General features: G+C 63.9%; 50 protein-coding genes (1 of these 50 running past the window's edge). 21 read left to right on the top strand and 29 right to left on the bottom strand.

Annotation, left to right across the window (positions count from 1 at the left end; all coding sequences use genetic code 11):
* Positions 1-14: 14 nt before the first annotated feature.
* On the bottom strand, positions 15-797 hold the full coding sequence (locus tag ACWGTI_RS23840; RefSeq protein WP_454589386.1) for a hypothetical protein: 783 nt from the start codon (positions 795-797) through the stop codon (positions 15-17).
* Between the two features lie 150 nt (positions 798-947).
* Between ACWGTI_RS23840 and ACWGTI_RS23845 the strand changes: the two genes are divergently transcribed.
* From ACWGTI_RS23845 to ACWGTI_RS23875, 7 genes are read left to right on the top strand one after another with little or no spacing between them, the layout of a single operon-like run.
* A complete protein-coding gene (locus tag ACWGTI_RS23845; RefSeq protein ID WP_454589387.1) occupies positions 948-1,580 on the top strand; it encodes a DUF4129 domain-containing protein in 633 nt (210 codons plus the stop codon).
* Positions 1,577-2,782 carry a DUF4350 domain-containing protein gene (locus ACWGTI_RS23850; protein WP_454589388.1) on the top strand — a complete coding sequence of 402 codons (1,206 nt, stop codon included), beginning with the start codon at positions 1,577-1,579 and terminating at the stop codon, positions 2,780-2,782. Before ACWGTI_RS23845 ends, ACWGTI_RS23850 begins: the two co-directional genes overlap by 4 nt.
* Entirely contained in the window at positions 2,769-3,725 is a 957-nt protein-coding gene (locus tag ACWGTI_RS23855) for an AAA family ATPase (protein WP_454589389.1), read from the top strand. The genes ACWGTI_RS23850 and ACWGTI_RS23855 overlap by 14 nt, the downstream gene beginning before the upstream one ends.
* A complete protein-coding gene (locus tag ACWGTI_RS23860; protein ID WP_454589390.1) occupies positions 3,722-5,032 on the top strand; it encodes a DUF58 domain-containing protein in 1,311 nt (436 codons plus the stop codon). Before ACWGTI_RS23855 ends, ACWGTI_RS23860 begins: the two co-directional genes overlap by 4 nt.
* Positions 5,029-6,048, top strand: a complete 1,020-nt coding sequence (locus ACWGTI_RS23865) for a stage II sporulation protein M (RefSeq protein WP_454589391.1) — start codon at positions 5,029-5,031, stop codon at positions 6,046-6,048. Before ACWGTI_RS23860 ends, ACWGTI_RS23865 begins: the two co-directional genes overlap by 4 nt.
* Complete coding sequence (locus tag ACWGTI_RS23870; protein WP_454589392.1) at positions 6,035-6,901, top strand: RDD family protein; 867 nt, start codon at positions 6,035-6,037, stop codon at positions 6,899-6,901. Before ACWGTI_RS23865 ends, ACWGTI_RS23870 begins: the two co-directional genes overlap by 14 nt.
* A gap of 12 nt (positions 6,902-6,913) precedes the next feature.
* Positions 6,914-7,267, top strand: a complete 354-nt coding sequence (locus tag ACWGTI_RS23875) for a hypothetical protein (protein ID WP_454589393.1) — start codon at positions 6,914-6,916, stop codon at positions 7,265-7,267.
* Positions 7,268-7,275: 8 nt separating this feature from the next.
* Here ACWGTI_RS23875 and ACWGTI_RS23880 read toward each other — a convergent pair whose 3' ends face one another.
* On the bottom strand, positions 7,276-7,962 hold the full coding sequence (locus ACWGTI_RS23880) for a D-lyxose/D-mannose family sugar isomerase (protein ID WP_352764602.1): 687 nt from the start codon (positions 7,960-7,962) through the stop codon (positions 7,276-7,278).
* Positions 7,963-8,104: 142 nt separating this feature from the next.
* On the opposite strand from ACWGTI_RS23880, the gene ACWGTI_RS23885 reads away from it, so the two are divergent.
* Positions 8,105-9,163, top strand: coding sequence for a D-TA family PLP-dependent enzyme (locus ACWGTI_RS23885; protein WP_454589394.1), 1,059 nt, complete (start codon positions 8,105-8,107; stop codon positions 9,161-9,163).
* 20 nt (positions 9,164-9,183) lie between these two features.
* On the opposite strand, the gene ACWGTI_RS23890 is transcribed toward ACWGTI_RS23885, so the two are convergent.
* The 8 genes from ACWGTI_RS23890 to hutI all read right to left on the bottom strand — a co-directional run bounded on the left by ACWGTI_RS23890 (position 9,184) and on the right by hutI (position 26,979).
* Positions 9,184-9,936, bottom strand: coding sequence for a heme ABC transporter permease (locus tag ACWGTI_RS23890; protein WP_454589395.1), 753 nt, complete (start codon positions 9,934-9,936; stop codon positions 9,184-9,186).
* Positions 9,937-10,096: 160 nt separating this feature from the next.
* Positions 10,097-11,869, bottom strand: a complete 1,773-nt coding sequence (locus ACWGTI_RS23895) for a glucan ABC transporter ATP-binding protein/ permease (RefSeq protein WP_454589396.1) — start codon at positions 11,867-11,869, stop codon at positions 10,097-10,099.
* A gap of 343 nt (positions 11,870-12,212) precedes the next feature.
* Complete coding sequence (locus ACWGTI_RS23900) at positions 12,213-20,792, bottom strand: GH36-type glycosyl hydrolase domain-containing protein (protein WP_454589397.1); 8,580 nt, start codon at positions 20,790-20,792, stop codon at positions 12,213-12,215.
* Between the two features lie 312 nt (positions 20,793-21,104).
* A complete protein-coding gene (locus tag ACWGTI_RS23905; protein WP_454589398.1) occupies positions 21,105-21,683 on the bottom strand; it encodes a HutD/Ves family protein in 579 nt (192 codons plus the stop codon).
* 12 nt (positions 21,684-21,695) lie between these two features.
* Positions 21,696-23,366: a urocanate hydratase gene (gene hutU, locus ACWGTI_RS23910; RefSeq protein WP_454589399.1), complete on the bottom strand. Its 1,671-nt coding sequence runs from the start codon at positions 23,364-23,366 to the stop codon at positions 21,696-21,698.
* Positions 23,367-23,394: 28 nt separating this feature from the next.
* Positions 23,395-24,207, bottom strand: a complete 813-nt coding sequence (gene hutG, locus ACWGTI_RS23915; RefSeq protein WP_454589400.1) for an N-formylglutamate deformylase — start codon at positions 24,205-24,207, stop codon at positions 23,395-23,397.
* A gap of 1 nt (position 24,208) precedes the next feature.
* Positions 24,209-25,747 carry a histidine ammonia-lyase gene (gene hutH / locus ACWGTI_RS23920; RefSeq protein WP_454589401.1) on the bottom strand — a complete coding sequence of 513 codons (1,539 nt, stop codon included), beginning with the start codon at positions 25,745-25,747 and terminating at the stop codon, positions 24,209-24,211.
* Complete coding sequence (gene hutI / locus ACWGTI_RS23925) at positions 25,744-26,979, bottom strand: imidazolonepropionase (protein ID WP_454589402.1); 1,236 nt, start codon at positions 26,977-26,979, stop codon at positions 25,744-25,746. The genes hutH and hutI overlap by 4 nt, the downstream gene beginning before the upstream one ends.
* Positions 26,980-27,067: 88 nt before the next feature.
* Here hutI and ACWGTI_RS23930 point away from each other — a divergent pair, with 88 nt between their 5' ends.
* On the top strand, positions 27,068-28,420 hold the full coding sequence (locus ACWGTI_RS23930; protein ID WP_454589403.1) for a formimidoylglutamate deiminase: 1,353 nt from the start codon (positions 27,068-27,070) through the stop codon (positions 28,418-28,420).
* Positions 28,417-29,151: a histidine utilization repressor gene (gene hutC / locus ACWGTI_RS23935; protein ID WP_454589404.1), complete on the top strand. Its 735-nt coding sequence runs from the start codon at positions 28,417-28,419 to the stop codon at positions 29,149-29,151. Before ACWGTI_RS23930 ends, hutC begins: the two co-directional genes overlap by 4 nt.
* A 134-nt stretch (positions 29,152-29,285) precedes the next feature.
* On the opposite strand, the gene ACWGTI_RS23940 is transcribed toward hutC, so the two are convergent.
* Positions 29,286-29,630: a RidA family protein gene (locus ACWGTI_RS23940; RefSeq protein WP_454589405.1), complete on the bottom strand. Its 345-nt coding sequence runs from the start codon at positions 29,628-29,630 to the stop codon at positions 29,286-29,288.
* A 208-nt stretch (positions 29,631-29,838) separates the two neighbouring features.
* Between ACWGTI_RS23940 and ACWGTI_RS23945 the strand changes: the two genes are divergently transcribed.
* A complete protein-coding gene (locus ACWGTI_RS23945; RefSeq protein WP_454576770.1) occupies positions 29,839-30,177 on the top strand; it encodes a TIGR01244 family sulfur transferase in 339 nt (112 codons plus the stop codon).
* Here the strand turns inward: ACWGTI_RS23945 and ACWGTI_RS23950 are convergent.
* A complete protein-coding gene (locus ACWGTI_RS23950) occupies positions 30,174-30,641 on the bottom strand; it encodes an Lrp/AsnC family transcriptional regulator (protein ID WP_454589406.1) in 468 nt (155 codons plus the stop codon). The two genes, ACWGTI_RS23945 and ACWGTI_RS23950, sit on opposite strands and share 4 nt — an antisense overlap.
* A 139-nt stretch (positions 30,642-30,780) precedes the next feature.
* Between ACWGTI_RS23950 and hppD the strand changes: the two genes are divergently transcribed.
* On the top strand, positions 30,781-31,896 hold the full coding sequence (hppD, locus tag ACWGTI_RS23955; RefSeq protein WP_454589407.1) for a 4-hydroxyphenylpyruvate dioxygenase: 1,116 nt from the start codon (positions 30,781-30,783) through the stop codon (positions 31,894-31,896).
* A gap of 64 nt (positions 31,897-31,960) precedes the next feature.
* Positions 31,961-32,149, top strand: coding sequence for a type II toxin-antitoxin system Phd/YefM family antitoxin (locus tag ACWGTI_RS23960; RefSeq protein WP_454589408.1), 189 nt, complete (start codon positions 31,961-31,963; stop codon positions 32,147-32,149).
* On the opposite strand, the gene ACWGTI_RS23965 is transcribed toward ACWGTI_RS23960, so the two are convergent.
* Genes ACWGTI_RS23965 through hmgA form a run of 5 tightly spaced genes read right to left on the bottom strand, consistent with a single transcriptional unit; the run spans position 32,146 to position 36,210 of the window.
* Positions 32,146-32,682, bottom strand: coding sequence for a DinB family protein (locus ACWGTI_RS23965; protein ID WP_454589409.1), 537 nt, complete (start codon positions 32,680-32,682; stop codon positions 32,146-32,148). The genes ACWGTI_RS23960 and ACWGTI_RS23965 overlap by 4 nt on opposite strands.
* Positions 32,679-32,975 carry a hypothetical protein gene (locus ACWGTI_RS23970; RefSeq protein ID WP_454589410.1) on the bottom strand — a complete coding sequence of 99 codons (297 nt, stop codon included), beginning with the start codon at positions 32,973-32,975 and terminating at the stop codon, positions 32,679-32,681. Before ACWGTI_RS23970 ends, ACWGTI_RS23965 begins: the two co-directional genes overlap by 4 nt.
* Before the next feature lie 12 nt (positions 32,976-32,987).
* Positions 32,988-34,001: a fumarylacetoacetate hydrolase family protein gene (locus ACWGTI_RS23975; protein ID WP_454589411.1), complete on the bottom strand. Its 1,014-nt coding sequence runs from the start codon at positions 33,999-34,001 to the stop codon at positions 32,988-32,990.
* Entirely contained in the window at positions 33,998-34,900 is a 903-nt protein-coding gene (locus ACWGTI_RS23980) for an MBL fold metallo-hydrolase (protein ID WP_454589412.1), read from the bottom strand. Before ACWGTI_RS23980 ends, ACWGTI_RS23975 begins: the two co-directional genes overlap by 4 nt.
* The gene (gene hmgA, locus ACWGTI_RS23985; RefSeq protein WP_454589413.1) at positions 34,897-36,210 is read right to left on the bottom strand and encodes a homogentisate 1,2-dioxygenase; all 1,314 of its coding nucleotides are present in this window, start codon (positions 36,208-36,210) and stop codon (positions 34,897-34,899) included. Before hmgA ends, ACWGTI_RS23980 begins: the two co-directional genes overlap by 4 nt.
* A gap of 128 nt (positions 36,211-36,338) precedes the next feature.
* Here hmgA and ACWGTI_RS23990 point away from each other — a divergent pair, with 128 nt between their 5' ends.
* On the top strand, positions 36,339-36,776 hold the full coding sequence (locus ACWGTI_RS23990) for a MarR family winged helix-turn-helix transcriptional regulator (RefSeq protein ID WP_454589414.1): 438 nt from the start codon (positions 36,339-36,341) through the stop codon (positions 36,774-36,776).
* A 203-nt stretch (positions 36,777-36,979) separates the two neighbouring features.
* On the opposite strand, the gene tdh is transcribed toward ACWGTI_RS23990, so the two are convergent.
* Together tdh and ACWGTI_RS24000 are read right to left on the bottom strand one after the other, a co-directional pair.
* Positions 36,980-38,014 (bottom strand): L-threonine 3-dehydrogenase, encoded by a 1,035-nt coding sequence (gene tdh, locus ACWGTI_RS23995; RefSeq protein WP_023672918.1) that lies wholly within the window; start codon positions 38,012-38,014, stop codon positions 36,980-36,982.
* Between the two features lie 45 nt (positions 38,015-38,059).
* Positions 38,060-39,247, bottom strand: coding sequence for a glycine C-acetyltransferase (locus ACWGTI_RS24000; RefSeq protein ID WP_454589415.1), 1,188 nt, complete (start codon positions 39,245-39,247; stop codon positions 38,060-38,062).
* Between the two features lie 312 nt (positions 39,248-39,559).
* Here ACWGTI_RS24000 and ACWGTI_RS24005 point away from each other — a divergent pair, with 312 nt between their 5' ends.
* On the top strand, positions 39,560-41,626 hold the full coding sequence (locus tag ACWGTI_RS24005; protein ID WP_454589416.1) for a putative bifunctional diguanylate cyclase/phosphodiesterase: 2,067 nt from the start codon (positions 39,560-39,562) through the stop codon (positions 41,624-41,626).
* A gap of 20 nt (positions 41,627-41,646) precedes the next feature.
* Here the strand turns inward: ACWGTI_RS24005 and ACWGTI_RS24010 are convergent, their stop codons facing one another.
* A complete protein-coding gene (locus ACWGTI_RS24010; RefSeq protein ID WP_454589417.1) occupies positions 41,647-42,051 on the bottom strand; it encodes a MarR family winged helix-turn-helix transcriptional regulator in 405 nt (134 codons plus the stop codon).
* Positions 42,052-42,241: 190 nt separating this feature from the next.
* Here ACWGTI_RS24010 and ACWGTI_RS24015 point away from each other — a divergent pair, with 190 nt between their 5' ends.
* A complete protein-coding gene (locus tag ACWGTI_RS24015; protein ID WP_454589418.1) occupies positions 42,242-42,649 on the top strand; it encodes a hypothetical protein in 408 nt (135 codons plus the stop codon).
* A gap of 157 nt (positions 42,650-42,806) precedes the next feature.
* Here ACWGTI_RS24015 and ACWGTI_RS24020 read toward each other — a convergent pair whose 3' ends face one another.
* On the bottom strand, positions 42,807-44,852 hold the full coding sequence (locus ACWGTI_RS24020) for an oxidoreductase (protein WP_454589419.1): 2,046 nt from the start codon (positions 44,850-44,852) through the stop codon (positions 42,807-42,809).
* Between the two features lie 57 nt (positions 44,853-44,909).
* Here ACWGTI_RS24020 and queF point away from each other — a divergent pair, with 57 nt between their 5' ends.
* A complete protein-coding gene (queF, locus tag ACWGTI_RS24025; protein WP_454589420.1) occupies positions 44,910-45,371 on the top strand; it encodes a preQ(1) synthase in 462 nt (153 codons plus the stop codon).
* A gap of 212 nt (positions 45,372-45,583) precedes the next feature.
* Here the strand turns inward: queF and ACWGTI_RS24030 are convergent, their stop codons facing one another.
* The 4 genes from ACWGTI_RS24030 to ACWGTI_RS24045 all read right to left on the bottom strand — a co-directional run bounded on the left by ACWGTI_RS24030 (position 45,584) and on the right by ACWGTI_RS24045 (position 50,027).
* Positions 45,584-46,189, bottom strand: a complete 606-nt coding sequence (locus tag ACWGTI_RS24030; RefSeq protein WP_454589421.1) for a hypothetical protein — start codon at positions 46,187-46,189, stop codon at positions 45,584-45,586.
* A complete protein-coding gene (locus ACWGTI_RS24035; RefSeq protein ID WP_454589422.1) occupies positions 46,189-46,668 on the bottom strand; it encodes a DUF3828 domain-containing protein in 480 nt (159 codons plus the stop codon). Before ACWGTI_RS24035 ends, ACWGTI_RS24030 begins: the two co-directional genes overlap by 1 nt.
* 95 nt (positions 46,669-46,763) lie before the next feature.
* Positions 46,764-48,413, bottom strand: a complete 1,650-nt coding sequence (locus ACWGTI_RS24040) for an ABC transporter substrate-binding protein (protein ID WP_454589423.1) — start codon at positions 48,411-48,413, stop codon at positions 46,764-46,766.
* Positions 48,414-48,476: 63 nt separating this feature from the next.
* Complete coding sequence (locus tag ACWGTI_RS24045) at positions 48,477-50,027, bottom strand: trimethylamine methyltransferase family protein (protein ID WP_454589424.1); 1,551 nt, start codon at positions 50,025-50,027, stop codon at positions 48,477-48,479.
* A gap of 92 nt (positions 50,028-50,119) precedes the next feature.
* Here ACWGTI_RS24045 and ACWGTI_RS24050 point away from each other — a divergent pair, with 92 nt between their 5' ends.
* Both ACWGTI_RS24050 and mutL read left to right on the top strand, forming a co-directional pair.
* Positions 50,120-51,022 carry a LysR substrate-binding domain-containing protein gene (locus tag ACWGTI_RS24050; protein WP_454589425.1) on the top strand — a complete coding sequence of 301 codons (903 nt, stop codon included), beginning with the start codon at positions 50,120-50,122 and terminating at the stop codon, positions 51,020-51,022.
* Positions 51,023-51,282: 260 nt separating this feature from the next.
* Complete coding sequence (gene mutL / locus ACWGTI_RS24055; RefSeq protein ID WP_454589426.1) at positions 51,283-53,130, top strand: DNA mismatch repair endonuclease MutL; 1,848 nt, start codon at positions 51,283-51,285, stop codon at positions 53,128-53,130.
* A gap of 69 nt (positions 53,131-53,199) precedes the next feature.
* Here mutL and ACWGTI_RS24060 read toward each other — a convergent pair whose 3' ends face one another.
* Together ACWGTI_RS24060 and ACWGTI_RS24065 are read right to left on the bottom strand one after the other, a co-directional pair.
* Positions 53,200-53,925 (bottom strand): hypothetical protein, encoded by a 726-nt coding sequence (locus ACWGTI_RS24060; RefSeq protein WP_454589427.1) that lies wholly within the window; start codon positions 53,923-53,925, stop codon positions 53,200-53,202.
* A gap of 175 nt (positions 53,926-54,100) precedes the next feature.
* Positions 54,101-54,994, bottom strand: coding sequence for a DMT family transporter (locus ACWGTI_RS24065; RefSeq protein ID WP_454589428.1), 894 nt, complete (start codon positions 54,992-54,994; stop codon positions 54,101-54,103).
* A gap of 92 nt (positions 54,995-55,086) precedes the next feature.
* Here ACWGTI_RS24065 and ACWGTI_RS24070 point away from each other — a divergent pair, with 92 nt between their 5' ends.
* On the top strand, positions 55,087-56,013 hold the full coding sequence (locus ACWGTI_RS24070; protein WP_454589429.1) for a LysR substrate-binding domain-containing protein: 927 nt from the start codon (positions 55,087-55,089) through the stop codon (positions 56,011-56,013).
* 16 nt (positions 56,014-56,029) lie between these two features.
* Here the strand turns inward: ACWGTI_RS24070 and ACWGTI_RS24075 are convergent, their stop codons facing one another.
* Entirely contained in the window at positions 56,030-56,629 is a 600-nt protein-coding gene (locus ACWGTI_RS24075; protein WP_454589430.1) for a hypothetical protein, read from the bottom strand.
* Between the two features lie 131 nt (positions 56,630-56,760).
* On the opposite strand from ACWGTI_RS24075, the gene ACWGTI_RS24080 reads away from it, so the two are divergent.
* Positions 56,761-56,994, top strand: a complete 234-nt coding sequence (locus ACWGTI_RS24080) for a DUF2093 domain-containing protein (protein WP_142866990.1) — start codon at positions 56,761-56,763, stop codon at positions 56,992-56,994.
* A 25-nt stretch (positions 56,995-57,019) separates the two neighbouring features.
* On the opposite strand, the gene lpxK is transcribed toward ACWGTI_RS24080, so the two are convergent.
* Positions 57,020-57,037: the final stretch of a tetraacyldisaccharide 4'-kinase gene (lpxK, locus tag ACWGTI_RS24085; RefSeq protein ID WP_454589431.1), read on the bottom strand. The gene runs 1,011 nt beyond the window's last position; only the last 18 of its 1,029 coding nucleotides appear in the window; its start codon lies beyond the right edge, outside the window; it ends in the stop codon at positions 57,020-57,022.

The following is a 57,037-nucleotide window of genomic DNA, read 5'->3' on the forward strand; positions in this document are numbered from 1 at the left end:
GCCAAGCCTTGTCGCTACGAGAATATCTCCGCCAGTTCGTCGACGCTGGTGCCTTCCTTGACCTGGCGCAGCTCGACATAGCTGACCGCGGCGGCGACCGACAGGAGCATCGACATCACGCTTTGCACCAGCCCGGCCACGATGGCCGCGATGATGCCTTGAAACAGGTAGACAACCACGCCAACCGCCCCCTGGATGACCATGGCGATGATGATCAGGACGAGGAACAGGCCGAACAGCGACCATTTGCTGCCCTTGGTCAGGGCGCGGCTGCGTGACATGGAGCCGAACACGCCGAGCCGCTCCTGGATCAGAACCGGCACCGAAACCGACCAGCCGAGCCACAGGATGATGCCGGGCACGACCAGGGCGATCATGGCCAGGCCCGATGCGAGCGAGACGAGGAAACCTATCCCCAAGGTCGGCAGCAGGAAGCGAATGGCGATCTGGAGACAGTCGCCGATGTTTGGACGCTTGCCATTGAGATCCTCGATGGTGGCCCGCACAAGCGCCGACTGGAGCAGCAACCCGAAAATAGCGCTTATGAAGATGGCGACAAAAGTGACCCAGGAATTGCGCAGCGCAAAGCTCGGATCGGCCGCGGCGCCCGGATCGGCCTGGAGCAGTGCCTCCATGCGCGAGTTGGTCCAGAGTTGGAGGATGATTGTGGGCAGGCCTGAAAACAGCAAGGCCAATCCGCCGGTAAGGACGATGTTACGGCCGATGACGGCGAAGCAGTTGTTGAAGACCCTGCCGATCTGAAATTTCTCAGGCCGTGCAAATGTTGCCGAAGTCATGATGCGCCCCCTGTTTCATCGCCGAATATTGTCCGGCTACCGCAGCAGTAAATTTGCCAAGTTTAACGACGCTCGTCCAGCCCACTTGCAAATGTTGCGCTGCATTGTCAGTGTCGGCGCGCGAACCGCGGGTTGCATGGGGGCGAAGAGGTGACAGCTGCACAGCCGGACGCTGCGCAAGCCGAATGGCTGGCCAAACTGCACAAGCAGTTGCTGTCGGATGGAACGATCCAGTTCGACCTGCCGGCCTATATGCAGCCCCAGCCCCCCGAGTGGCTGAAGCCGTTTGGCGAGTTCCTGAAATGGCTTGGCCCCTACATGATCTACCTGTTCTGGGGTGCTGTGATCACAGGCGCTGCGATCATCCTGTTGCTCATCTTGCTCGAGGTGCAAGGCGCTGCCTGGCGCCTGCCCTGGCGGCGCAAAAAGAGCGTGGCCGAGGCGGAAGCGACATGGCGTCCTGATGCCGAAACGGCCCAGATCCTATTGTCGGAAGCCGATGCGCTGGCGGCGCAAGGCAATTATGACGAGGCGGTGCATCTCCTGCTTCGCCGCAGCGTCGCCGACATTGCCGGCCGCCTGCCCGACTTCCTGCGCCCCTCGCTGACGGCGCGCGACATCGCCAATGCTGCTTCGATCCCGACGCGGGCGCGCGGCGCCTTCACCCAGATCGCGCGCATCGTCGAGGCGGCGCTGTTCGCGCGCCGGCCGGTCGGACCGGAGGGCTGGCGGGAGGCGCGCGGCGCCTATGAGCGATTCGTCTTCAGGGATGCCTGGGTGTGAGCGCTTCGGCCACCGACATCGCCCAGCAGGAACCGTTCAGCCGCAGGACGCTGTTCTGGGGCATTTTTGCCAGCCTGCTCGCGGCGGCGGGCTTCTTCCTGTTGTCCACCTATGCCCCCGACTTCCGTCAGCCGAACGTCGGCGGCGCAACGCCACTTTCGAAAAGCGGCATCGGGTATGCCGGCTTGGCGGAATGGCTGAAGCTGACCGGCGATGCGCCCGACATGGCACGGTCCGACAGCGATCTTGAGACCGAAATGCTGTTGATCGTCACCATTTCGCCCGACAGCGACCCCGATGCGCTTGCCAACATCATCAAGCTTCGCAAGGGCATGGATACGCTGTTCGTGCTGCCCAAATGGGCGACCTTGCCGCTGTTCCAGCACGAGGGCTGGGAGATGAAGATCCAGCGGCTGCCGGACGCCGTCGTAAACGACTGGCTCGGCCGGATCGCCAAGGCCAAGCTCGGCCAGGGCGAGACGACGGTCAAGCAACTCGATGTCTCGGGACAGATGGTCAACGTTCCCGAACGGTTGCAGTGGGTAGCCGATGAGCATCCGCTGATTGCCGCCGGCAACGGCAAGGCGGTGCTGACCGAGGTGGAAGACGAGCGGTTCTACATCCTGACCGACCCTGACCTGACCAACAATGCCGCGCTCAAGGATCCCGACAAGGCGGCGGCAGCGCTCAAGCTGATCGAGTTCTTGCAATCCGAAGAGGGTCCGGTGATGTTCGACCTGACGCTGCACGGTTTCGGGCGAAAATACGACCTCGCCAAGCTTCTGGTCGAACCGCCCTTCCTGGCGTTGACCCTGACCATCCTGGCGGCGGCGGCACTTGCGTTCCTGCATGGCCTTGGCCGGTTCGGCCCACCGCGCGCCGACCAGCGTGCGATCGCGTTCGGCAAGCGCGCGCTGGTCGACACCACGGCGATGCTGTTGCGCCGCGCCGGCAGGCTGGAAGAACTGGGCGACCAATACGCTGCGCTGGCGCGGGTGCGCGCCGGCGCACTGCTCGGCGCGCCGCATGGTTTGCAGGGCGAAGCGCTCGACCGCTGGCTCGATTCCCGCGATAAGGACGAAACCGGCGGTTTCACGACCCGCCTGAAGGCCGCCGACGCGGCAAAGACCCTGACACAAATGCATGGGGCAGCCGAAAAGCTGCACGACTGGACGGCAAGGAGGCTCGGTGAACGTCGATGATGTAAAGGCCCTGGCGACACAGATCAGGGAAGAGGTGGCCAAGGCCATCACCGGGCAACACGATACGGTCGATCTGATGCTGACCGCATTGTTCGCCGGCGGGCATATATTGCTCGAGGGACCGCCGGGTACGGCCAAGACGATGACGGCGCGCTGCTTCGCCCAGGCACTTGGCGTCGCCTATGGCCGCATCCAGTTCACGCCCGACCTGATGCCCGGCGACATCGTCGGCTCCAACATCTACAATTTCCAGACCGGGCAATTCACGCTGACGCACGGCCCGATCTTTTGCGATCTGCTGCTAGCGGACGAAATCAACCGGACGCCGCCCAAGACTCAGGCCGCCCTGCTTGAGGCGATGCAAGAGCATGCCGTCACCTTCGACGGCACCACCCATTCGCTCGGCCAGAACTTCATGGTGGTGGCGACGCAGAACCCGATCGAACACCAGGGCGTCTATCCCCTGCCGGAGGCCCAGCTCGACCGCTTCCTGTTCAAGCACAGGGTGAGTTATCCCGCCCCGCACGAGGAAAAGGCGATCATCATCCATCACGGCGGCGGCACCGCCTCGCACGATATCAAGCAATACGGCATCACCGCCCAGGCCGACCGCAAGACGCTGGAAAAGGCGCTGGCGACCGTCGGAGAGGTCACGCTGGTCGACGATGTCGTCGACTATATCGCAAGGCTGGTACGGGCCACGCGCGCCAGCCCCGATCTCGAGGTTGGCGCCAGCCCTCGCGCGGGCGCCATGCTGGCCAGGGCGGCGCGCGCACGGGCAGCGCTCGACGGGCGTGCCTATGTGATCCCCGACGACGTCAAGGCGCTTGCGGTGCCGGCGCTGCGCCATCGCGTGATCCTTTCGCCGGCGGCGCAGATCGACGGCCGTCTGGTCGAGCAGATCGTGACCGACCTTGTCGACCAGACGGAAGCGCCACGTTGATCTATCCGAGCGGCCGGGCAGTCTGGGCAGGTGCAGCAGGGGCAATACCGGCCTTCCTGATCGCGCTCGCGCTGCCGTCGCTGTGGTATCTCGGCCTGCTGTGGATCTGCGTGCTGCTTGCCTTCCTGGCGGTGGACGCGGCCGCCGGGCGCGGACGAGCTTCCCTGGACGCCACCATCCATGCGCCGCCGCAAGTCAGCGTCGGCGGCCAGTTCACCGTCAATGTCACCGCCAGGCTCAGCGGACGGCCGCGCGCCGTGCAGGCGCGGCTCGGCCATGATGAGCGGCTGGCGCCGATGGGCGGCACCGGCGGCGCGTTGACCGCAAAGGCCGGCAGTGCATCGCTCGACCTCAAATTTCAGGCGCTGCGGCGCGGCATTGCCAGGTTCGATCGCCTGTGGGTACGCTGGCGCGGGCCGTTCGGGCTGGTCTGGAACCAGGTCGTGCTGCCGATGGCGAGCCAAGTCGCGGTGCTGCCCGACGTCAGCAGCGCCCGCGATGAGGCGATCACGCTTCTGCAGCGCCAGTCGCTGCCCGACGGCCATGCGCAGCGGCGTGCCGGCCAGGGCCGAGAATTCGAGGCGCTCAAGGACTACCAGCCCGGCATGGGCCGGCGCATGATCGACTGGAAGCGCAGCGCTCGCCACGGCCGGCTTCTGGCGCGCGAATTCCGCATCGAGGAGAACAACAACATCGTGCTGGCCATCGACAGCGGCCGGCTGATGTGCGAGCCCGTCGACGGCGTACCGAAGGTCGACCGCGCCGTCACCGCCGCCTTGCTGTCGGCGTTCATTGCGCTGAAGGGCGGCGACATGGTCAGCCTGTTCGGCTTCGATGCGCGACCGCGCGTTTCCAGCGGCGCCGTGCGCGGTTCGGCGAGCTTCGCCATGATCCAGAAGCGCGCGGCCGAGATCGACTACTCCACCGAAGAGACCAATTTCACCCTGGCGCTGACGACGCTGGCGGCGCGGCTCGACCGGCGCTCGCTGGTGATCATCTTCACCGATTTCGTCGATCCGATCAGCGCCGAACTGATGCTGCGCACCGTCGGACGGCTCACCGAACGGCATCTGGTGCTGTTCATGATGATGAAGGATGTCGAGCTGGAGACACTGGCCGACATGCCGCCGGACACACCAGAGGATGTGGCGCGCTCGGTCGTCGCCGGCGGGCTGCTGCGCGAAAGGCAGGTCGTCATCGGCAAGCTCAGGCTGCTCGGTGCGCATGTCATCGAAGCCGACCATCAAAGGCTCGGACCGGCGCTGGTCGAGCGCTATCTCGAGCTCAAGCGGGAGGATTTGTTGTGAGCGCGCTGGTCGGCAAGGATGCCGTGCGCCAGTCGCTGGCGAGCTTCCGTTCGGAGCGCGAGGCCGACTGGAAGGCGTTCGAGGCGCTGCTCGCCCGGGTCGAGAAACGCGCGCCACGGACATTGTCGGAAGACGAGTTGCTGTCGCTGCCGCTGCTCTACCGCTCGGCGCTGTCCTCGCTGTCGGTGGCGCGGGCGACGTCGCTCGACAATGCGCTGGTCAGCTATCTCGAAGCGCTCTGCCTGCGTGGCTACTTCTACCTCTACGGCGCACGCCGCAGCTTGCGGCAGCGCATCGGCGATTTCCTGCTGCATGATTGGCCGCACGCCATTCGCGATTTGTGGCGCGAGACGGTGCTGTCGGTCGTCCTGACCTTCGTCGGCTTCGGCGCGGGCTACTGGCTGGTGACGAAAGACAAGGGCTGGTACGACGCGATCATCCCGCCGAGCCTAGCCGGCGGGCGCAACCCGGACGCATCTGCCGAAGTGCTGCGGCAGGTGCTTTATGACGGCGCCGACAGCAATTTCCTGTCGGGCTTCGCCGCCTATCTCTTCACCCACAATGTCCAGGTGGCGATCCTGGCCTTCGCGCTCGGCTTTGCCTTCGCGGTGCCGAGCGTGCTCTTGATCCTGATGAATGGCTGCCTGCTCGGCGCGATGTTCCAGATTTACGTCGCCAAGGGACTTGGCCTGGAGCTGGGCGGGTGGCTGTCCATCCATGGCACCACCGAGATGTTTGCAATCGCCTTGGCCGGTGCCGCCGGCATGCGCATCGGCACGCGCATTGCCTTCCCCGGTGAATTGACCCGGATGACGGCGGCGGCCCATGCCGGGCGCGTGGCGGCCACCGCCATGGTCGGGGTGACGATCATGCTCATGTTTGCCGGCCTGCTCGAAGGCATCGGCAGGCAGGTGATAACCAGCGACGTGACACGCTATGCCATTGGCGGCGGCATGCTGACGCTATGGCTCAGCTATTTCTATTTGTTCAGGGTGGTGCGGCATGGCGACCGCTAGGCGCGCTGCCGTCTCGACGATACGGCCGCTGATCACGCCGGAAGGCGTCGATCTCCGGATCAGGCTCGCCGATGCCGGCACCCGCGCCGCCGCCTTCCTGCTCGACTTTGTCATCATCATCGTCACTGCAATCGTGATCTCGATCGTCGCGCTGTTCGGGCTTGCCGGCCTCAACGGCGAAGGCGCGCAGCCGCTGTTCATCGTCTGGATCATCCTGATCTTCTTCCTGCGCAACGCCTATTTCATCGCCTTCGAGGCCGGCCGCCGCGCCGCAACGCCCGGCAAGCGCATGCTCGGGATCCGGGTGGCGTCGCGCAGCGGCGCCGGCCTGTCGGTCGATCAGGTTATCGCCCGCAATCTGATGCGCGAGATCGAGATCTTCCTGCCGCTGTCGATCATCCTCGGCCGCAGCGAGATGGGGCTAGCCGACACGCTGTCGACGATCTTCGGTCTGGTCTGGGCGCTGTTGTTTGCGCTGTTCCCGCTGTTCAACCGCGACCGCATGCGGATCGGCGATCTGCTGGCCGGAACCTGGGTGGTCGAGGCGCCGAAGCTGGCGCTGGTCGAGGACCTCTCGCAACGGCAAAACACCACCGCACGCGCCTTCCGCTTCACCCAGGCGCAGCTCGACGCCTATGGCATCGCCGAACTGCACAAGCTGGAAGAGGTGCTGCGCCGCGACGACTATTTCGCGCTAAAGGCGGTGGCCGAGACGATCGGACGCAAGATCGGCATGACGATCGAGCCGATCGATTCCAGGGCTTTTCTCACTGCGTATTATGGGGAACTGCGCGCACAGCTTGAACGCAAGCTGCTGCTGGGTACTCGCAAGGCGGACAAGTATCAAAGATAGATCGGGTTCGGGATGCCGGCTCAACTTAGCGAAGCGGAGAAAGTCAGGATTGAACGCGCCATTCAGGCTGCAGTCTCCGGATCCTGGGAGGAATTTGCAGAACTCACCGACGAGCCGTTTCCAAACGATGCATCGATGAGAGAGCAATTCAGCGATTCTTCTTCCCGACTTCGGCAGGCCGACCGAAATTGGGAAATGACCTCAGCCATAGGTATCGTGCCTGACGGCAGCGCGCGCCTGATCACAGTCATGATCAAAGCGCCGCCCACCGTGGATATTGTCCTGACGCTGCGCAGCACGAGCGATCGGGACGACAGCACGATCAGCATCTGGACGTTCCATCAGCAGCTGAACTGGGACGATTAGCCCCTCTCCTACCCCACCCACTTCTCGTAGTCGGATACAAGCAAGTGCACCGGAGCGACGTCCTCGTCGATGTTGGAGAAGCGGCCGATCGGCTCGCGGAAGACGTTGTCGGTCAAATCGTCATTGACGGTCGAGACCTCGCCGATCAGCACATCCTTGCCCTCGGCCCAGAAGGCGTGCCAGACGCCGGGCATCAGCGTCACGCTCTGGCCCGGGTCGAGCTTCAGGAGCCCGCCTGCCGGTAGCCTGTGGATGGTGCCGTCGACCGGCACCGACACTTCGGCCTTCGGATCGATGCCGCCGTCGCGATCGTGCATGAACAGTTCGAGCACCAGCTTGCCGCCGCCGCGGTTGATGATGTCCTCGGCCTTGATGTTGTGGCGGTGCATCGGCGACAGCTGGTCCTTGCGCGAGATCATGATCTTCTCGGCATAGAGCATGCCCATGCCCTTCTTCATGTCGGCGTAGACGCCGTTGCGCACGGTGAACAGGAACAGGCCGAGCTCGTCGAATTTCTCCTGGCCGTAATCGGTGATGTCCCAGCCGAGCCGGGAGGTGAAAATGGCCGCGGAGTCGGCCTTGCGCGCCTTCATCTCTTCGGGCGACCAGTAGGCGAAGGGCGGCATGATGTAGCCGAACGAACGGATGAAGGCATCGGCATCGCGGATGATGTCGTTGACGGTGGAGCGTTTCATGGTCGTGATCCCTAGCGTCGCGTTGCTGCCTGAAGCGCATAGCTGAACAGCGCTGCGGTGTCGACGCAAACTGCACGCTGGCCCCATGACATCCGCGCTGATCGGGGCCATAAGTCCAGCCAAATTTCCCAAGGTGACATTCATGCAAGGCATAGACGACCTCGATACGCCGGCGATCCTGATCGATGCGGCCCGCGCCGAAGCCAACATCATCAAAGCGCAGGCGCATGCCGACCGCCACGGGCTGAAACTCAGGCCGCACATCAAGACGCACAAGCTGCCCTATTGGGCGAAGAAGCAGGTGGCGGCGGGAGCGGTCGGCATCACTTGCCAGAAGATCGGCGAGGCCGAGGTGATGGCCGATGCCGGGCTCTCCGACATTTTTCTGCCCTACAATATTTTAGGCCACGCGAAGCTGGGGCGCCTCAAGGCGCTGCATGGCCGCGTCACCCTGTCGGTGACGGCCGACAGTCCCGAGACGCTGGAGGGGCTCGCCGCTACTTTCACCGATGCCGGCCATCCCCTGCCCGTTCTGGTCGAATGCGACACCGGTATGGGCCGTTGCGGCGTGCAGAGCGTCGCCCAGGCTTTGGCGCTGGCGAAAATGATCGATCAAGCCAACGGGCTCACCTTCGGTGGACTGATGACCTATCCGGCGGCCGGTCGCGCCGCCGAGGCCGAATCCTGGCTGGCCGACGCCAAGCAGACGCTTGCGGCCTCGGGTCTTGACTGCCTGCGTATCTCCAGCGGCGGCACGCCGGATATGTGGCGCTCGAGCGAGGACAGCGTCGTCACCGAATACCGCCCCGGCACCTACATCTATCTCGACCGCTATCAGGTCGCCAAAGGCGTCGGCACGCTCGACGATTGCGCACTGACGGTGCTGTCGACCGTGGTCAGTCACCCAACGCCGACGCGCGCCATCCTGGACAGCGGCAGCAAGGCGCTGTCCAGCGACACGCTGGGATTGCCCGAGTTTGGCGAGTTGCTCGGTATGCCGGGCACGCGCGTCACCGGCCTGAGCGAGGAGCATGGCACGGTCACGCTCGCGAATGGCGCGAGCCTGCGCATCGGCGAGCGCGTGCGTGTGGTGCCGGACCATTGCTGCGTGGTGACGAACCTGTTCGACCAGGTGCATCTGATCGACGGCGACAAAGTGCTGGAGACCCTGCCTGTCGTGGCGCGGGGGCGGATGGGCTGAAGCTTGGCGCGTGACGGGCGTCAGTTAGCCTGCCGCGCCGCTACCCTGCGCATGGCAATCACTCGACGGCGGCGGATTTCGGTGCGCATCGCCGTCAGATGCAGCGCGAAGAACAGCACGGTGAAGCCGAGCGCCATCACCAGCAGCGGCCACAGCAGGCTGGGGTCGATGGTCGAGCCCCCCATGCGGAACACCGAGGCCGGCTGGTGCAGCGTGTTCCACCAGTCGACCGAAAATTTGATGATCGGGATGTTGATGAAGCCGACCAGCGTGATGATGGCAGCGGCCCAGGCGGCGCGGCTGGCGTCATCCAGTGCACGGGTCAGCGCGATGATGCCGAGATACATCAGAAACAGGATGAGGACCGAGGTCATCCGGGCATCCCAAGCCCAAAAAGTGCCCCAGGTCGGCTTGCCCCAGATCGAGCCGGTGACGAGCGCGAGGGCTGTGAAGGTGGCGCCGATCGGGGCTGCCGATTTCAGCGCGACGTCGGCCAGCGGATGGCGCCAGACCAGCGTGCCGAGCGCGGCGACCGCCATCACCGTGTAGCACATCATGGCGAGCCAGGCGAAAGGTACGTGGATGTACATGATGCGCACGGTGCTGCCCTGCTGATAATCCTCGGGCGCGGCAAAGCTCATATAGAGCCCGACGGCAAGCAGGATCGCCGCGATGGCGGCCAGCCACGGCACCAGCCTGTCGGCCAGCCCGACAAAGCGCGTCGGGTTGGCAAGGTCGGTCCAGCCGGTCAGCCGTGAGGAAGTGTCGCTCATGCGGTCTAAATAGACCGGCAATGGGTCGGGAGCAATTGGAGGAGTGTCGCAGGCTCTTTACCCTCCCCTTGTGGGAAGGGTCGCTGCCAAGCGTGGGGGCGGTGGGCACTACCCCCCCCCCGGACCTTCGGTCCGACCTCCCAAAAGGGGGAGGTAAAGCTCACGCCGCTTCGATATTCACAGTGCGGCTGAGGCGGCGGACTTCCTCGTCGTTGAGCAGGCCGCCGGCGCGCAGCAGGCTGGCGAAACGGCCGTTGCGCAGCGACAGTTCAGCGAAGCCGCCCATCTCGATCACCTTGCCCTTGTCCATGAACACGACCAGGTCGGCGTCGCGAACAGTGGTCAGGCGGTGGGCGATGATGAAGGTGGTGCGGTTGCGCCTCAATTCGTCGATGGCTTCCTTGACGCGGTCTTCGGTCTCGACGTCGAGCGCGCTGGTCGCTTCATCGAGCACCAGTATCGGCGCATTTTTCAGCACGGCGCGGGCAATAGCAATGCGCTGGCGTTCGCCGCCCGAAAGCTGGCCGCCACGCTCGCCGACGACGGTGTCATATCCGCCGCTCTTGGACAGGATGAAATCCTGCGCCGCAGCGGCATTAGCCGCAGCGTGGATTTCGTCGTAGCTTGCCTCGGCACGACCGACACGGATGTTGTCCTCGATCGAACGGTTGAGCAGGCCGGCATCCTGGAACACGGTGGCGATCGAGTGGCGCAGCGACTTGCGGGTCACCGTGCGGGTGTCGATACCGTCGATCAGGATACGGCCGCTGGACGGCGTGAAGACACGCTGCAGAAGGTTGATAAGCGTCGTCTTGCCGGCGCCGGTCGGGCCGACGATGGCAACCGTCTGGCCAGCCTGGACCTCGAACGATACGTCGTCGATGCCGTGGCCGGAATTGCCGAACTCGAAGTTGACATTCTCGAACCGGACATGGCCGGTGACATTGGCCAGCTCGCGCAAGCCATCCGGCTCGGCTGCTTCGGCAGCGGAGTCTTCAAGGCGGTAGAAGTCCTCGAGCTTGGCCCTCGCCTCGGAAATCTGAGTGGTGAAGGCCGACACCTGGTCAAGACGGGCAATCAGCATTCCGGCAAAACCGGTGAAGGCAACGACATCGCCCACGCGGAGCTGGCCACGGGTGACGAGATAGGCGCCAATCGACAGCACGATCATCATCGATATCGTGGACGACAGGCGGTTCAGTGCGTTGGCGATCGCCCACCAGTCGAGCACAGGGTTCTGCGCGTCGAGCAGATCCTTGACGTACCGCTTCAACGTCGCGGTCTCATGGCCGATGCGGTTGTAGCTCTGCAGCACGGCGACATTGCTGACCGAGTCGGACACGTGGGCAAAAACCGTGTGGTAGTGGCGCTCGACGGCGGTCTGGCCCGCCTTGGTGTGGCGCATGACGATACGGCCGATGGCAACGTAAAGCACGCCGAGGCAAAGCAACACGAGCGACATCCGGATGTCCATGGCAATCGCGGTCGGCACCAGCAGCACCAGCGCGATGGCCGTCGACAGATGCACGCGCATGAATTCAAGCCACAGGCTGAACAGGGTCTCGACGGCGCGCAGCAGCGTGTGCAGCGAATTGGACGTGCCGCGCTGATGGTGCCAGGCAAGTGGCATGGTGATCACGCGCTCGAAGGACTGGCACAGCACTTCGCTGCGCCGCTTGTGCGCAAAACGGTCGGCGCCGCGCGCTACCAATACGAAGGCCACGACGTTGAAGGCCCCCAGAGCTGCCCAGACGGCGAGTGTCGAAAACACCGCGCCCTTTTCGGAGATTGCGCCAATCACACGACCCAACAGGATCGGCTCGAGGATTGCAATCGCCGCGAGCGCAACGTTGGCTCCGCAGATCAGCGCAACGCGCTTCTTGTCGGCAGCCAGATAACCCAGGGCTCTCCAGTAGATTTGCAGAAGCGACACTTCAGCTACTCCGCCAAACATTCATTGTGCAGTGCACCATTTCTTGACACGTACCGGTTAACGGGTCGCAAAACAATGCCCGTCTATCTCTTCCGTTCCCAATCTGCGAACAAAAGATGACGACGTTGCGAAATCTGCCGTGATCACCTAACGGTTTGAGATAAAAGGTGAAATGTCAGCCTTGCGGCAAAATCATGGCACGTGCTCGGCACTGCCACATTTTTAATCAATCACCGCCGGCAACGCCAATACATAAGAAGCGGAGCTGCTTTGCGCCCCACGCATAACCAAATAAAAACGCGCGCCCCGAGGGGCGCGCGCAAATGGCCTCAAGCCATTGATTTTATGCCGGTATCTTGACGACCACTTCGGTCTTGTCGCCGGCTTTGGGCTCAAAGCCGGACGACTTTGTCTTGGTTCCATTGACTTCGAGCGAGATGGATTTGGCCTTTTTGTCGCGGATGACACGAACCTTGACCTCGGCTCCCAGCATCTTGAGCGAGGCCGCGTAACCGTCCCAGTGGCTGGGCAGTTTCGGCCGGAACGTGATCTGCTTGCCGCGCCGCTCAATGCCCAGAATGCCTTCAACAGCAGCACGGTAGAGCCACCCGGCCGACCCCGTATACCAAGTCCAGCCACCGCGACCGCCCTTGTCTTCACCGGAATAGATGTCGGCGGCAACGACATAGGGCTCGACCCGGTAGTGTTCGGCCGATGCATCGTCGAGCGCGTGGTTGACCGGGTTCAGCATCGAGAAGCAGCGATAGGCATCATCGGCGCGGCCCATTTCGGCCAGTGCGATGACGAACCAGGTGGCCGCATGGGTGTACTGGCCGCCGTTCTCGCGCACGCCCGGCGGGTAGCTCTTGATGTAGCCGGGATCCTTTTCCGTGTTCTGGAAGGCCGGGGTGAACAGCTTGACGATCTTGAGCTTGTCGTCGACGAGCAGGTTCGTCGCCTGCTGCATGGCGGTGGTCGAGCGCGCCGGGTCACCCTCGCCGGAGAGCACGCTCCACGACTGGGCAATGGAGTCGATCTTGCACTCGTCCGAATTGTGGGAGCCGAGCGGCGTGCCGTCATCGTAGCTGCCGCGCCGGTACCACTGGCCATCCCAGGCGCTGCTTTCCAGCGCCCGCTTCAGCACGTCAGCGTGCTTCAGCCAGGCCTGCGCCCGCTTGGTGTCGCTTTGCCCCTTGGCGACAGCAGCAAAGTCGCCCAGCGTCTTCAGCAGGAACCAGCCGAGCCATACGCTCTCGCCCTTGCCGGCTTCGCCGACGCGGTTCATGCCGTCGTTCCAGTCGCCGCCGAGGATCAGCGGCAACCCGGCCGGACTGCTGCGCTTGACCGCAAGGTCGAGCGCGCGCGCGCAATGATCGTAGAGCGAGGCATGAGTCTTGGATACTTCAGGGGTGAAGAAAGCGTCGTGCTCGCCCTCGCCCAGCACCTGCCCGTCGATGAAAGGCAGCTGCTCCTTGAGGATCCCCGCATCGCCGGTCACTTCGATGTAGCGGTTGGTTGCGTGCGCCAGCCAGACCACGTCGTCCGAGATCATGGTGCGCACGCCGGCATCGGTGCGCGGCAGCCACCAATGTTGGACGTCGCCTTCGGGAAATTGCCGGCGCGCCGCATTGAGGATCTGGTCTCGCGCCAGCTTCGGATCATGCGCCAGCAAGGCCAGCGTGTCCTGCAGCTGGTCGCGGAAGCCGAAGGCCCCGCTTGCCTGGTAGAAGGCCGAGCGGGCGCGGATGCGGCAGGCCAGGCTCTGATACGGCAGCCAGTGATTGACCATGGCGTCGAGCGTCTTGTCCGGCGTCTCGACCTGTATGGTGTCGAGGAAGCCGCGCCAGACGCGTTCATTGTCGGCCAGCCGCTGGTCGAAATCCTTGCCCGAATGGGTCTGTACCAGCGCGCTCGCCTCGGCGGGCGTGGCGGCATCGCCGAGCAGCCAGACAAGCGTGACATCGCCGCCGGCGGGAATTTCGATGTCGCTGGCGAGGGCGGCGCAGGGATCGTCGCCGGCTTCGACGCGGCCCGACAGGCCGGCGCCGCTGACGACGGCATGCGGAAAGGCGCTGGTGCCTTGCCTGCCGATGAACTCGCCGCGGTCGGCCGTCACCGAACGAACCGGACCGGTGGCGGCCAGGAAGGCCACCCGGTCGCCGAAATCGAGCCCGTAGGGGTTTTGCGCCAGAAGCGCCCCGGTCGCTGAATCCCTCGACGGAATGATGGTCGCCGCCGTGCTCGAGCGGTGGCTGCCGAGAACCCATTCGGCATAGGCATAAACGCGCAACCGCGCCGGCGCCGAGCCCGAGTTCTGGATGCGCAGCCGCGTGATCTTCACCGGATCGATCGGATCGACCACATGCGTCAGATCCATCGACAGCGGACCGCGCTTCGACCGGAACGTCGAAAAGCCCTGGCCGTGCCATGTCTCGTAAGTCATGGAGGGATCGCGGACCACGGCGGCGAGCGGCGAGAACGCCTTGCCGCTGGCATGGTCGTAGATATAGACGCCCTCGCCCGGCCGGTTGGTGACCGGATCGTTCGACCATGGCGTCAGCTGGTAGTCGCGGCTGTTGCGGCTCCAGGTGAAGGCGGCGCCTTCGGCCGAGACATGGAAGCCGAACGAGGCGTTGGAGACGACGTTGATCCAGGGTTGCGGCGTCGTGCGCCGGCCGGCAAGCCGGGTGACATAGTGGCGGCCGTCGCCTTCGAAACCGCCGAAGCCGTTCCATTGGCTAAGTCCGCTGCCGTCGGCACTGCTGTCAGGCGCAGCATGGACTGCAGGCGCCGCCGGCACTGGCAGAGACGTCTCGCGAAGCGTCGCAGCACCTGCCGGCTGCAAGGCATCGCGGGCCTGCAAGGCTGCCCCCTCGGCGCGCTCGATCTGGTCGAAGATGGTGCCATTGCGGGTGTGCAGCACGACGCGGGCAACCGCCAGCAACGTCTTGTAGGTCGACTCATCCATCAGGTCGCGGCGCACCGCGAAGATGTGCTGGCGTGGCCCGAGTTCCTTGCCGCGCAGGCGGCTGTTTTCGCACAGCGTCTCGACCGCACGCTGCAGATCCTGCACGTAGGACGACGCCTGCTCGTTGACGACGACGAAGTCGATCATCATGCCGCGGGCGCGCATATACTCCTGGAAGCGCAGCGCCTGCGCGACGATCTCGAGGTCGGCGACGTCGCCGATCCTGACCAGGAAGATCGGGAAATCGCCGGAGATGCTGGTCGGCCACAGGCTGGACTGCTTGCCCAGCCCCGAGGCGATGGATTCGGCCGGCAGGCGCAGGAACGGATCGGGATAGATCAGATAGCGCGCCAGCTTCTGGACATTGGCGGCGTCGGTCAGGCTCAGACCGAGATGGCGGGTCTGCACCTGGCTACGGGTCCAGGCGAGCATCGCCTGGCGGGCGAAGCTTTCGGGATGGTCGAGCCTGGCTATTGCTTCGTCCAGTTCAGCGCGGTTGGCGCCGACGGCGGTCCAGAAGGTCAGCGAGATCTTCTTGTTGGCCGGCACCCGCACCTGCCGGCGCAGCGCCGCGACCGGATCGAGCGTGAAGCCATGGTGACCACCAAGCTTGGCGCCGGGATCGAAAGCTGCGGCCTCGGCGATGGTGCGGCCGCGGCCGATGAAAGCGCGGCGGTCGGTTTCGGCCTCGGCATCGCGCGCCAATCCCGAGGGATCGGTGACGAAATGCACCATGGTGACGTCAGGCTCGTTCTTGTCGCGCTTGCGCCTAGTGGCAAAGATGGCACCGTTATTGGCGGCGATCTCGGTCTCGATGAACATTTTCGAGAACGCCGGATGGGCGTTGTCCGAGGCCTCGTTGCCCAGCACCAACTCGGCGAATGAGGTCACCTCGATGTGCCGATCAGTGGCGCCGTCATTGTAGAGCGTGACGCGCCGTCCCTCGCCATTGCCTTCCGAGATGACGATGCACTCGACCTCGGAACGCAGCGATCCAACTGCTTTGACGAAGCTGGCCTTGTCGTCGGAAAACAGCGTCTGCACTCTCTCGCCGGTCGCTTGCTTTGGTTCTGCGGTCGCCGACCACCAGTCGCCGGTGCCGGCATCCCGGAGGAAGATGTAGGAGCCGAGCCGGTCCTCGGTCGGGTCCGGCTGCCAGCGGGTCACGGCGAGTTCGCCCCAGCGGCTGTAGCCGGAGCCGGTGGCGGAGACCATGACCGAATAGCGGCCGTTGGACATGACATTGGTCGAGCGCAACGCCCTTGCCGGGTCGAGGATGATGCGGGAGTCCGGGCTCTCGGTCTCGGTCTCGTCCTTGGAGCGCTCGTCGGCCTCGGTCCTGACGGTGGCGGTCGGGATGTCGCGCGGCGCCCTCTCCTGCAGCAGGAGTTCGGCTGATTCAATCACCGGGTCGCTGTGAAAGCGGTCGCGCAGCCGGCCTTCGAAGATGGCGTCGGCAACGGCGGCGATCGACATGCCGGAATGGTGGGCCATGTAGTTCAGCACCACGGCGTGGTCGGTGCCTTCCGGCACGCGCTGTGGCGTGAAATCGACGGCGTCATAAAAGCCGTGCCTTCCTAGCGCGCCGATCGAACGCAGCCTGACCAGATTCTGCACGGATTCGCGCGGTGTGAACTGTGCGGCGAGGATCGTGGCGTAAGGCGCGATCACCGTGTTCTGGCCAAGACCGCGCTTCAGCCCAAGTCCGGGCACGCCGAAATTGGTGTACTGGTAGGTCAGTTCGCGATCACGGGCGTTGTAGGCCGCTTCCGAAACGCCCCACGGCACGTTCTTCGAGCGGGCATACTGGATCTGGCGCTTGATGATCAGCTTGCTGGTCTGGTTGAGGATCGAGCCTTGCGGCTCCTTCATCACCAGCGGTGGCATCAGATACTCGAACATCGAGCCCGACCAGGACATCAGCGCGCCCTGGAAGCCGATCTCGACAATGGGTCGTCCGAGCCGGAACCAGTGCTCGGTCGGCAGGTCGCCCTTGGCGATGGCAAACAGGCTGGTCAGCCGCGCCTCGGAGGCCAGCAGATCGTAGCAGCTTTCGTCGAGCTGATGTTCCTCGACACGGTAGCCGATCGAGAGCAGCTTGCGCTCCTGCCGCATCAGGAAGGAGAAATCCATCTCGAAGGCGTAACGGCGGCAGCGTTCGCGCAGCGCCAGCAGCTTGGCGCGCAAGGCTTCGACGGCGTTCTCGTCGCTGTGGGAGTCATGCACATGCGCTTCGCAGGTCGCTTCCAGCCGCGCTGCCCAATCGGCGATCACGTCGCTGCGCTGCGATCCCGCTTCGGTATGGATGGCGGTGGCGAGCTTGCGGATTTCGCCGGCAAGCACGGCCAGATTGATGGTGCGGATCGAAGCCATCTCCGGCTGCGCCTTGATGGTCATCACGGCGCGCCGCATACCGTCGAGACGGTCGGCCAACCGCTGGCGCAGCGGCCTTAGCTGACGGCGGTCGTCAGGCAATTCCTCGAGGCTCTCGTCAAGGATCGTCACCGTGTCGAGGACGCCTTCGAAATCGCCCTGCAGATGCACGGACGGGGCTTCAGCCCATTCGGCGCAGGCAGCCGCGACCGCGACCAGATGTCCGGCGAGATTGCCGCTGTCGACGGCCGAAATATACAACGGATAGAGCGGCTTCAGCGTCGTGGTGTCGTACCAGTTGAAGAGATGGCCGCGGTTGCGCGGCATGCTCTCGATGGTCGTCATCGTCGCATCGATGCGGGTGATAGCGTCGGAGAGCGCTATCCAGCCGAAATCCCGCGCCGAGACCACAGACAGGAGATAGACGCCGATATTGGTCGGCGATGTCCGCGGCGCCACCACCGGCGCCGGGCTCTCCTGGAAATTGTCGGGCGGCAGATTGTGATGCTCGGCCGTGACGAAGGTCTCGAAATAGTGCCAGGTGCGGCGCGCCACGGTGCGCAGCGCGTGGATATCGGCCTGCGAGATGCGCAGGCGGTCCTCGGTCTCGGCCGAGCGGCTGATCCAGCAGGCCACCGCCGGCGAGCCAATCCAGAACAGCGCGAAGAAGAAGGCGACGAAGGCGCCGGTGGAATCGGCCAGCACGGGAATCGCAAGACCGACGACGCCGATGATCACGGCGCCGTACATCATGCTGTAATAGGAGCCGAGATCGTTGTCGCCGCCCTTGTGCGCCTGCGACGCCGTGCGCCATTCCAGAAGGTTCTGGCGGCTGACGAACAGGCGATAAAGCGTGCGCACGATGGCGTCGCCCATCATCCAGGCGTTGTGCGCCATCAACAGCACTTTCAGCGCCACGAGCGCCGTGCCGAAGACGGCGTCGCGCGCCAGCGCCGAGAAATGGCCACGCGGCGTCTGGTCGCCGCTCTTGGGCAAGATGCCGTTGATCACATCGAAAGTCGGCGCCATGAACAGCGAGAGGATCAAAAGCGCCTGCCACTGCGCGGCCTGCGTGAAGGGCAGCAGCGTCCAGCCGGCGATCGCCGCCATCACCCAGAAGATCGGGGTCAGCGAACGGCGCAGATTGTCGACCATCTTCCAGCGCGACAGCGCCGGCACGCCGGAACGCGGCGAGAAGATGAAGCGCAGCAGCTGCCAGTCGCCGCGCGCCCAGCGGTGATGGCGCGAGGCGTCGACCGAATAGCGGGTCGGATAGTCCTCGACCAGTTCGACGTCGGTGACGAGGGCGGCGCGCGCCAGCGCGCCTTCGAGAAGATCGTGACTGAGGACGGTGTTTTCCTCGATGCGGCCCTTCAGCGCCGCCTCGAAAGCGTCGACGTGGTAGAGGCCCTTGCCGGTGAATGAGCCGTCGCCGAAGACGTCCTGGTAGAGATCGGACACGGCAAAGACGTAAGGGTCGAGACCGCTGTTGGCCGAAAAGACGCGCTGGAAGAACGAGGCGTCGTCGCCGCTGGTGAGCGAGGCCGTGATGCGCGGCTGCAAGATGGTGTAGCCGGCGGTGACGACACGCTTTGCCGCGTCGAAATGCGGGCGGTTGAGCGGATGGGCGAGCTTGCCGACCAACGACGACACGGCGTCGCGTGTGGTGCGCGTGTCGGCGTCCAGCGTCATGACGTATAGGACCTTTTCCGGCAGCGGCACGTCGAGCGGCAGGAAGGTGGTGTCGCTGTCGCCGCGCAGGAGAAGGTTCAGCTCGTGCAGCTTGCCGCGCTTGCGCTCCCAGCCCATCCACGCGCCTTGCGCCTGGTTGTAGAGCCGGCGCCGATGCAGGATATAAAAACGCGGCGCGCCCTCGGAGGGGTAGCGGGCATTGAGCCTGGCGATCTCGTCGCGTGCATATTGCAGGATTTCGATGTCGGCGGCGTCGATCTCGGTCTTGGAGTCCGGCCAGTCGGACAGCAGTGCGAAATGGATTTCATCCGCCGTATTGGCGAGGTGATGCACCTCGATATTGCGGATGTTTTCCTCGACATCATCGCGCGAGCCGATCAGCGAGGGCACCACGACCAGCGTGCGCGCCGCGGCCGGAATGCCGTGCTTGTAGTCATAGCCGACCAGCCGTGTCGGCTTCAGGAACAGCGAAACGACGGTGTTGAAGAAGGCGAGCGCGCCCTCGCTAGCGGGTACCGCAAACAGCGCCAGCATCAACGTGATCGAGGGAACCGACAGGCCGAGATGGGCAAGCGCATTGCCTGAGAGCACCAGCAGCAGCACCGTCAGCAGGAAGACCGGAGCCACGATGCCCAGCCAGCCCGTGGCGGTGAAGGCTCGCTTGAAAGTCACATAGAAAGGCGGCCGGTAGCCGATCGCCTTTTCCAGATCCGGCCGGCGCGGCCCGACCAGGAAGAAGCCGACATCCGTATGCATGGCGGGATCGGCAGCTTCATCCGGCACGCCGGACGCATCGGTAACGCCAGGCACATGGCTGGCAAGCTCGATCGCCTTTTCGGCGACACGGAATTCGGACAGGTCGGAGCGGCGCGCCAGCTGTTCGATCGATGTGCGGTACTGGTCGCGCGAAAAGAAGTCGAGCGCGGCGAAATCGGTGCGCTCGCGCAGCAGCGTGTCGATGCGGCTGACACCTTCGAACCACACCGTCCAGTCGACATCGTTGATGAGGCGCAGGCCGCGGATGATGTTGCCGGTGGTGACATTGCCGCTGGACAGCGTGCGATGCTCGGAGATGATGATTTCCTCGGCGTCGGAGCCGGTCTTCTCGAGCTCGACCTCCAGCCATTCCAGCGCCCTGCCGGCATTCTGCGAACCGTCGCGCAAGCGGTAGAGCAGCTGGGTGGCGAAGGTCGTGTCCTGGGCATGCGCGCCGTAACTCGACAGGATTTTCTGGCGGTCGGCATTGTCGTCTGTCGCCAGCACGCGGTCGGCGACTTCGTTGGCGATATGGCGCATCTGCCTGGTGCGGTCGACACGCACGGCGATACGGCGCAGGTTTTCGATCAGCACGAAGCGCAGCAGCGACGGCAGCGCCCAGAGCTCGCCGATCTTCAGCGGCTCGACCGACTGGAAACCCTCGACGATGGATTTGAACATGGTCGCCGAGACGGAACTGTCGGAATGGGCGACATAGCTCCAGGCCAGCGCCAGCGCGCGCGGCACGGCGACGCCGTCGGACAGTTTCAGGGTCGGCAACTGCCGGTAGAAACGGCGCGGCAGGTCGCGCTTGACCTGGAAGATGGTCTCTTCGACCAGATAGTTGTTGTCGAGCAGCCATTGCGCGGCAGGCGTGATGGTTTCGCCCTTGGCCTGGGCGGCATTGGTCGAGCGGTAGACTTCGAGGATCTTCTTGGCGCTGTCGCGGATGCGGGCCTGGAACTCGAACGGCGCCAGGCCGAACAGGTCCTTGATGTCGCCCTTGGCAAGGCTTTCGCCCAGCGCGCGCAGCCGCTCTTCGGGCAGGAAATTGGAGCGTATCGGCTCTTCGGTGATGACCGGGAACCTGGCGCTGGTCTTTTCGATATGGGCAGGATTTGTCTGGATATTCATTGAAAATTCCGCATGGGGGACGCGATGCGGCGTCACCGCCACGGCAATGTCCCTAAAACCGATTCGAATGCAATTGGTTGCATGATTACACTGGCCGAAAGTTCTGCTTCGCACCACACCAGGGGCGTTATCCCTTCGACATTTCAAGGAGGGGCTTTCGACAACTCAAAGACGAGCACCCCTGTCCTCCCGTCCGCCTTGGAACGACGGAAGGATTCAGGCTTTTTCGTGATCCAGGCAACAGCTTACGCCAGATTTCTCCGGCGTGCGATCATGTTTGGCAACAGGCGTTAATCGTTGCTGGCGGCGCGGCTAGCCCAGGCTGGCGATCCGGATCACGAACACGGTGGTCCGCCCCGCCGGTTCCAGGCGCAGTTCCGCGACGTCCGAGTCGGTCAGAAGCGCATCGCGCGGCCCCAATTGGACGGTTGTCGGGCCGGTCAGCCCGACCTCGCCGTCGAGCGGCAGCATAAGGGTCGTTGCGGTCGTCGGGCGGATATCGATTGGCGCCGACACCAGCAGGCGCTCGACCGTGTGCGTTGCCCGCCCGCGGCGGGTCATGACGTTGAGGTCGGTGATCGGACCGGAGATCAGCGTTGCCTGCGTCGCCACGTCGGCAGGGAAGGAAAGCGGGGCCGACGCCCCGGTCAGCCGCTCCGGTGGCCGGCCGGCAATGTCGAGGACGATGCCCTCGCCTTCCAGCACGGCCAGCGTGCGGTCGACGCCGGCAAAGCCCGAGAACGGGCCGCCGCCCTCGACCCGCGCCATCGAGATGCGCCAGTCGAAGTCGTCGAGCCCGGCGCGGTCAGGTGAGACGATGATCTCGGTTGTCGTGCCGCCGCCATTCTTCCACGGCATGACGCGGTAATCGGCGGCACGAAGGATGCGCATCGGTTCAGCCAATCAGCCCAAAATGCCGGGCAGGTTGAGCTGGTGCTCTTTCGCGCATTCGATGGCGATGTCGTAGCCGGCATCGGCGTGGCGCATGACGCCGGTCGCCGGGTCGTTCCACAGAACACGCTCCAGGCGCTTTGCGGCATCCGCCGTGCCATCGGCGACGATGACCATGCCGGAATGCTGCGAAAAGCCCATGCCGACGCCGCCGCCGTGATGCAGCGACACCCAGGTGGCGCCGGACGCGGTGTTGAGCAGCGCGTTGAGCAGCGGCCAGTCGGAGACGGCGTCGGAGCCGTCTTTCATCGCCTCCGTCTCACGGTTTGGCGAAGCGACCGAGCCGGAGTCGAGGTGGTCACGACCAATGACGACCGGCGCCTTCAGCTCGCCCTTGGCGACCATCTCGTTGAAGGCAAGACCGAGCCTGTGGCGGTCGCCGAGGCCGACCCAGCAGATGCGCGCCGGCAGGCCCTGGAACGCAATGCGCTCGCGCGCCATGTCCAGCCAGTTGTGCAGATGGGTGTTGCCGGGGGTCAGTTCGCGCACCTTGGCGTCGGTCTTGTAGATGTCCTCGGGATCGCCGGAGAGCGCGGCCCAGCGGAACGGGCCGATGCCGCGGCAGAACAGCGGGCGGATATAGGCGGGCACGAAGCCCGGGAACGCAAAGGCGTTTTCAAACCCTTCGTCCTTGGCGACCTGGCGGATGTTGTTGCCATAGTCGAGCGTCGGAACGCCGGCGTTCCAGAACGCAACCATCGCCTCGACATGCTCGCGCATCGACGCTCGGGCCGCCGTTTCGACTGCCTTGGGGTCGCTGACGCGCTTCTCGCGCCATTCGGCCATCGTCCAGCCCTTGGGCAGGTAGCCGTTGACGGGATCGTGCGCCGAGGTCTGGTCGGTGACCATGTCGGGGCGGATGCCGCGCTTGAACATCTCCGGCACGATCTCAGCCGCATTGCCGAGCAGGCCGACCGACTTCGCCTCGCCGGCCTTGGTCCAGCGCTCGATCATGGCCATCGCTTCGTCGAGCGTCTCGGCCTTCTCGTCGACATAGCGGGTGCGCAGGCGGAAATCGATCGAGTCCGGATTGCATTCGATGGCGAGGCAGCAGGCGCCGGCCATGACGGCTGCCAGAGGCTGGGCGCCGCCCATGCCGCCGAGGCCGGCGGTCAGGATCCATTTGCCTTTGAGGTCGCCATTGTAGTGCTGGCGGCCAGCCTCGACGAAGGTCTCGTAGGTGCCCTGCACGATGCCTTGCGTGCCGATATAGATCCACGAGCCGGCCGTCATCTGGCCGTACATCATCAGGCCCTTCTTATCGAGCTCGTTGAATTTATCCCAGGTTGCCCAGTGCGGCACGATGTTGGAGTTGGCGATGAGCACGCGCGGGGCGTTGGAATGGGTTTTGAAAACGCCGACCGGCTTGCCGGACTGCACCAGCAGCGTCTCGTCCTCGTTGAGCGTCTTCAGCGAGGACACGATACGGTCGAAATCGTTCCAGGTGCGCGCGGCCCGGCCGATGCCGCCATAGACGACGAGTTCGTTGGGGTTTTCGGCGACATCCGGATCGAGATTGTTCATCAGCATGCGCAGCGGCGCTTCGGTCGTCCAGTATTTGGCGTTGAGCTTGTCGCCGCGCGGGGCACGCACTTCGCGGATGTTGTGGCGAGGATTGTTCATCACTGTCCCTTTCGAGTAAGGCGGCGCCTCAGCGCCCGGCCCAGTCAATGGCGGTTTGGAGGATTTTCGTCAGTGTGGCGCGCATCGGCGCGGCAAACGCGGCATCGTAAGGCACCGGCCAATTGTCCGGTTCGCCCTTGCCTTCGGGCTCGCGCAAATAGCCGCGATCGGCAAGTTCCATCTGCAGCGCATGGTAGCCGCCTTGCGGATTGCCGAAGTAGCGTGTGATCCAGCCGCCCTTGAAACGGCCGTTGATGACGTTGCTTTCACCGCTTTCGGCCATGATCTGGCCGACCAGCGCCTGCAGTGCCGGATCGGCGGTCTGGCCGTCATTGGTGCCGAGATTGAAGACCGGCAGCGTGCCATAGAACAGGCGCGGCAGCACCGACCGGATCGAGTGGCAATCGTAGATAACAATTTTTTCGTGCAGGCCGCGCAGCCTGACGGCCTGGGCCGCCAGCATTTCATGGTAGGGCACGAAATACGCCATGCGGCGCTGGTCTATCTCCGACGGCGTCGGTTCGGCGCCGGGCAGATACAGCGGATCGCCGTCGAAGGTCTCGGTCGGGCATAGCGTCGTTGTCGTCTGCCCCGGATAGAGCGAAGCGCCGGAGGGATCGCGGTTGACGTCGATGACGGTGCGCGAGATCGACGTGTGCACCACCGTCGCGCCAAGGCCGGCGGCGAAATCGTAGAGATTGTCGATCCACCAGTCGCAATCGCGGCGGCCGAGCCAGGGCGAGACCAGCCGGTTGTCGAGGCCGGCGAGATCGATGCCGGTATGCGGGATCGACACCAGGAGCGGTGCCGTGCCTTCCGTCACTGTAAGCCAGTCGGTCATGTCAGGCTCCCGAGATCGAAGGCAGTGTTATCGCGCCGGCCGCCTTGATGGCAGCGCCGCTGCGCACCATGGCGATCGCCTTTTCCATGTCGGGGTGGAAATGCCGGTCGGTATCGAGATGCGGCACCTCGGCCCGGACCAGCTTGCGCACCGCTTCAAGCGCCGCGCTCGATGCCAGCGGCGCATGGAAATCGCAGCCTTGCGCCGCGGCCAAGAGTTCGATGCCGATGACGGCCGTGGCATTTTCCACCATGCCGATCAACCGGCGCGCTCCGTGTGCGGCCATCGAGACATGGTCTTCCTGGTTGGCCGAGGTCGGGATGGAATCGACGCTGGCCGGATAGGCCTTCTGCTTGTTCTCGGAGACGAGCGCTGCAGCCGTCACCTGAGGGATCATGAAACCGGAATTCAGGCCGGGCTTCGGCGTCAAAAAGGCCGGCATGCCGGACAGCGCGGGGTCGACCAGCATGGCGATGCGGCGTTCCGACAGCGAGCCGATTTCGCAGACGGCAAGCGCGATCATGTCAGCGGCGAAAGCCACCGGCTCGGCGTGGAAATTACCGCCGGAAAGCGCGGTATCGTCCTCGGCGAAGATCAGCGGATTGTCGGTGACGCCATTGGCCTCGGTGCCGAGCGTATCGGCGGCCTGGCGCAGCACACTGAGCGCTGCACCCATCACCTGCGGCTGGCAGCGCAGGCAGTATGGGTCCTGCACGCGCTCGTCGCCGACGCGGTGCGATTCACGGATGGCGCTGCCGGCCATTAGATTGCGCAGCGCTGCCGCCGTCTCGATCTGGCCGGGGTGTTTTCTGAGGAGATGAATGCGCGGATCGAAGGGGGCGTCCGAGCCCTTGGCGGCGTCGGTCGATAGCGCGCCGGCAACCAGCGCCGACTGGTAGAGCACTTCGGCCTCGAACAGAGCGGCCAGCGCATAGGCGGTGGAGAACTGCGTGCCGTTGAGCAGCGCCAGGCCTTCCTTGGCCCCGAGCGTCACCGGCTCCAGACCATGCGAGACGAAGGCGACCTTGGCCGGAAAGCGGCCATGCGGGGTAAAGCATTCGCCGACGCCGATCATGACGGCGGTCATGTGCGACAGCGGGGCGAGATCGCCCGAAGCGCCGACCGAGCCCTGCGCCGGCACCACGGGGATGACGTCGTTGGCGAGCATGGCTTCCAGCAGTTCGATGGTCTGTGGCCGCACGCCGGAGGCGCCCTGCGCCAGGCTGGTGAGCTTCAGCGCCATCATCAGCCGGACCACCGCGACCGGCATCGGCTCACCGACGCCGGCGGCATGCGACAGCACGATGTTGCGCTGCAGGGTTTCGAGATCGGCCGCCGGGATGCGAACGCTGGCCAGTTTGCCGAAGCCGGTGTTGATGCCATAGACCGGCTCACCCTTGGCGACGATGCGGGCGACTGCCTCGGCACTGGCCTTGATCTTTGGGCGGCAGGCAGCGTCCAGCTTCGGCACGGCGCCACGGTAGATGCCGCGCCAATCGGCCAGCGTCGCATTGCCGGGCTTCAGGGTAAGTTCGGTCATTGTCCTCTCCAGATGCGGGCATGAAGCGGGTTGAAGCCCATGCGGTAGACGAGTTCGGCCGGGCGCTCGATGTCCCAGATCGCCAGGTCGGCCGATTTGCCTGCTTCCAGCGTGCCGGTCTGGCCGAGCAGCCCGAGCGCGCGGGCGGCGTCGCGGGTGACGCCGGCCAGGCATTCCTCGACGGTCAGACCAAACAGGGTCGCCGCCATGTTCATGGTCAGCAGCAGCGAGGTCAGCGGCGAGGTGCCGGGATTGTTGTCGGTGGCGACAGCCATCTTGACCCCGTGCTGGCGAAACAGGCCGATCGGCGGCTTCTTGGTCTCGCGGATGAAATAGTATGCGCCGGGCAGGATCGTCGCCACGGTGCCGGCCTTGGCCATCGCCGCGGCGCCGGCCTCGTCGGTGTATTCGAGATGGTCGGCCGAGAGCCCGCCATAACGCGCGGCAAGTTCGGCGCCGTGTAGGTTGGACAGTTGGTCAGCGTGGAGTTTGACCGGCAGGCCGAGCGCCGTGGCCTTGTCGAACACGCGCGCAATCTGCTCCGGCGAAAAGGCGATGCCTTCGCAGAAACCGTCGACGGCATCGGCCAGACCCTCGGCTGCGATGGCGGGCAGGATGGTGTTGGCGACGAGATCGACAAAAGCGTCTTTGTCGCCCTTGGCCTCCGGCGGCAGCGCATGCGCGCCGAGGAAGGTGGTGCGGACCGTCACCGGACGCTCTTTGTCCAGGCGCCGCGCGGCGCGCAGCGATTTCTGCTCGTTTTCGAGATCGAGCCCGTAACCCGACTTCACCTCTACCGTGGTGACGCCTTCGGCCATCAGCGCATCAAGGCGCGGCAGCGTCTGCGCAACCAGTTCGTCTTCGCTGGCCGCACGCAAGGATTTGACCGAGGAAACGATGCCGCCTCCGGCCCGCGCCACTTCTTCATAGGTGGCGCCGGCTAGCCGCATTTCGAATTCGTTGGCGCGGTTGCCGGCGTGGACGAGATGGGTGTGACAGTCGATCAGGCCAGGCGTGATCCAGCGGCCTTCGCAATCGGTGGCGGCAGCACCTTGAGCCAGGGCCGACGGCATGTCTGCTTCCGGCCCGGCATAGGCAATCAGACCGTCGCGGGCCACGATAGCGCCCTTTTCGACGATACCCAGTCCGGTTTCGCCTTCGGCCATGGTCGCCAGGCGCGCATTGCGCCAAAGGTGAAGGCCCCCTGCCCGGCTTTTATCTTGTGCCGCCATCATCTTTTCCGTTTGATTGGATGGTGATTATGTATATACATATTGAAACGGACTGCAAGTGCTATTGTTCAGGGAACGGGAGAAAAACGTGACGGCGATCTTTGCGGAACAGGCATTGCTGCCCGACGGCTGGCACGACCATGTCAGGATATCGATCGGCGATGGCCGTATCGCGACAGTCGAGACCCAGGCATCGGCGCAAGCCGGTGATGAGCGTCACGCGATCGTCGTGTCCGGCATGCCGAACCTGCACAGCCATGCCTTCCAGCGCGGCATGGCCGGGCTTGCCGAATTGCGCGGCCCCTCGGCCGACAGTTTCTGGAGCTGGCGTGACGTCATGTATCGCTTCGCGCTGTCGATGACGCCGGACCAGGTCGAAGCGGTAGCCGCGCAGCTCTATGTCGAGATGCTGGAGGCCGGGTTCTCGCGCGTTGGCGAATTCCACTATCTCCACCACGACCGCGATGGAAAACCCTATGCCAACCTTGCCGAGATGGCCGAGCGCATTGCCGCCGCGGCCGGCGAGACCGGCATCGGCCTGACGCTGCTGCCGGTGTTTTATGCGCATTCTTCCTTCGGCGGCGCTGCTCCAAACGATGGCCAGCGGCGATTCATCAACGATGTGAATCGCTTCGGGCGCTTGCTTGAGAAAGCCCGCGAATCCGTTCGCACATTGAATCAGGCTGTCGTCGGCGTCGCCCCGCACAGCCTGCGCGCCGCAACGCCGGAGGAACTCAGTGCCGTTGCCGCCATGGCGCCGGATGCGCCGATCCACATCCATGTCGCCGAGCAGGTGAAGGAAGTCGAGGACTGCCTTGCCTGGTCAGGCGCACGGCCGGTCGAATGGCTGCTTGCCAATGCCGGGATCGACAAGCGCTGGTGCCTGATCCACGCCACCCACATGACCGAGGCGGAAACCATCGGCATGGCAAAGAGCGGCGCCATTGCCGGCCTTTGCCCGATCACCGAGGCCAATCTCGGCGACGGCACCTTTGCCGCGCCGCTGTTCACCGACCACGGCGGCCGCTACGGTGTTGGCTCCGATTCCAATGTGCTGATCGGCCTGCCGGATGAACTCAGGCAACTCGAGTATTCGCAGCGTCTGGCGCATCGGGCTCGCAATGTGCTGGCTCCCGCTGGCGGGTCGAACGGGCGCTCCTTGTTCGACGCCGCGCTCGACGGCGGCAGCGCCGCGCTCGGCGCCGGCCCGTCGCGGATCGCGGCAGGGGCGCCGGCCGATTTCGTCTCGCTCGACCAGAACCATCCCTCGCTTGCCGGCAAGAGCGGCGATGCCATCCTCGACGCCTGGATCTTTGCCAATGGCACGACGGTCGATTGCGTCTGGGTGCATGGGAAAAAACAGGTCAGCGGGGGCAGGCATGCCAGGCGCGAGGCGATTGCCAAGCGTTTTCGCAACGTGATGACGGCGCTTTCGGCATGAGCATGATCGAGACAGCTGCGGTAGAAGGCGGCGGTTCGCTGCACCAGCGCATCCTGTCCGACATCAGCGAGAAGATCCTGTCAGGCGCCTGGGCGCCTGGCTATCGCATCCCGTTCGAGCATGAACTGACGGCCGAATACAATTGCTCGCGCATGACGGTGAACAAGGCGCTGTCGCAGCTGGCCAAGGCCGGGCTGATCGAACGCCGTCGGCGCTCGGGCAGTTTTGTCCGCCAGCCGCAATCACAGGCCGCGGTGCTGGAACTGCATGACATCCGCATCGAGGTCGAGGCGCTGGGCCTGCCCTATCGCTACGAGCGGGTGGCGCGGCAGAAAAGGCGCAGCAGCGCCGAGGACCGTGCACTGCTGGAGCTCTCGGCAGTGGGACCGCTGCTGGCGTTGGAAGGCCTGCACTTCGCCGGAAAGCGGCCGTTCGCCCACGAACAACGGCTGATCAACCTCACTGCCGTGCCTGAAGCGGTCGAGGAGGAGTTCGCGGATATCGCGCCAGGCCCATGGCTGATCGGCCGCGTGCCGTGGAGCGAGGCCGAACACCGCATCCGCGCGGTAGGGGCGGACCGGCACATTGCCGAAGCGCTCGACATCCCAACCGGCGCGCCGTGCCTGGTGGTCGAGCGCCGCACCTGGAGCGCGGAGCACCCGGTGACGCAGGTGAGGTTCACTTATCCAGCCGAGAGCCACACGCTGGTGGCAAGGTTCCGGCCGGGGTAGCTGCGCTTACCCTCCCCTTGTGGGAAGGGTCGCCGCGAAGCGGCGGGGTGGGGGTGCGGCACCGCCCCCCACCCGGACCTTTGGTCCGACCTCCCCCACTTAGGCCCACTTGGGGGAGGTAGAGGGTCAGCGCTTTAAATCGCCGCCGTGACAATAATCTCGACCGTATACTCCGGCCCAGCCAGCCTGGCTTCGCCGGTGGCGCGGGCGGGCGTATTGCCCTGCGGCACCCACTTGTCCCATTCCTTGTTCATCTCGGCGAAGGTGCCCATGTCGGCCAACCAGATGATCGCCTGCAGAATCTTTGTCTTGTCGGTGCCGGCCTTGGCCAGCAATTCGTCGATGGTGGCCAGGATCGACTTCGTCTGTTCGCCGACGCTGGCGCCGGGCGTCCCGACCTGGCCGGCCAAATAGACGGTGTCACCGTGAATGACGATCTGGCTCATGCGCGGGCCAACATCGATGCGACGAATGCTCATGGGGAGGTTCCTTCGTTTTGAGGGTCGCGCCTGTTTAGAGTCGCTGCCGGCTTCGGGCAAGGCCAACCGCGCGCATCGATTGAGCCTGAGTTGGATTTTCCTCCGGGAATGGCTATTTGCGCAAAAGGATTTACTTCTGCGCGGATTGCCGACCTCGTGCGAGAGTGGCAAGAATTTGCGCCAAACAAGATTGCTAGGGATGACAGCCATGGAATATCGCGAAATCAGCGAGGACTATTCGGTTTCGGGCCAGATCCAGCCCGAAGATGCCACCGCCATCAAGGAAGCCGGCTTCAAGAGCGTGATCTGCAACCGTCCGGATGACGAGCAGCCCGGCCAGCCTTCGGCCGACAGTGTCAAGGCGGCAGTCGAAGCCGCGGGACTGGCTTTCCGCTACATCCCGGTGATCAGCGGGCAGATCACGGCCGAGAATGTCGAGGACCAGGCCGAGGCGCTCGACGCGCTCGAAGGCCCGGTGTTTGCTTATTGCCGCTCTGGAGCGCGTTGCACCAACCTTTACGGGCTGATCCAGCAGTCGAAGGGTTAAATCGGCAGCGCGCCGGTTTCCTTCAGCGTCTCCAGTACGATCGCCGTCTTCACATGCTGCACGGATTCATGCGGCAGCAGCACGCCGTTGACGAATTCCGACAGCGACTTGAGGTCCGGCGTCACCACCTTCAGGATGTAGTCCATCTCGCCGGTCAGGGCATGCGCTTCCTGTACCTCCGGCAGCCGCGCCAAAAGTTCGCCGAAGCGCCTGGCATTGTCGCGATTGTGGGTCGCCAATGTCACCGAGATGACGTTGACCAGCGAGAAGCCGAGCTTGTCGCGGTCGAGCACCGCGCGATAGCCCTTGATGTAACCGTCTTCCTCCAGCCGCTGGCGGCGGCGCGAGCATTGCGACGCCGACAGGTTCACCCGTTCCGACAGATCGTTGTTGGTGAGCCGCGCATCGCTCTGCAAAAGAGCCATTATCTTGCGGTCGAATTGATCGATACGCGCATCATCCATGGATTTTTCTCCAATCATGCATGAATTACGCGCAAGATGATCATTTCAAGCGTTTGAATGCAAGCACCGTGCGGCCACTCCGCGCTATGATTGGTTATCTCGTGGTCCGATGTGGCCACCATCCGTTTGGAGGAATGCCATGGGTCCCTTCCCGCACGACGCCCCGCCTGCAAAGATCAGCAAGGAAAACCCGGCCGGCACCGACGGATTCGAGTTTGTCGAGTTCGCGCATTCGGAGCCGCAGAAGCTTGCCGAACTGTTCACTCGCATGGGCTATATCGCGGTGGCCAAGCACCGCACGAAAGACATCACCGTCTGGCGCCAGGGCGACATCAACTATGTCGTCAATGCCGAGCCGGGCTCGCATGCGATGAAGTTCGCCGACAAGCACGGTCCCTGTGCCGCCTCGATGGCCTGGCGCGTGGTCGATGCCAAGCATGCGTTCGACCATGCGGTGTCGAAAGGCGCCACGCCCTATGAAGGCGCCGACAAGGCGCTCGATGTGCCGGCCATTGTCGGCATCGGCGGCTCGCTGCTCTATTTCATCGACGCCTACGGCAAGAAAGGCTCGGCCTATGACGCCGAGTTCGAGTGGCTGGGCGCGCGCGACCCGAGGCCGCAAGGCGTCGGCTTCTATTTCCTCGACCACCTGACCCACAATGTCTATCGCGGCCAGATGGACAAATGGTGGGACTTTTATCGCGAGCTGTTCGGCTTCAAGCAGATCCATTTCTTCGACATTGACGGCAAGATCACCGGCCTGGTCAGCCGCGCCATCACCTCGCCCTGCGGCAAGATCCGCATTCCGCTGAACGAGTCCAAGGACGAGACCAGCCAGATCGCCGAGTATCTGAAGAAATACAATGGCGAAGGCATCCAGCACATTGCTGTCGGCACCGACGATATCTACGCCGCCACGGACAATCTGGCAGCCAACGGGCTGAAATTCATGCCCGGCCCGCCGGAGACCTATTACGACATGTCGTATGACCGCGTGAACGGCCATGACGAGCCGGTCGAGCGGATGCAGAAGCACGGCATCCTGATCGACGGCGAAGGCGTGGTCAATGGCGGTACGACCAAGATCCTGCTGCAGATTTTCTCCAAAACCGTGATCGGGCCGATCTTCTTCGAATTCATTCAGAGGAAGGGCGACGAAGGCTTTGGCGAAGGCAATTTCCGCGCTCTGTTCGAATCGATCGAACAGGACCAGATCAAGCGCGGCGTGATCAAGGTGGACGGCAAGGCGGCATGAAGCCGTAAGCTCGTTTGCGGCTCGATCGGCTTTGATCTAAACTCAGACCACAAGATGTCGAGCCGTGCACGTCTCAATAACAGAAGCCAGGGCCAAACTGTCGGAGCTCGTGAGGCGCGCAAATGCCGGCGAAGAGATCTTAATCACCCGGCGCGGCAGTGTCGTAGCGCGTCTCTTGCCGCCGTCCGGCAAGGACAGACCTATCGGCGTTACCGCTACTCTGAACGAGCCGAGTCGCTTGACGATTAATTAGAGTCCCAGCCGCTCGATCTCTGCACTTCTCAATTTCAAATCATAGTCGAGCAGAAACTCATCCAGCTGTGGCGGCGCGACCGAGGTTCCGGAAAGCATGGCGTGCACCTGGCCGCGATGATGGATGTCGTGCAGGAAGAGGTGGGCGAGGATGTCGCCGATCTTTTCGGGGATCATGCCGTCCTGACGCCGGTCGGTGATGATCTGGCGATCAAGATCGTCCGCCGAAAGGCTGTTGCAAAAGGCGATCAGACGCCGGTCGGCCGCAGTCTGGGTGGCAAACAGCGCCTGCGGTTCATCGAACGGCACGTAATCGTCATGGGCGGCAGCACCCACGCCACCCTCTTCCAGAAAATCGAGATAGAGATGATCCACTGCAAGGATGTGGTTCAGCGTCGCCTTGATCGACGGAAAGAAGCTGATGCGCTCGGCTTCGAATTCGCCGGGCTTGAGCTGCAGCACCGCGCGGTAAAGCCGGTCGTTCGACCAGAGATTGTTGCCGGCCATGCGGCGCAGATGCTCGAGCAGGGTCATGAGTTCATTCGCCTGACCAAGCCAATGCCTGCCGCCATGACCGCGAAGCCGGCGACAACGATCAGCAAAAGCCGGTTCATGCGTCGGCGGAGCGCCTGCGTTTCCACATCGCGCGCCACATTGGTGTTGGTGATGGTGTGGAACATCATCGCCTTGCGCGGGTAGCCGCTGCGGTTGGTGAGGTCGGGCGAGCGCGCCTCGATGCGGTAGCTCAGCCGGATCGCCAGGATGAACAGCACTAGAATCCCAAGCGCCCAGACGCCGGCCAGCAGATAGAACGCCTCGCCCGTCATTGCATTACCCCGTTATGCCTGGTACTTCTCGACCTTCTGCTCGATGGCGCCGAAGATCGAATGGCCGGTCTTGTCCTTCATCTCGATGCGTACCGTGTCGCCGAAGCGCAGGAACGGCGTCTTGGGTTCGCCGGATTCAATGGTCTCGATCATGCGCAGTTCTGCAATGCAGGAATAGCCGGCGCCGCCTGATGACACCGGCTTGCCTGCCCCGCCATCGAGTTTGTTGGAGACGGTGCCGGAACCGATGATGGTTCCGGCAACCAGCGGCCGCGTCCTGGCGGCATGGGCGATCAGCGCCGGGAAATCGAAGGTCATGTCGACGCCTGCATTGGCGCGCCCGAACGGCTTGCCGTTGAGGTCGGCGAGCAGCGGCAGGCTGACCTTGCCGCCATCCCAGGCGTCGCCGAGCTCGTCCGGCGTCACCGCGACCGGCGAGAAGGCCGAGGACGGTTTTGACTGGAAGAAGCCGAACCCCTTGGCGAGTTCGGGACCGGTGAGCGTACGCAGCGTCACGTCATTGACCAGCATCACCAGCCGGATCGCGGCGCGCGCCTCATCAACGCTCGCGCCCATCGGCACGTCGTCGACAATAACCGCGACCTCCCCCTCCATGTCGATGCCAAAGGCTTCGTCTGCCATGCGGATCGGATCGCGCGGCGCGATGAAGGAATCGGAACCACCCTGATAGATCAGCGGATCGGTCCAGAAGCTTGCCGGCATGTCGGCGCCACGGGCTTTGCGGACCAGTTCGACATGGTTCACGTAGGCGGATCCGTCGGCCCACTGATAGGCGCGCGGCAGCGGCGAATGCGCGTCATGCTCGTGGAAGCGCGCCGAGGGCACGGCATTATTTTCCAGCGATTCGGCGATGGTCGCCAGATGCGGCGAAATCCGCTGCCAGTCGTCAAGCGCGGCCTGCAACGTGCGCGCCAGGAACGAGGCGTCGGTGAAGCGCGTCAGGTCGCGCGAGACGACGACGAGTTTTCCATCGCGCGTCCCGTCCTTCAATGTGGCAAGCTTCATGCGGTTTCCTCTCCTGATGCGGCTTTGGCGCCGTCTAAGTTCACAACAAGGCCGTCGCGGGCAATCGTCAAGTCACCGGACCACGATTTCCTGACAGCAGCCTCCCAATCGGCCTCGCCGATCCCGGGGTCGTCGGCCGGAATGAGGTGATTGAGCACCAACTTTTTCACGCCGGCATCGCTGGCAATCCGGCCGGCTTCCTCGGCAACGCTGTGGCTGGCGAGCAGATGCTCTCTCAGCCGTGCGCCGTTGCCGGTCCGGGCCACCAGCCGCTCTATGCCCTCTTCCAGCATGGCTTCATGGACAAGAATGTCGGCGTCTTTGGCGAAACTGGCGAGCGGCGGGAAGAAAGCCGTGTCGGCCGAGAACACAACGCTTTTGCCCGCGCACTCGAAACGCAGCGCGAAACAGTCGGTCACCGGCGGATGGTCAACGCGCAGCGCCGTAACCTCGAGACCGCGTTGCCTGAGAATCTCGCCCTCGCCGAATTCGACGATCGAAATCAGCTCGCGAATATCCGGCCTGCCTTCGTCGACGATGCGGATCTCGATGTCGAACTCCATCGCCTCACAGAAGTGCCGCCAGTACTGGGCGGTGCCAAGCGGGCCGAACACGCTGACGGGCGTCGCCAGACCGGCCGTCCAGGCGGTGTGCAGCAACGGCCCCAGTTCCAGCACATGGTCGGAATGCAGATGGGTGACGAAGATGAGGTCGAGCGCCTTGAGGCTGACGCCGGCATCGACCAGGCCGCGCGTGACGCCGAGCCCGCAGTCGACGACGACGGTTCGTCCGCCAAGCGCCAGCAGCGAAGAACTCGGCCACGGCCCGCCCGGCCGCAGCGCCGGGCCGCCCTTCGAGCCGAGTAGCACCAGACGGCCGCGCGCCTGACCGACGCTCAAGACCAGTCGCCCTCGGGCGTGCCATTGAAGCGCTTCTTCAGGTCGGACCAGCAGTCGATGTAATTGTCCTGCCGTGTCTCCAGTTCGGCGCCGTAGCGGGTCAGCATTTGCGGGAATCGGGTCTCGAACATGAACGCCATCGTGTTGTCGAGCTTGACCGGTTTCAGCTCGGAGCGCGAGGCCTTTTCGAAGCCAGGCGCGTCGGGGCCGTGTGCCAGCATCAGATTGTGCAGGCTGATGCCGCCGGGAACGAAACCTTCCTCCTTGGCGTCGTACTGGCCGTGGATCAAGCCCATGAACTCGCTCATGATGTTGCGATGGTACCAGGGCGGCCGGAACGTATCTTCCGCCACCAGCCAGCGCGGCGGGAAGATGACGAAATCGATGTTGGCGGTGCCTTCCTCGCCGCTCGGCGCGGTGAGCACAGTGAAGATCGACGGATCGGGATGGTCGAACAGAATGGCGCCGACCGGCGAAAACGTCGCCAGATCATATTTATAGGGCGCATAGTTGCCGTGCCACGCCACCACGTCGAGCGGGGAATGGCCGATCTCGGTGACATGGAAATTGCCGCACCATTTCACCGTCAGCCGGCACGGCGTCTCCTTCTCCTCGAACCAGGCGCAGGGCGTCTTGAAGTCGCGCGGATTGGCCAGGCAATTGGCGCCGATCGGGCCGCGGTCGGGCAGCGTCAGCTTGGCGCCGTAGTTCTCGCAAACATAGCCGCGCACTTCGGCATCGGCGAGTTCGACCTTGAACACCAGCCCGCGCGGCAGAACGGCGATCTCGCCGGGGCGCAGTTCGATGACACCCATCTCGGTGACGAAGCGCAAGGCGCCGACCTGCGGCACGACGAGCAATTCGCCATCGGCGTTGAAGAAATGATCGTCGACCATCGAGCGGTTGGCGACATAGACATGTGCCGCCATGCCGCTCTGTCCCAGCACGTCGCCGGCGGTAGTAATGGTGCGCATGCCGGCGATGAAATCGGTCGGCTCCTTCGGCATCGGCACCGGGTTCCAGCGATACTGGCCGAGCGCCAGCTCGTGGTCGCCGACATTGGGAGCGGTCTTCCATAGGGGATAGCTCACCGCCTTGAAGCGGCCGGTATGCTTTACGCTCGGCCGGATGCGATAAAGCCAGGAACGCTCATTGGTGCCGCGCGGTGCGGTGAAGGGCGAGCCGGAAAGCTGTTCGGCATAAAGGCCGTAAGCTGGCCGCTGCGGTGAGTTTCGTCCCTGCGGCAGCGAGCCGGGCAAGGTTTCGGTCTCGAAATCGTTGCCGAAGCCCGGCATGTAGGAAAAGGCCATCCGATCCTCCCTGATCCCGGTCTTGAGCCGCCTGGAACGCGGCTTGCCGGCACTGTTGACCAAACTGGTTTCATTTGTAACCATCGAAAGTGTAACTATCAACCGCGAACGCCGCACAAGGTGCGCAGATGGAAGTCCTCGAACTCGAAAGCTTCCTGCCCTACCGGCTCTACCGGCTTGCCGACACCGTCAGCCGAGAATTCTCGAAGATCTACCGCGACCGCCACGGCCTGACGCGGCCGGAATGGCGCACGCTTTCAGGACTGGGCCAGCGCGGCACGATGACGGCAACGGCGCTCGGCGAGCAGTCGGCAATGCACAAGACCAAGGTTTCGCGGGCGGTGGCCGAGCTCGAGCGAAGGCGTTGGCTGGTGCGGACGGCGGACGAGAACGACCGGCGTGTGGAGCACCTGGCTCTGACCAAAGCTGGGCTCGCCGCCTATCGCGAGATGGTGCCGTTAGCAAAGGCTTTTGAGAGGGAGTTGCTGGCGAGGCTTAGCGTCGGGGAACGGGCGGCGATTGTCAGTGGTGTGGCGGCGCTGGAGAGGGCGTTATCCGCCTCGTAGCGATCCTGCACACCCCCCTCTGTCCTGCCGGACATCTCCCCCGCAAGGGGGGAGATTGGCAGCTTCGAGGTTACGCCTCTCTGCAGCGTTGGTGATTGGCGAAAGCAGCGGTGACATCTAATCTCCCTCCTTGCGGGGGAGATGGCCGGCAGGCCAGAGGGGGGGCTATCCCGCCAGCGCTTCTGGATAGGGGGCGCTAAACCTCACCAATCCATTACCACCTTGCCCGAACTGCCGCTCCGCATCGCATCGAACCCGGTCTGGAAATCATCAATGCCGATGCGGTGCGTGATCAGGCCGCTGACATCCAGCGGACCCTGCACCAGCGCGATCATCTTGTACCAGGTCTCGAACATCTCGCGGCCGTAAATGCCTTTGAGATGCAGCATCTTGAAGATGACCTTGTTCCAGTCGATCTCGAAGCCGGTCGGCGCGATGCCCAGGATGGCGATCTTGCCGCCATTGTTCATGGTGTCGATCATGTCGCGGAAGGCGGGGGCTGCGCCCGACATTTCGAGGCCGACGTCAAATCCCTCGGTCATGCCCAGCGCCGGCATGACGTCGCGCAGCTTTTCCTTCGAGGCATCGACGACATGCTGGACGCCGAGTTTTTTGGCCAGCGCCAGTCGGACCGGGTTGATGTCGGTGATGACGACCTTGCGCGCGCCGACACATTGCGCCACCAGCGCGCCCATGATGCCGATCGGCCCGGCGCCGGTAACCAGCACATCCTCGCCGACCAGGTCGAAGGACAGGGCGGTGTGGACGGCATTGCCCAACGGATCGAAGATCGCGGCGATCTCGTCGGGCACATCGTCAGGGATCGGCACGACATTGTGCTGCGGGATCGCCAGATATTCGCCAAAAGCGCCGGGGCGGTTGACGCCGACGCCGAGCGTGTTGCGACAGAGATGCCCTCTGCCCGCCCGGCAGTTGCGGCAGTGGCCGCAGACGATGTGACCTTCGCCGGAGACGCGCTGGCCGACCTTGTATTCGGTGACCGCGGCACCGAAATCGGCGACCGTGCCGACGAATTCATGGCCGGTCACCATCGGCACCGGCACAGTCTTCTGCGCCCACTGGTCCCAATTGTAGATGTGCACGTCGGTGCCGCAGATCGCCGTCTTCTTGACCTTGATCAGCACATCGTTGGGGCCGATCTCCGGCACCGGCACCTCTTCCATCCAGATGCCCGGTTCGGCCTTGGCCTTCACCAGCGCCTTCATCATGTTCGACATTCTTTTGTCCCTTGAATCCCTTGATCCGGAGCAGCTTTTGGCGGCTCAGGAGATGACGCCCAGTTCCTTGCCGACTGCCGCGAATGACGCCACGGCGCGGTCGATGTCGGCGCTGGAATGCGCCGCCGACATCTGTGTGCGGATGCGCGCCTGGCCCTTCGGCACCACCGGGAAGGAAAAGCCGATGACATAGATGCCGCGCTTCAGCATCCGCGCCGCCATCTCCTGCGCCAAAGTTGCGTCGCCCAGCATCACCGGAATGATCGGATGGTCGGCCCCGGCCAAGGTAAAGCCGAGCTTACCCATTTCAGAGCGGAAGCGCGCCGCATTGGCATATAGGCGCTCGCGCAAGGCGTCGCCATTGCGGATCAGGTCGAACACCTTGATCGAAGCGCCGGCGATCGCCGGCATCAGCGTGTTGGAGAAGAGATAAGGCCGCGAACGCTGGCGCAGCCAGTCGACGACCTGGCTTTTGCCCGAGGTGTAGCCGCCCGATGCGCCGCCCAGCGCCTTGCCGAGCGTACCGGTGATGATGTCCACCCTGCCCTCGACGCCGCAATGTTCGGCTGAGCCGCGGCCGTTTTTGCCGACGAAGCCGACGGCGTGGCTGTCATCGACCATCACGATGGCATCGTATTTTTCCGCGAGATCGCATACGCCCTTCAGATTGGCGATGATGCCGTCCATGGAGAACACGCCATCGGTGGCAATCAGCCTGAAGCGGCAATCCCTGGCTTCCTTCAGCCGTGCTTCGAGGTCGGCCATGTCGTTGTTGGCGTAGCGGAAACGCTTTGCCTTCGACAGCCTGACCCCGTCGATGATCGAGGCGTGGTTCAGCGCATCGGAGATGATCGCATCCTCCTCGCCGAGCAGCGTTTCGAACAGGCCGCCATTGGCATCGAAGCAGGAGCCGTAGAGGATGGTGTCGTCCATGCCGAGAAAAGCGGAAATCGTCGCCTCGAGCTGCTTGTGCTCCTCCTGCGTGCCGCAGATGAAGCGCACCGAAGCCATGCCGTAGCCGTAGCGGTCGAGTGCTCCCTTGGCTGCCGTGCGCAATTCGGCGCTGTCGGCGAGGCCGAGATAGTTGTTGGCGCAGAAATTCAGCACCTTGTCGCCGCCGACCTCGATCTGCGCCGACTGGGTCGAGGTGATCACCCGCTCGGATTTATAGAGCCCGGCGGATTTCAGCCCGGCAAGCTCGCTGTCGATGTAGGAAAGGAATGATGCGGTCATGGTTCGGCCTTGTTCGGTTTGCAGCGGACTGTCGCGCCACGCGGGCCAAAAATCCATCGCAAAAGCGACGGCTTCGGTGGCGAGGAGAAAAGCCGGACGGCCATCGTTTGCGCGCCCGGGGGGCACGGCTGCGGAACAATGCCATCAAGTTTCACGTCACCCGTGAACACCCTGATAACCATTCCGCCAGCTTTCGTTTACTGTTGAAGCAACAGTTCCGCAGGTTTTCGGACCTGTTAACCCTTTCAAGTCAATGGTGTTCTTGTCATGAATCCGTGGCAGAACTCCGTTCGACCGAGGGTCACCTAGAATATGTCGCAGCAGCCGGCGCAAACCATCTCGGGCAAGCTCATCCTGCTGATCAAGACCGGCTACTGGCTGGCTCTATTGATCATCGCAGCCATGGTCATGGCGTCCTTCATCCTGCTGCAGCAGATGATGGCGGCGCAACAGCACAACCACACGCTGCTCGATATCGTCGGCACCCAGAAGGCGCTGTCGCAGCGCATCGTCTTCCTGGCCAGCGCCACCGGTTCTGCTTCACGCGACAAACAGACAGCCCTGGTCGCGGCACTCAAGCAGGCGACCACCGAGTTCGAGACGAATTACGATCTCCTGCTGGAGGAGACAGGGGCCGACCCGCTGTCGCCAGCCCGGTCGGATCCAAGATCGATCGAGAGTGTGCTGTACGCCAAGCCGTTCCACCTCGACTATTTCTCGGTCGGGCTTGTCGCCAATGGCCAAAGGCTGATCTCGTCCTTTGAAACCCAGCTCAGAAACAACGGCGCCTACAAGGGCGGCGGCGAGCGCGTCAACCTCGACGCCTCCGTCGCCAACGCGACGCTGTCGGGCTATGCCGCCCTTGGCCAGCGCATCAACGCCTTTGCCGACGAACGGTCGGAGAAGCTGCTCGATCTTCACCGCACCCTGTTCTACGCCACCATCGGCGTCATCGTGCTGGTCGCGCTGTTCATCTTCCGGCCGATGTCGAAGGCGATCCTGCGCAAGACGCATGAGCTTGTTGATGCCCGCAACTCCATGGCTTTCATCGCCGTGCATGACGGGCTGACCGGCCTGCACAACCGCACCTTCCTGACCGATCATTTCGAAACGCTGATCAAGGGCGCGCATCGCCGGCGCGAAAGGCTGGCGGTGATCCAGCTCGACCTCGACCGGTTCAAGCAGATCAACGACACGCTCGGCCACGCCGCCGGCGATTACGTGCTCGTCGTCACAGCGCAGCGGATGCTCGATTCCTGCCGCGCGTCGGATCTGTGCGCCCGGCTCGGCGGCGACGAATTCGTGATGATCCTCAATGGCGCCGGTGGCACCGAGGACATCAACATGCTGGCCCGGCGCATCCTCGAGCAGATCAACGAGCCGATCATGTTCCAGGGCACGACCATCCTTCCGGGCGCCAGCGCCGGCATTGCCGTCTATCCCATCGACGCCGACAATGCGGCGGATCTGCTCGTCCACGCCGACCTCGCGCTCTATTCCGCCAAGAAGCTTGGCGGCGGCAGCTTCTCGTTCTTCTCAGAGGAACTCAGGCGCGAACTCGATTACCGCAAGCAGCTCGAGCACGACATCAAGGTCGCCATTGCGGAGAGTGCCTTCCAGGTCTATTTCCAGCCGCAGGTGTCGCTGACCAATGGCGCCATTAGCGGTATCGAGGCGCTGGTGCGCTGGAAACATGCCGAGCGCGGCATGATCTCGCCGGGCGAATTCATTCCCGTCGCCGAAAAATGCGGCTTCATGCCCGGGATCGGCCGCATCGTCTTTGCCAAGGCGATCGAGCAGGCAGCCGAATGGGATCGCGCCGGGATCGAGTTCGGGCGGCTTGCCGTCAACGTGTCGGGCACCGAGCTGCGCGAGCCCGATTTCGACCGCTTCCTGTTCGCGACGCTGGAAAAGGCCGGCCTGGCGCCCCAGAAACTGTCGCTGGAGATCGTCGAATCTGTCATTCTTGACGACGAGAAGACCGGCATCGCGGCGAAGCTGAGGCACATCCGCGCTGCCGGTGTCCATCTCGAACTCGACGATTTCGGCACCGGCTATGCCTCGCTAAGCCATGTCAACCCGAACGAGATCGACCGGCTGAAGATCGACCGCCGCTTTGTCCAGAACATCAACGAGAATGGCGACAACAGCAAGATCGTGCGCGCCATCACCGAACTGGCCCGCGGCCTAGGCATCTCGATCGTCGCCGAGGGGGCGGAAACCGAAGCCGAGCTCGATTCGCTGATGGCGATCGGCTGCGACCAGGTGCAGGGCTATTCCATCGCCTTCCCGATGCCGCAGGACAAGGCGCGCGAATGGCTCCTGGCACGCAGGCCGAAGAAAGCCAAACTCAAGGTGCTGCAGGGCAATTTAGCCTAGACTTGCCACGCCGGTGCCAGTCATTTGGCTGGCGCGACATTTGCCCGAAGTGCTGCCAGCACCTCGGCGAACTCCGCCAGCCTGTCATCCGGCAATCCCGCGCGCAGCCGCTTGTCGAAGATGAGAGCCGCCGCGCGCAGTTTCAGGAACATCGCTTCGCCGGCTTGCGTCAACTCGACCAGATGAACCCGGCGGTTGTCGGGATCGCGGCGGCGCGTCAGCAGGCCTTGCGCTTCCATGGCGTTGAGATGGTGGGTCAGCGTGGCGCCCTGGATGCCGATCATGCCGGCAAGCTCGCGTTGATTGGCAAGCTCGCTCGACTTGACCGAAAGCAAGGTCAGCCATACCGGAAGCGTGCCGCCGGCCTCGACCAAAGCGCCGTCAAAAGCCTGCGCCACCAGCTTGGATGTACGCGCGAGATTCATGCCGACGGGCGGGCGGTCAAAGGGAGTCATGAGCCGACAGTAGAACAAGGCACCGAGCGAGGGAACGCGGCATTATTCATTGACATCGAATCATTCGATACCTAACTATCATGCCTGTCGATCTACCAGGCGTATTGTCCTGCATTCGGCAGGACCCGAGGGACAGGCGGCGGGCAACGAGGAAACGGTCATGCAATATGTCTACATCGTCATTATCGGCCTTCATGTCATGGCCGGCGTGTTCTGGGCCGGCACCACGATCACGCTTGCCCGCGATCCCGACATCAAGGCGGAGCGCTTCATCGTGCCGCAAATGGGCTCGGCAGGCGTGGTGTTCGTGACCGGCGGATTGCTCTGGTATTTCTTCCACGGCGCCTATTTCGGCTCGATGGAAATGGTGCTGGCGCTGGGCATCCTGGCCGCCTTCGCGGCTGCCGGCGTTCTCAGCGTCGTGGTTCGCAAGACCAGCCGGCAGCTTGCCGGCGCGGACGCCGCCACGGAGAGGGCTTTGCGCGTCAAAATGGCCGGCGGCGAGCGCATCGCCGCCTGGCTGCTGGTGCTCACCGTCCTTTGCATGGCGACCGCCAGGATGATTTGAGCCCTGCCGCGTTATCGCCCGGTTGAAGCATTCCGCATCGTATGTCGCCTGGCTCCCGCCGGTGGCGTACGCGGCGCGCAGTTCGGACGGATGTGCAAGGTGGCTCTCCGCACAGGGGTTTGGCTGCGCGCCACCCTTCGGCCGGAACGGGTTTGGTCTAGATCCGCAAGCCGAACCTGATGCCGTCATAAATGGCGGCGTGGATGTTGCGTGAGCCGACCGCGTCGCCGATGCGCAACAGCACGAAGCCGCCTTCGGGATTGCGTGAGGGGAAAATATCGCCACCACCGACCAGCCGTTCGTAGTCGACCGCGCCGCCATTCTTCGACAGCGGCTTCAGCGCGAGATAGAGATCGTCGAGCGGGGCTGTGCCATGCTCGACCACCACCTGGTCGACCCGCCTTTCGCCGCGCCAGCCATCGGCAAAGTCGGAGGCCAATTCGGCGACCAGTTGGTTGCCCTCGCGCCGCACCGAGCGCAACCTGGTGTTGATGGTGATGGTGACGCCCTTTTCCTGGAAGGCACGCATATAGGGAACGTGGTTCATGCCGCCCATTTCGGGGGCGAAGAAACGTTCCGGCGAAACCAGTTCCAGCTTTGACCCGGCATTGGCGATCAGCTCCGCCGCGCCCATGCCCTGGTGGCCGCCATTGTCGTCGAAGAGCAGCACATTTTCGGCCGGCTTGACGCTGCCGGCCATGATGTCCCAACTCGAGGTCACGAGATTATCGCCTGATGTCAGCGGCGGGTTTTGCGGCAAGCCACCTGTCGCAATCACCACCACGTCGGGCCCCAGCGCCAGCACATCGTCCTGCTCGGCCCATGTATCGTAGCGTATCTCGACACCGAGCCGGTCGAGTTCGGCCAACCGCCAGTCGATAATGCCGATCAGTTCCTTGCGGCGCGGGTTCTGCGTCGCCAGCCGAACCTGACCGCCGGCCTGGCCGGAGGCTTCGAGCACCGTGACGTTGTGGCCGCGTTCGGCCATGACGCGGGCAGCTTCCAGCCCGCCTGCCCCCGCGCCGATGACGACGACTTTCCGCTTGGGTCCTTCCGTCTTGACAATGATGTGCGGAATTTCGGCCTCGCGACCGGTCGCCGCATTGTGGACGCACAGCGCCTCGCCGCCTTCATAGATGCGGTCGAGGCAGTAGGTGGCGCCGACGCAGGGGCGTATCTCGTGCTCGCGGCCTTCCATCACCTTCTTGATGATGTGCGGATCGGCGATATGGGCGCGGGTCATGCCGACCATGTCGAGCTTGCCAGTGGCGATGGCATGGCGCGCGGTGGCGACATCGGAAATGCGCGCCGCATGGAAGGTCGGAAATTTCGTCGCCGCCCTCACCTCGCCGGCGAAATCGAGATGCGGAGAAGAGCGCATGCCGGTCACCGGGATGACCTTGGTGAGCGCCGCGTCGGTCTCGATCGAGCCGCGTATGATGTTGAGGAAATCGACCTTGCCGGAATTGGCGAGCCGCCTGGCGATCTCGATGCCTTCTTCCTTAGACAGGCCTTTCTCAAAATCCTCGTCGGCGACCATGCGGATGCCGACGACGAATTCCTCGCCGACCGCCGCCCGTACTGCATCCAGCACCATGTCGGTGAAGCGCAGCCGGTTGTCGAGGGAACCGCCGAACTCGTCGTCGCGATGATTGGTGGCCGGCGACCAGAAGCCGTCCATCAAATGGCCGTAGGATTCGAGCTCGATGCCATCGAGGCCGGCGGCCTGGCAGCGCTGCGCGGCGGACGCATAGTCGGCGACGATGCGCTTGATGTCCCAGTCCTCGATGGTTTTGGGAAAGGCGCGGTGCGCAGGCTCGCGCACCGGCGAGGCCGACAGCACCGGCAGCCAGTCGGCCTTGTTCCAGCCGGTGCGGCGGCCGAGATGGGTGATCTGGATCATCACCTTGCAGTCATGTTCGTGGCAGGCGTCCGCCAGTTCGGCCAGCCATGGCACGATGCGGTCGTCATAGACATGGAGATTGCCGAAGGCGGCCGGGCTGTCGCGCGAGACGATGGCCGAGCCGGCGGTCATGGTCAGCGCCATGCCGCCCTTGGCCTTCTCGGCGTGGTAGAGCCGATAGCGCTGCTTCGGCATGCCGCCTTCCGAATAGGCCGGCTCATGGCTGGTCGACATCACCCGGTTCTTCAGCGTCAGATGTTTGAGCTGATAGGGCTGGAGAAGCGGATCGTTGGAGGTCATCGTCTTCCTGCTTTTTCAAATTGTGCTAATGAGCGCGGAAAATCCAAGGAAACCGCCATGATCGACACCAAAACCCTCACCCAGCTCGGCACCCAGGTCGAGACGCCACAGAGCCCTGAAGCAGCGGTCCTGGAGACCGTGCCGTTCCAGCGCGGCGACGGGCCGCCCGCGATCGTGCGCTTCACCTGTCCGGAATTCACCTCGCTCTGCCCGGTCACCGGCCAGCCGGACTTCGCCCACATCGTCATCGATTACGCGCCCGATGCCGCCCTTGTGGAATCGAAGTCGCTCAAACTGTTCATGACCTCGTTTCGCAACCATGGCGCTTTCCATGAAGACTGCACCGTGATGATCGGTCGCCGCATTGTGGCGGCGACCAAACCGCTGTGGTTGCGCATAGGCGGCTATTGGTATCCACGCGGCGGCATTCCGATCGACGTGTTCTGGCAAACCGGCGCGCCGCCCGAAGGCGCCTGGCTGCCCGACACCGGCGTCGCGCCCTATCGCGGAAGGGGTTGAATTCTCACGCTTAATGTCGGCGGGACAGCGCCCCCCTCTGTCCTGCCGGACATCTGCCCCACTTGGGGGGAGATTGGCTGGCGCAACGGTCTTCACCAATCTCAGACGTGGCAGAACGAGCGGGGCAGCGAAACTGCTGATCTCCCCACCCGTGGGGGAGATGTCCGGCAGGACAGAGGGGGGCGCGATGGATCGCCGACTTTGACCATCCATCATTCGCATTGATACTGGCTGAGCGCCCATTCGCCGGTCACCGAGAGCAGGTCGGATATCTTCCAGGCGCCGTCGACCTTCTTCAGCTTCCACTCCAGCCGGTGCTGATTGCCTTCGACGACGAAGGCGACCACAACCTTGGCCTGATCACCATTGACGGCCTCGATGCTCTTCAGGCTCTTGTCGATTGCAAGCTTGTCGTAATCGGCATTGTCGAGCGCCATGTTGGGGTCGAGGCATTCGCCCTGCCCCGACGCCCGCAGCGCATCGCTCTTGTCGAGCACGGTCTTGGCCGGATCGACGAAGTTCTTGCGCTGGGTTGGATCGAGCTCCAGCCCGAGATGTTCGTAGAACGGCTTGACGACTGCCGTCGGCGAGCCCGGCAGGACCGGCGCGGCCGGCTCGGATGGCGGCCAAGCCAGGGGTGGCGTCGCCGGCTCCACTGCATTGCCAGGTGGATTTGCAGGCTGTGCGCCGTCCGGCACTGTCTCGGCCGGTGCATTTGCCGGTGGCGGACCGAGCAGCCCTTGAGCGGCGGCTGTGTTCAATCCTGCCAGCAGCATCAATAGAGTCGACAACGCCAAAGCGAGACAGCGCGTCGCCATCACTCCGGCGCTTTGTCGGGCATGCATTCGAGCGCGCTCAGCGTCCAGTTGCTGGTCTTGGAGGCGATGTCGGCGACCTTCCATTTGCCGTCGATTTTCTTCAGCGACCACAGCATTTCACGTCTGGACTCATCGCTTTCCGCAAAAAGGCTGAACGTCGCCGTCACCTCGGCCGTATCGCCGTTGACGGCCTCTGCCAGCTTCAATGTCTTGGCAATCGTCTTCTGGTCGAAATCCTGCGCGTCGAGACCAGGATCGAAGTCGAGGCAGGCGACCTCATCGGGCTTGTTCTTCTGCGCCTGGTCGTTGAGATCGAAGAGTTTCGTCACCGGCTCGGTGAAGCGGTCGCGGTATTTGGCGTCCCCTTCGAATTTCACTTCAGGCACATAAAAGAACTTCACGGCGTTCGAAGCCGGCCCGGCAAGTGCTGCGGCGGGCAAGGCAATCGAAAGGGCAGCGGCCAGCACTATCGGTTTCATGCAGGACTCTCCGGATGTTCGGCGGCAAGGTGGCAATACCACACATCCTGCATATCGGCTTTTTTGCGGCTCATGAAGTCCTGGCGCGCACCGTCTCAGCCGTCCAGCCAGACGTTTTGCAGGTCCATCTCGAAGGTCTGGTGGACGCCGTAGTTCTTCACCTTCTTGTTCATGTGGCTGTAGAGCTTCTGCCAAAAGGGCTGAATGATGACACCGGAATCCTGCAGGATCTGCTCGACATCCTTCATCACTTCGCGCCGCTTCTCGACGTCGATGAGCGAAAGCGCCTGCTTCAGCTTGGCGTCAAAATCCGGATTGGAATAGGCGGATTCATTCCAGGCTTCGCCGGTGCGGTAGCCGAGCGCCAGCACCTGGACGCCGAGCGGGCGCATGTACCAGATGGTCATCGAGTAAGGGTATTTCGTCCAGTCGTTCCAGAAGGTCGAGCCCGGCAGCACGGTGCGCTTCACCTTGATGCCGGCATCCCGCAACTGCCCGGCAATCGCGTCGCCGGTGTTCTTCTGCCAGTCGTCCTCGATGGTGATCAGTTCGTGCTCGAAATCGGCCTGGCCGGCGTCGGCCATCAGCTTCTTGGCGCCGGCGGCGTCGCGCGCCTTCTTGGGCAGCGCAAAATACTCCGGATGGATCGGGCTGACATGGTGATTCTCACCGACGGTGCCGCGCCCGGCATAGCCGAGTTCCAGCACCGCCTGGTTGTCGACCGCCATCTGCAGCGCGTTGCGCACACGCTGGTCGTCATAGGGCTTGTGCGTGACGTTGGTGCGCGCAACCAGCGTGGTTGCCGTTGCGACCTCCGACTTCTGCAGCCCCATCTTGTCGAGGATATCGATGAAGTCGGCCGGCGATTCGAAGTTTAGGTCGATCTCACCGGATTCGAATGCGTTGACCGAAGCGTTGAAGTCGGTGCCGTAGTCGATGAATTCGACACTATCGAGCGGCGCTTCGCCGCCCCACCATTTGCCGTTCTCGCGGCGCTTCACCACCGCCTTCTGGCCGACATCGTAGGAGACCAGTTCGAACGGCCCTGTACCGATCGGCTTCTTGACCGGGTCGGCGCCGTCGGCATCGAAACTGCGGTGGACGACGAGTGCGGGATAGTCGGTGAAGTTCGGGATCAGCGAGATGTCGGGCTCGGCAAGCGTCAGTTTGACCGAGAAGTCGTCGACCTTGGTGATTGCGCCGTCCCTCGCCTTGCCGGTCTTGGCGTCGATCAGCGCACCGACGCGGGCGGCCATGGAATTGCCGGCGACGCCTTTTTCGCACCAGCGCGTCACATTGAAGACCACGTCATCGGCATTGAAAGCGTCGCCATTGTTCCAGGTGATGCCCTTGCGCACATGCAGCGTGTATTCGGTGGCGTCGTCATTGACGTCCCAGCTTTCGAGCAGCACCGGCTCGAATGTGAATTCCCTGGTGTAGCGGACCAGAGGCTCCAGCCAGGTGCGCGAGATGTTGGCGAGTTCCACCCAGTCATAGGTGCGCGGGTCTTTCTGCGCCTTGACCGACATCGATATGTGCAGCGTGCCGCCCTTCTTCGGCTCCTCGGCAAAAGCCTGTCCCGGCGCGGCGAGGCCGATCATGCCATAGGCAAGTGCCGTCGACGCGCCGAAGGCACTGGCCAGCGCCAGGAACTCGCGCCGGTCCATGCGGCCCGCACGCGTCTCCTGCGCCATCGCCTCGATGGTATCAGGTACGCGATCGCCATTGCTTCTGAACAGTGTCATGTCTTCCTCCCTTGCGGTTCCCGTCGGGTCTTTGCCCGTTATGAATTCACGCAGCTGTTCTTGTCAGCTGACGCTGTCGGGCAGCCTGTCCTCGCGCTGCGCGATAAAATCCTTGAGCCCTTCGGCGATGCCCTCATCGAGCTTCGGCTCCTCATAATCGGCAAGCATGTTGCGGGCTTTCTCGCGGCCGCGCGTGTCGTGGTCCTTGGCGCCTTCGGCCTTCCACTGTTCGTAGGAGTTGAAGTCCATGATCGAGGGCATGAAGAAAGCGGACTCGAAATGCTCGAGCGTGTGCTGGGTGCCGAGGAAATGCCCCTGCGGCCCCACCTCGCGGATCGCCGCCATCGCCTCCTTGAAGTCGTCGAACGGCAGGCCGCCGGCATATTTGTACCAGCCGACAAGCTGCTCGCAGTCGGTGGCGAATTTCGAATAGCCGCAGGTGAGCCCCGCCTCCAGCCAACCGGCGGAGTGCCAGATGTAGTTGGCGCCAGCGAGGATCGCGGCATGCATCAGCATGTTGGATTCGTAGCCTGCCTGGGCGTCGTTGAGCTTGGAGCCGACATGGAAGCCGGAGGTGCGCCAGGGCAGTTTGTATTTCCGCGCCAGCGCGCCCATCAGATACATCATCTGGGCCGCTTCCGGGGTGCCGCCCATCGGCGCGCCGGTCTTCATGTCGACGGTCACCATGAACTGGCCATAGATCTGCGGCGAACCCGGGCGGATGAGCTGGGTGAAGGCGACACCGGCCAGCGCTTCGGCATTGACCTGCGCCACCGCGCCGACGGCCGACGCCGAGGTCGAGGCGCCGCACAGCGCGAAGGGCGCCAGGATCAGCGGTTGGTTGTGCCGCGCATAGACTTTCATCGCGTCCAGCATGGTGGCGTCCCACACCAGCGGCGAGTTGCAGTTGGTGATCGACACCAGCACCGGGTTTTCGCGGACGTACTCTTCGCCGAAGACGATGCCAGCCATCGCCATCGTGTCCTCGGCCCGCTCCTTCGAGGTGACGACGCCCATGAACGGCTTGTCGGAGTGTTTCAGCGCCGAATGGATGATGTGGAGATGCCGTTTCGGCACGGCGATTTCCATCGGCTCGCAGATGATCGAGCTCGACGAATGCAGCGCCGGCGCCATGTAGGCGAGCTTGTGGAAATTGTTGAGGTCGGCAAGCGTGCCGTAGCGCCGGTTGTTGTCGAGGTCGCGCACATAGGGCGCGCCATACATCGGCACGAAGACCGAGTTCTTGCCGCCGACGCGCACGGTGCGTTCGGGATTGCGCGCGTTGAGCGTGAACTCGGAAGGAACCTTCGAGACCAGTTCCATCAGGAGGGCGCGGTCGATGCGGACACGTGTTTCCGAGACATCGGCGCCTGCCGCCTTCCACATGGCAATGGCTTCGTCGTCGCGGAACTCGCATCCGACCTCTTCGAGGATGGCGAGCGATTCCTGGTGGATCAGTTCCACCGCCTCATCCGGGACCATCTGATAGGCAGGGATCTGGCGGACCAGGGTCGGGAACGAGGTGACGGGTGCGCTCCTCAGCGCCTTACGCCCCAGGCGACCGCCGCCCCGGCGGTGGGTTTGCTCGGTCAGTTCAGCGGCCGGTGCGTTCATGGAACCTCCCTTGCGTCCTGTCCAGCCAAGGTAGCGAGACGAAATATGGATGTGACGCTGGAAAATCCTGATCTCTTGTATAAGCTCAGCTTATGCGAAGCCTGCGCCACCTCCTGCCGTCGGCCGGCAGCCTGATCGTCTTCGAGGCGGCGGGCCGGTTGTCGAGCTTCACCGCCGCCGGGCGTGAGCTCGGCATGACGCAGGCCGCCGTCTCCTACGCGGTGCGCGGTCTGGAGGAACAGCTCGGCGCCCAGTTGTTCCAGCGCCGCCATCGGCAGGTCATCCTGACGGAGGCCGGCGAGCGTTTCCACGCCGATGTCTCTCTGGGCTTGTCGCATATCCGCAAATCGGCAGAGGACCTTCGCCTGCAGGTGACCGGCGGCCATGTGACGGTTGCGGCATCGACGGCTTTCGGCTCGTTCTGGATGATGCCCCGCCTGCAGCAGTTCCGCGACGAACTGCCCGGTATCGATCTGCGCATCCAGACAGCCGACCGCGACCTCGACATCATCGCCGAAGGCATTCCGCTTGGCGTGCGCGGCGGCCTGCCGAAGCAATGGGCGGACTATCATTCGCTGCCTTTGGCCGCCGAGGAGATCTTCCCGGTCGCTGGGCCCAGCTATCTCGCAAAGTTCGGCCTGCCGGCGACCGTCGCCGAACTGGCCACGCACCGACTCATCCATCTGGAAGAGCCCTATCGCGAGGCCGCCAACTGGGACGAATGGTTTCAGTCGGCCGGCGCCAGCCTTAGCGATGCTGGTCGCGGCCTGCGCATCAACGACTATGCGCTGGTGATCCAGGCGGTCATGGAAGGACAAGGCATTGCGCTCGGTTGGCGGCATCTGGTCGAGCGGCTGGTGGCATCGGGTCTGCTGGTACCGGTGACGGATCATGTGCTCAAGACCGGCAACGTGTTTTACGTGATCTGGCCGAAGAACCGCGAGCTGAGCGAGAATGCGCGAAAGGTCAGGGATTGGCTGGCGGCGCAGGCTTGAGGCTAACACCGACCGCCGCGATCCTTCACACCCCCCTCTGTCCTGCCGGACATCTCCCCCGCAAGGGGGGAGATCGGATTTCACCACGGCTTTCGCCAATCTCCATCGTTTGAATGTGGACGAAGCGTGGAAGCTGCCAATCTCCCTCCTTGCGGGGGAGATGGCCGGCAGGCCATAGGGGGTGCTGTCCCGCTAGCATCTCCATAGTTGTGAAGGATCAGACGCTTCCGCACCCGTCTCGAATCCGCCTATAGTGCCCGATGCCCATTCGCCAGCTTTCCGAAACGATGATCAACCAGATCGCCGCCGGCGAAGTCATCGAGCGTCCGGCGAGCGTGGTGAAGGAACTGGTTGAGAACGCGCTCGATGCCGGCGCCACTCGCGTTGAGGTCATCACTGCCGGCGGTGGACTCAACCTGATCCGCGTCACCGATGACGGCTCGGGCATCCCCGAACCGGAGCTTTCGCTGGCGATTGCGCGCCATTGCACCTCCAAGCTTGCCGACAACATTCACGACATCCGCTCGCTCGGCTTCCGCGGCGAGGCGCTGCCGTCGATCGGCTCGGTGGCGCGGCTGTCGATCCGCTCGCGCACGGCCTCCGGTGATGCGGCCGCCGAGATCGGCATCGAAGGTGGCCGGGTTTCCGCCGTCAGGCCAGCTGCTGCCAACCGTGGCACAACGGTCGAGGTGCGCGACCTGTTCTTCGCCACGCCGGCAAGGCTCAAATTCATGAAAGGCGAGAGGGCGGAAAGTTCGGCGACCAGCGATGTGGTCAAGCGCATCGCCATCGCCTTCCCCGCCGTGCGCTTCACGCTGGCCGGCTCCGACCGCTCGACGCTGGAATTGCCGGCGACCGACGACAGCGCGGAAGGCAGCCTGCGCCGCGTCGCCCAGGTCATGGGCGGCGAGTTCCCCGACAATTCCATTGCTATCGACGCCAGCCGCGACGGCGTGCATCTGACCGGCCACGTCTCGATCCCGTCCTTCACCCGCGCCAACGCGCTGCAGCAATATGCCTATGTCAACGGCCGGCCGGTGCGCGACAAGTTGATCGCCGGCGCCATTCGCGGCGCCTTCGCCGATGTGCTGCCGCGCGACCGCCATGCTGTCACCGTGCTGTTCCTGACGCTCGATCCGGCGACCGTCGACGTCAACGTCCACCCGGCCAAGGCCGATGTGCGCTTCCGCGACCCAGGTCTGGTGCGCGGGCTGATCGTCGGCGCCATCCGCGAGGCGCTGGCCAATGCAGGCATCCGCGCTGCCACCAGCGGGGCTGCCGGGATGATGGCAGCGTTCCGGCCGGGTGCTGCTTCGTATGCCCATGCCGGCCCGGCCAATGGTCATCGCAGCTACGACGCGGCCACTCGCGCGTCGGGCTTTGCCGGTTTCGACCGCTCGCCGCAGCGGCCGCTGGATATGGGCTTCGACGGCTTTCGCGAAAACGATCAGGCGGCGTTCGATGCCGGCCCGCTCGCCAGCGCCGACGCGCGTGCCGGCACAGCCGAGCCGGCCGAGACGCTGCTTGGCACAGCACTGGGTGCTGCCCGCGCGCAGGTGCATGAGAACTATATCGTGGCGCAAACCAGGGATTCGCTGGTCATCGTCGACCAGCATGCGGCGCATGAGCGGCTGGTCTATGAGGCGCTGAAGAATGCACTGCATTCGCGCGCGGTGCCCTCGCAAATGCTGCTGTTGCCGGAGATCGTCGACCTGCCGGAGGAGGATGCCGAGCGGCTGGCTTTGCACTTCGAAACGCTGGCCCGCTTCGGCCTCGGCATCGAGCGCTTCGGCCCTGGTGCAGTGGCGGTGCGAGAGACGCCGTCAATGCTGGGCGAAACCAATGTCCAGCAACTGGTGCGCGACCTCGCCGACGAGATCGCCGACAACGAAACGGTCGAGACGCTGAAGGAGCGGCTGGACAAGATCGCGGCCACCATGGCCTGCCACGGCTCGGTCCGTTCCGGCCGCCTGCTCAAACCCGAAGAGATGAACGCGCTGCTGCGCCAGATGGAGGCGACGCCGGGATCCGGCACCTGCAACCACGGCCGCCCGACCTATATCGAGCTCAAGCTCGCCGATATCGAGCGGCTGTTCGGGCGGCGGTGAATAATCGCATAGGGCGCAGTCCCAACCCGGACCTTCGGTCCGACCTCCTCACAAGGGGGAGGTAGGGAGCTATTTCTTCTTGAGGTATTTCTTCGCCTTGGAGTTGAAGACGTAGTCGATCGTGGTTCCGGCGCCCCCACCTCGAAAATTCACGGAAATGACGTTCTTGCCTCCCTCGACCCACTTCTCAACGTTCCTGTAGATGGACGTCATCAGCATGCCGGCACTGCATGCGTCGTCATCTTTGAAGGCGATTTCCTGGACGACTTTCCCGCTGCGCTTTTTGATGACCTGCACCTTCGCCATGCAGAGGCCGGCGCTGGTGTTGGTGTAGACACCGGCGAACCTGTCACGAGCCGTCTGCGCCCAGAAGGGAATTTCTACGACTCCGTCGATCTTCCCCTCGCCAATGTCGTCCAGGTTCGCGACCCTCTTCAACGCGACCGGATATGTATCCGCGCCCTTGTTCCAGCTCCCCGTCAGGACGCCATCGCCGAGTTCGAGAGCAAAAGGGCATCCGGTGACGTCGAAGGGCGTTTTGGAGCCCATGACGATGACGCGCTGGAAGTCCTTGTCATCCGCAATCTCGCAAAGTGAGATGCTGGCGCCGTTGGCTTTGCCGTAGAGCGCGATCGGACTTTGCTTGGCGTCGTAGAAGAGACTGCCCTGGACCGTGAGGCCACTGCCGAACGTGTAGGTCTGCAAGGAGAGATGGACGGGGTCGGGGCCAATGGAGCCTACATAGTTCTCCACGTGATACCAACCCGCCCAGGCTTTACCGCTGAGCAGCAACAAGCAAAATACGGCCGATACGAACTGCCTTACCATCCCGCCCCCCAAGTGAATGCAACTCACCATATCCACCCGGCGGGGTCATGTCTGCATTGCAGCGACACTCGGCTGTCTCGTGAGCCGCCAAACTTCGGCGTGGCTTTCACTTTGATTCGGGAAACGGGTCCAACCCTCTGATCTAGCGCTTCAAATTCACCACGATGACGCCGCCGAGCGCCAGCGCGCCGCCGAGGATGCCGAGCAGCGTCGGGACTTCGCCTAGCCAGAAGAAGCCGATCAGGGCAGACATGGGCGAGACCAGATAGAGGAAGTTTGAAGCGCGCGCCGCCGGGAGACGCGACAGAGCGGTTGCCCAGGCGGCATAGGCGATCAGGCTGGGCACGATGCCGAGAAAGATCACCGCGCCGATCCCGGCTGTGTTGGCGACCGCTGCCTGCGCAAAGCCGCTTGGCAGAAAGGGCGCCAGGCAAAGAGCACCGAGGATCATGTTCGAGGCCGAGATGGTCAGCGGGTGATGGCGGGCAAACAGCGGCTTCTGGACGATCGTGTTGACGGCCGAGCACAGCGCGGAGCCAAGAACCAACAGCGCGCCGGTGTCGAAATGCAGGCCATTGCCGTCGGCCACGGCGATGATGCCGATGCCGGCAAAGGAAATGGCCGTGCCGAACCAGGCCCAGCCTGAGAAGCGCTCGCCGAGCAATGCCATCGCCATGATCGCGGTAAAGATCGGGCTGACATTGATGATGAAACCGGCGGCACCTGCCGACACGGTCAGTTCGCCGTAGTTGAGCATGACAGTGTAGAGCGCGACGAAGATGGCGCCGCCAAAGACGAGGCGCCACACTTCGTCGAGCCGCGGCAGCGCCGGGCGCTTGACGGCAAGAAGGATCGCCGCCGGCACCGCGGCAATGGCAAAGCGCAGCGCACCGAGTTCCAGCGGCCCGAAGGCGGCGAGGCCGGCCCTGATGGCGGGAAAGGCCGAAGCCCAGCCGACCACCGTCAACGCCACCGCGATGGCTGCCGTGGTGTCCATCCGCTGTGTCGGATTCGACGTGCTGGTGGTTGCGCTCATCTGTCTGTCCTCAGGTTTCTAGGGGGTTGAAAGGCAGAAAGCGCCTTTTTGGCGCCGTTGACAAACGATCAAATCGAGGATCACCTGTGACTATGGATCACAGCTCAGACACAATGGTTCCGCTCGAGACGCTGCGCGCCTTCGATGCGGCGGCACGCACCGGGAGCTTTTCGGCCGCGGCCGAGAAACTCAACATCACCCATGGCGCCGTCAGCAGGCAGATCGCCAAGCTGGAGGACTGGCTGGGTCTGAAAGTGTTCGACCGCGGCGCGCGCGGCGTTTCCCTGACCATCGAGGGCAACCGCCTGCATCTGCGCACGGCGGAAGCCTTTGCGCTGATCTCCACCCATTCCGACCGCTGGGTCGAACCGCGCGGCACTGCCGTGGTGCGGCTGACCTCGATCCCCTCGGTCAGCGGGCTGTGGCTGATGCCGCGCATGGCGGCGCTGGAGAACAATCCCAGCAAGCTGCGCATCGTCCTCGATGTCGACATCCGCCAGGCCGACCTTGCCGATGAAGGCATTGACCTGTCGATCCGTTGCGGCCGTGGCGGCATTCCGGGCCGGATCTCGGTGAAGCTGTTCGAGGAATATGTCTTTCCCGTCGCCGCCCCTGGCCTTGCCGATGAGATCGGCCGCGGCGACCCGGCCCGGCTGCTCAGATTTCCGCTGATCAACGATTCCGACGCTTCCGGCTGGCGCGCCTGGTTTGCCGCGCAAGGCATGGACTATCGCCCGCGCCCACAAGACCGCCGTTTCGAGGACTACAATCTGGTGCTTGATGCCGCCGCCTATGGGCTCGGCATCGCATTGGCGCGGCCGCCACTGACAGGGCATCAGCTGGATACGGGCCGCATCGTCGCGGTCGACGACCGCACCGCGCTCAACCCGGTGTCGTATTGGCTCGACCGGCCGCTGGGGCGGCCGCGCACGGCTGCCGCAGAACTTTCGCGCCGCATCGCCGTCGAGGCGGGGCTGGCTTTGGACAAGATGGAAGCGTTCCTCGAAGCCGAACGGTAGGATCAACGTTCGGCACTCAGCGCAGCACCAGAACGAAGCCAGCAACCGCGACGGCCAGAAACCCGACCGCCAGCGTCAACAGGCCGACACGCATCTGCCGCCTGTCTCCGGGCCGCGTCGCGTCATTCACTCGCGACGTCGCCTGCCCGCGCTTCGCCGCAGCGTCGGTGCCAGAGGCGCGGCGTCGCGGTGAAACCTCGGGGACGAGAAAGGCCAGCCATGGCAGGCCTGCGGGTTTTGCGGCGGCGCCGTCGTCGACCCGTGCCGGCGGCATATTCAGACCGCTCTGTGCGTCGTCGTTTGCCGGTGCAGGCGCCGCGGCTCTTATCGGCGGCCCCGCATCATCTGGCGCCTCGGCGCCTGGTTCAGCAATTGCCAGATAGGCCTGCAGGACCTCAGTGGATCCTGTCTGCTGCGCTTTGGCGGGAGTGGCGGACAACAGTGCCTGCAGAGCCGGCGTCGCTGCCGGCGGCAAAGGCGCGCCGGACGGAGCCGGCGGCTGCGCCAGAGCCTTGACAAGCGCTGCTTTCGCCGGATCGGCCTTGGCCGACGGCATCGCCGCCAATACCATGGCTTCGCGCAGCAGAGCGGTCAGGCGGGCGGATGAAATGTCCATGCCGGTCCCATGAAAACGGGGTTTGCGGCGCGACAATAGAGCCTCAGCATTGCGTCAAGCTTGACCTTGCCGGCAATTTATGGCGATGAAATCAGCATGAAGTCAGTCACCGCCCCATTTGGCACCACCCCATGATGAACCGCTTCGAAGGCCCTGGCGGCAAGGAAGCCCGGATCCGCTATCTCGACGGCGACTTCCAGGTCACCAGCCCCGGCGCATTCGTGCGCTGCGCGGTGACCGGTGAGAGCATCCCGCTGGACGAGCTGAAATACTGGAGCGTCGCCAGGCAGGAACCCTATGTCAGCGCCGCCGCCTCGCTGCGCCGCGAGATCGAGACGCATCCGGAAATGCGCAGCCGGCGCTGACGCCAGCCCTTCTGCCGAGCCGAACTCAGCCCCGCAACCTCCG

This window comes from Mesorhizobium sp. ArgA1 (genome assembly GCF_053714375.1).

Bases quoted from the DNA above. Each gene is read 5' to 3' on its own strand.
- ACWGTI_RS23890 (WP_454589395.1), bottom strand. From the start codon at position 9,936: ATGAGCGACACTTCCTCACGGCTGACCGGCTGGACCGACCTTGCCAAC.
- hutG (WP_454589400.1), bottom strand. From the start codon at position 24,207: ATGACCGACTGGCTTACAGTGACGGAAGGCACGGCACCGCTCCTGGTG.
- ACWGTI_RS23885 (WP_454589394.1), top strand. From the start codon at position 8,105: ATGCAAGGCATAGACGACCTCGATACGCCGGCGATCCTGATCGATGCG.
- hutU (WP_454589399.1), bottom strand. From the start codon at position 23,366: ATGAACAATCCTCGCCACAACATCCGCGAAGTGCGTGCCCCGCGCGGC.
- ACWGTI_RS24065 (WP_454589428.1), bottom strand. From the start codon at position 54,994: ATGAGCGCAACCACCAGCACGTCGAATCCGACACAGCGGATGGACACC.
- ACWGTI_RS23965 (WP_454589409.1), bottom strand. From the start codon at position 32,682: ATGACCCTGCTCGAGCATCTGCGCCGCATGGCCGGCAACAATCTCTGG.
- ACWGTI_RS23940 (WP_454589405.1), bottom strand. From the start codon at position 29,630: ATGAGCATTCGTCGCATCGATGTTGGCCCGCGCATGAGCCAGATCGTC.
- queF (WP_454589420.1), top strand. From the start codon at position 44,910: ATGATCGACACCAAAACCCTCACCCAGCTCGGCACCCAGGTCGAGACG.
- ACWGTI_RS23975 (WP_454589411.1), bottom strand. From the start codon at position 34,001: ATGAAGCTTGCCACATTGAAGGACGGGACGCGCGATGGAAAACTCGTC.
- ACWGTI_RS23875 (WP_454589393.1), top strand. From the start codon at position 6,914: ATGCCGGCTCAACTTAGCGAAGCGGAGAAAGTCAGGATTGAACGCGCC.
- tdh (WP_023672918.1), bottom strand. From the start codon at position 38,014: ATGTCGAACATGATGAAGGCGCTGGTGAAGGCCAAGGCCGAACCGGGC.
- ACWGTI_RS24045 (WP_454589424.1), bottom strand. From the start codon at position 50,027: ATGAACGCACCGGCCGCTGAACTGACCGAGCAAACCCACCGCCGGGGC.
- ACWGTI_RS24075 (WP_454589430.1), bottom strand. From the start codon at position 56,629: ATGGACATTTCATCCGCCCGCCTGACCGCTCTGCTGCGCGAAGCCATG.
- hutH (WP_454589401.1), bottom strand. From the start codon at position 25,747: ATGACCGAACTTACCCTGAAGCCCGGCAATGCGACGCTGGCCGATTGG.
- ACWGTI_RS23950 (WP_454589406.1), bottom strand. From the start codon at position 30,641: ATGGATGATGCGCGTATCGATCAATTCGACCGCAAGATAATGGCTCTT.
- ACWGTI_RS24035 (WP_454589422.1), bottom strand. From the start codon at position 46,668: ATGAAACCGATAGTGCTGGCCGCTGCCCTTTCGATTGCCTTGCCCGCC.
- mutL (WP_454589426.1), top strand. From the start codon at position 51,283: ATGCCCATTCGCCAGCTTTCCGAAACGATGATCAACCAGATCGCCGCC.
- ACWGTI_RS24080 (WP_142866990.1), top strand. From the start codon at position 56,761: ATGATGAACCGCTTCGAAGGCCCTGGCGGCAAGGAAGCCCGGATCCGC.
- ACWGTI_RS23970 (WP_454589410.1), bottom strand. From the start codon at position 32,975: ATGACGGGCGAGGCGTTCTATCTGCTGGCCGGCGTCTGGGCGCTTGGG.
- hppD (WP_454589407.1), top strand. From the start codon at position 30,781: ATGGGTCCCTTCCCGCACGACGCCCCGCCTGCAAAGATCAGCAAGGAA.
- ACWGTI_RS23900 (WP_454589397.1), bottom strand. From the start codon at position 20,792: ATGAATATCCAGACAAATCCTGCCCATATCGAAAAGACCAGCGCCAGG.
- ACWGTI_RS24015 (WP_454589418.1), top strand. From the start codon at position 42,242: ATGCAATATGTCTACATCGTCATTATCGGCCTTCATGTCATGGCCGGC.
- hmgA (WP_454589413.1), bottom strand. From the start codon at position 36,210: ATGGCCTTTTCCTACATGCCGGGCTTCGGCAACGATTTCGAGACCGAA.
- ACWGTI_RS24020 (WP_454589419.1), bottom strand. From the start codon at position 44,852: ATGACCTCCAACGATCCGCTTCTCCAGCCCTATCAGCTCAAACATCTG.
- ACWGTI_RS24070 (WP_454589429.1), top strand. From the start codon at position 55,087: ATGGATCACAGCTCAGACACAATGGTTCCGCTCGAGACGCTGCGCGCC.
- ACWGTI_RS24000 (WP_454589415.1), bottom strand. From the start codon at position 39,247: ATGACCGCATCATTCCTTTCCTACATCGACAGCGAGCTTGCCGGGCTG.
- ACWGTI_RS23905 (WP_454589398.1), bottom strand. From the start codon at position 21,683: ATGCGCATCCTTCGTGCCGCCGATTACCGCGTCATGCCGTGGAAGAAT.
- ACWGTI_RS23840 (WP_454589386.1), bottom strand. From the start codon at position 797: ATGACTTCGGCAACATTTGCACGGCCTGAGAAATTTCAGATCGGCAGG.
- ACWGTI_RS24030 (WP_454589421.1), bottom strand. From the start codon at position 46,189: ATGGCGACGCGCTGTCTCGCTTTGGCGTTGTCGACTCTATTGATGCTG.
- ACWGTI_RS23990 (WP_454589414.1), top strand. From the start codon at position 36,339: ATGGAAGTCCTCGAACTCGAAAGCTTCCTGCCCTACCGGCTCTACCGG.
- ACWGTI_RS23945 (WP_454576770.1), top strand. From the start codon at position 29,839: ATGGAATATCGCGAAATCAGCGAGGACTATTCGGTTTCGGGCCAGATC.
- hutC (WP_454589404.1), top strand. From the start codon at position 28,417: ATGAGCATGATCGAGACAGCTGCGGTAGAAGGCGGCGGTTCGCTGCAC.
- ACWGTI_RS24010 (WP_454589417.1), bottom strand. From the start codon at position 42,051: ATGAATCTCGCGCGTACATCCAAGCTGGTGGCGCAGGCTTTTGACGGC.
- ACWGTI_RS24040 (WP_454589423.1), bottom strand. From the start codon at position 48,413: ATGACACTGTTCAGAAGCAATGGCGATCGCGTACCTGATACCATCGAG.
- ACWGTI_RS23870 (WP_454589392.1), top strand. From the start codon at position 6,035: ATGGCGACCGCTAGGCGCGCTGCCGTCTCGACGATACGGCCGCTGATC.
- ACWGTI_RS23880 (WP_352764602.1), bottom strand. From the start codon at position 7,962: ATGAAACGCTCCACCGTCAACGACATCATCCGCGATGCCGATGCCTTC.
- hutI (WP_454589402.1), bottom strand. From the start codon at position 26,979: ATGGCGGCACAAGATAAAAGCCGGGCAGGGGGCCTTCACCTTTGGCGC.
- ACWGTI_RS24050 (WP_454589425.1), top strand. From the start codon at position 50,120: ATGCGAAGCCTGCGCCACCTCCTGCCGTCGGCCGGCAGCCTGATCGTC.
- ACWGTI_RS24005 (WP_454589416.1), top strand. From the start codon at position 39,560: ATGTCGCAGCAGCCGGCGCAAACCATCTCGGGCAAGCTCATCCTGCTG.